This is a genomic window from Stenotrophomonas bentonitica (assembly GCF_002887735.1).
GTDB classification, from domain to species: domain Bacteria; phylum Pseudomonadota; class Gammaproteobacteria; order Xanthomonadales; family Xanthomonadaceae; genus Stenotrophomonas; species Stenotrophomonas bentonitica_A.
Map to the genome: position 1 here is coordinate 171,418 of NZ_PKQP01000008.1, position 42,936 is coordinate 214,353.

Consider the following 42,936-nt stretch of genomic DNA (forward strand, 5'->3'; position numbering starts at 1 on the left):
CCCGCGCTCACCCAGACCAGTGGTTACTTCGGCGCGTGGCGGTCAGTGCCCAGCGCGAAGATGGTGGCCGCCGCCAACAGCGCCGAGGTGGCCGCGGCGGTGAACTTCGCCCGCACCCACCGCCTGCGCCTGGTTGTCAAAGGAGGTGGGCACAGCTATCACGGCACCTCCTGCGCGCCGGATTCGCTGCTGGTCTGGACCCGCGCGATGAACCAGGTCGAGCTGCACGATGCCTTCCTCGCCCACAACGCCCGCCCGGGCACGGCGCCGCAGCCGGCAGTCAGCGTCGGCGCCGGGGCGATGTGGATCGATGCCTACGATGCGGTCACCACCCGCGGCGGGCGCTATGTCCAGGGCGGCGGCTGCACCTCGGTGGGCGTGACAGGCCTGGTCACCGGCGGCGGCTTCGGCAGTTTCTCCAAGGCGCATGGCACGGCCGCGGCCAGCCTGCTCGAAGCCGAGATCGTCACCGCCGACGGGCAGATCCGCACCGTCAACGCCGACAACGAGCCGGACCTGTACTGGGCCTTGAAGGGGGGCTGCGCGGCGAGTTTCGGGATCGTCACCCGGATGACGCTGCGCACCCATGACCTGCCCGATACCTTCGGCGGCGTCTCCTGCCAGATCCAGGCCAGCGACGACGCCAGCTGGCGGGCACTGGCGGCAGAGATGCTCCGCTTCTACCGCGACACGCTCTGCAACCCGCACTGGGGTGAGCAGTTCACCTTCAAGGACACGCGGCGGCTGTCGATCTCGATGGTGTTCCAGGGCATGTCGCGCGACGCCGCCGAAGCGACCTGGACGCCGTTCCTGGACTGGATCCGCGCCCGGCCGGCCTACACCATCACCGAACCCTTGCAGGCACTGGCGATGCCGGCCAGAGACTTCTGGGACGCGGACTTCTTCCGCCAGCACGCCCCTGCCCTCATCGCCGAGGACACCCGCGAAGGCGCCTCCTCCCGGCACATGCTGTGGAAGGGCGACCAGGGCCAGGTCGGCTGGTTCCTGCATGGCTACGCATCGGCCTGGCTGCCGTCGGGATTGTTGGACGATGCGCAGCGCGAGCAGGCGGCCGCCGCGATCTGTGCGGCCGCCGATCACATGGATGTCGGCCTGCATTGCAACAAGGGCCTGTTCGGTGCGCCGGCGGCGGCGCTGGCCGCCAGCCGCGACACGGCCACCCATCCGGCCGTGCTGGACGCCTTCGCGCTGGCGATCATCGGTAATGCCAGCGGGCCGGTGTATCCGGGCCTGGGGCGCACGGTGGATGAGCCCCGGGCACGCCGGGGCGCCTTGAACGTGGCGCGCGCCTACCGGGCCCTGAGCGTGGTGGCGCCCTCGGCCCCGGCCTATGTCTCGGAGAGCGACTACTTCCAGCAGGACTGGCAGCAGGCGTTCTGGGGGCCGAACTACCCACGGCTGCAGGCCGCCAAGCGCCGCTACGATCCGCAGGGCCTGTTCGTGATCCATCACGGCGTGGGCAGCGAGGACTGGAGCGCGGACGGCTTCGAGCGCATCGGCGGCTGATGGCGCGACGGGCAACGTCTACCCCGCCGCTCCACCCTGGGCCTTGCCCAGCTGGGCGAGCACGCTGCGCAACGCCAGCTGCGCACGCCGGTTTTCCGCCGGCGTGCCGAGGGTGATCCGTACCCAGGTGTCATACGGGGCGAACACCCGGGCGATGCGCACGCCCTGTTGCAGCAGCCCGGCGACGACTGCATGGGGATGCCCGGTATCGACGAACACGAAATTGCCGGCCGCTTCAGTCGAGCGCAGGCGCAGCCCGCTCAGGACCTGCTGCCAGTGCTGCCGCTCCGCCGCCACGCTGCGCCGGACCTGGGCCACGTGGGCGGGATCGGCGAGTGCCGCCGATGCAGCGGCCAGCGACAACTGGTTCTGCGCGTGCGCGCCGCCGACGCCGCGCTGGCGCAGTGCCTCGGCGAGCGCCACAGGCACCAGCGCATACCCGACCTGCAGCCCGGCCAGCGCATGGATCTTGCCCAGCGTGCGGAATACCACCACGTTCTGGCCCTGCCGCAGCAGCCGCACCGCGCTCAACGTGGCGGCATCCTCGCGGTAGTCGAGGTACGCCTCGTCGACGATCACCAGCGTGCGCGCCTGCGCGGCGCTCACGAAACGATCGAACTCGGCCCCGGGGCTCAGCGTGCCGGACGGGTTGTGCGGATTGACCACGAACAGCGCGCGGGTATCCGGCGCGATCACCGCCAGCAATGCGGGCAGATCATTCTCCAGCTGCGCGTTCAACGGCACTTCCACGGCCCGGCCGCCAAAGGGCCTGGCCGCATCCACCAGGGCGCCATACCCGGGCACGCTGTAGATGAAACCGCCCGCGCCCTGGCTCAGCGCAAGATGCTGGCCCAATGCTTCGAGCACTTCACCGACGATGACCTGTTCGGGCGCGACCCCTTCCAGCGTGGCGATCTGGCCCTGCAACGCCTGCAGCTGCGCGGCGCTGACATACCGCGGTGCCTCCGCCAGCGCACGCTGTACCGCGGGCCCGACCCGAGGTGACGGGCCGTAGCTGCTCTCATTGAGATCCAGCCGCAGCAGGTCCGTGGTGCGGCCGGCGGACGTCACGGCGGCCGGCGCGGGCGGCGCAGCGGATCCAGCGGCCGGCGCCAGCGCGACCGCTGCGGCACTGGTCAGCCCGGCACGCAGCCAGTGGCGGCGCTGCGGGTCGGCAGGCAGGTGGCCTGCAGTCGTCTTACGGGTCATTGGAAACGGGCCTCCAGGCGTGCGTAGTAGTAGGTGCCACTCCAACCGAACGGCGACAGCTCGCTGTACGGGAACACGCCAAAGGTATCCGCGCCGGAGACCTGCGGGGTGGTCGCGATGTTGCGCGTCGGATAGGTGTTGAACAGATTGTTCGCGCCCAGCACGACAGTGACCGTGTCGGTGGCGCGGAAGGCGATGTCCAGATCGGTGACCCAGCGCGCCTCCAGTTTCTGGATCACGTCGACATTGCCAGCACTACCCGCTTCGGTCGGCAGCGTAGGGAACCGGGTCGAACCCTGCGCAAAGGCGGCGACATTGGCCGCGCTCTGGTTGGTTGCCGCCACCCCTTCGATCTCACCGTAGCGGTGCGTGCCCAGGTGGATGCCCCAGCGGCCGACATCCCAGCCCAGCGCGACGGTCAGATTGTCGCGCGGCTGGCCTTTCTCCACGCGGGTGCGCTCGGTGACATCGAACAACGGCGTGCGCACGCCGAGCGCGGTGAGCTGCGCCGGGGTCGAGGCGACATGGGTCAGCTTGGTCTTGTTGCGGTTGTACGCGACGGTCGCGGTGAGCCTGCCATGGTCCGCCAGCTCCCAGCGGTAGCGCGCCGAGGCGTCCACGCCGGTGGTACGGGTATCGGCGGCGTTGCTGAAGTAGCGCACGCTGGTCACGCCCGGCGAGCCCAGCGCGGCCAGGTAGTCACGGATCGCGCTCGACCCGGCCGCATCAACGAAGTTGCTGGAGAGGAAGATCCGGTCGTCGATGTCGATCCGGTACACATCCACCGATGCGCTCAGCCCACCGATGCCCCAGGTGAGGCCCGCCGTGACATTGGTCGCCTGCTCCGGCTCCAGCGAGCGCGCCCCCAGGGCACGCGCTTCCACCGTATCCACCGGTGCGGTGCGCACCAGCACATACTCGGGCACCCCGGTCACCGCGTTGTTGAGCGTGCGGCTGCTGGTCGAACTGAAGTACTGCTGGGCCAAGGCCGGCGCATGGAAGCCGGTGCTGACCGAGGCCCGCACCGCCACCCCGCCGTCGAGCTGGTAGCGCAGGGCCAGCTTGCCATTGGTGGTGCTGCCGAAATCGCTGTAGTCCTCCCAGCGCCCGGCCAGCGAGACCAGGAAGCGATCGGTCACATCGGTTTCCGCTTCGGCGTAGGCCGAGACGTTGTGACGGTGATGGTTGCCGGCGTCCGCCGGCTGGATGCCCGCGAAGCCCTGCGAGCCGATCGTCGGCACCGCGCCGGCCGAGGGGCCATCAAGCACCCGCGCCGGCCCCCAAACGTATGAGTTCAGCTCACCGGGTGAAATGCCGTAGGTATCGCGGCGGAACTCTGCCCCGAGCGCCAGCCGCAGCGGTGCATGCCAGCCCAGCTCGATGCTGTTGTTGGCATCCAGATTGGTGGTCCACTGCGAGGCCTCCAGCGCACCGTTGTAGAACGCGGTGGGGCTGGCCGCACCCAGCGTGGCGTTGAGCGTGTTGCGGGTGCGGTAGACCAGCTTGTTGCGGCCGTAGACGCTGCTCAGGTCCCAGTGCCAGTCGCCGAGCAGACCTTTGATGCCTGCGCCGAGCGAGGCGTTGGTGCTCTGGGTATCGACCCACGGCAGGAACCCGTCCGGGTAGATCGCGCGCACGTTCTCGACCTGGCCGGCGCGGCGCAGGGAGGCGTTGGAACTGCCCTCGCTTACTCCGTAGCCGCCAAAGGCATACGCCTCCAATCCTTCAGCCCAGGCGAGCGGCTTGCGCAGGTTGCCGAACACGGTCTTTTCCACGGTGTCGGCCGAGTCGGCGAAGCGCCACAGGGCATCGCGGTCGATGGTGGCTTCGCGTGGGTCGGCCACGGCACCCGCCGCCGCGCCCCCGATCGGTGCCAGGCCGGTGCCGGAGCCGAAGGTGCCCGACGGCGCCACCGGCGCACCGTTGCGACCGATCCCGAAGTACTGCTGACGTGTATCGGGCAGGGCGCGGTTGGCGGCCTTGCGATCACGATAGTCCCAGGTGAGGTGCAGACCGCCGCCGTCGGCAAAGGCCACGCCGGTGTCCAGGGCGACGGCGGTGGTGCCACCGCCGCCATCGCGGGTGGTGCCGCGGCTGACCCGCCCTTCGAAGCCGGCATCCTCGCGCAGCACGATGTTGATCACCCCGGCAATGGCATCGGAACCGTACTGGGCTGACGCGCCATCACGCAGCACTTCGATCCGCTCGATCGCACTCACCGGGATCGCATTGAGATCGGTCGAGACCGCGCCTTTGCCCACCGTCCCGCCGGTATTCACCCATGCACTGGCATGCCGCCGCTTGCCGTTGACCAGCACCAGGGTCTGATCCGGCGACAGCCCGCGCAGCGTTGCCGACCGGATATGCGTGTTGCCGTCCGGTGTGGTCGGGTGCGGGAAGTTGAACGAGGGCAACAGCGACTGCAGGATCTGGCTGATATCGGTATAGCCGCTGCTGCGGATGTCCTGCGCGCCCAGCACATCGATCGGCACCGGCGATTCGAGCACGGTGCGGGCCTGGGTGCGGTTACCCAGGACGGTGAGCTGGTCGAGCTGGGTGACCGCGGGCGCACTTGCCGCGGTTTGAGCATGCACCGGAACGGCGGTGAACAGGCTGGCAAGCACGGCGACGGACAAGCGGCGACGTCGCAGCGCGGTGGTGCGAGGATTCATGACAACTCCGAAGAGATCGGGCATCACGCCCGAGGAAGACGATGGAACAGCGCAGGCGATACGTCAGCGGCGACATCGCCGTGGCAGATTCGAAGCAGGCAAGACACGTCCCCAGGTGACCCTGCCGGACATGTTGCAAACTTGTTGCAGAGCGTCAATCGGTGCGGACACGTGCATTCGCGCCGGGCTGCTCAGGTGGGTAACGAGCGCGGGGCAAGTCACTGATTTCATTCGGCGCGGCCAACGGCGTCGCACCGAGGTCCTTACTTCCGGGCATATCCAGATAGCCAACCGTGCGCGACCGGCAGTGCCTGTACCCTGCCCGCATCTGCCCGCCTGCGCAGACATGACAATCCGCAGGTGCAGCCGCACCCGTGCAGGCGTAGCCTGCCCGCAGCCTGCCGCCAACGGAGATCGCCCCGTGATTACGACCTCGCCTGCCCGCCGTGTTCCTGTCCTGCTCGCACTGGCCATCGCCGGCGCACTGCTGCTGCCGCGAGCCGACGCACATGCGCAGGCCCCGTCCACGGCGAGCACACCGGCCACCCCCTCGTTCAATGCCCTGCTCGATGCGCAGACGATGGCCGCGATCAACGCCGATCCGGAACTGCGCACGATGCTCGGCATCAGCGACGATGCCGGCGGTGATCTATCCGGCCAGCTGACCGACGTCTCGCTGGCCCGGCGCGCGATCAACCGCCGCTTTCTTGTCGACAACCTGGCGCAGATCCGTGCCTGGAAAGGTGCACCGCTGGATCCGCAGCAACGCCTCAGCGACGGCCTGGCGCGCTGGTTCTACCAGACCCAGATCGATCTGATGGCCGTGCCATGGGCCGCGGCCTGGTTGCCGGTCGGCGGCAGCACCTACGCGATCGACCAGTTGTTCAGCCTGCCGGTCAACCTGCCGCAGTTCATGGACAACCAGCATGCGGTGACCGACGACACCAGCGCCCGCCGCTACATTGAACGGCTCCAGGCGATGGGTACCAAGCTGGACCAGGTCCGCGCCAACGTCGACATGCAGGCCCAACAGGGCGTGGTGCCGCCGGCGGTTGCGCTGGAAGGGGCGGCCAACCAGTACCGTGCCCTGCTGAAACCGGCGCCGCAGGACAGCCTGTGGGTGCAGTCGTTGCAGCGCAAGCTGGACAAGGTCCCGTCCATCCCGGCGGCCCGGCGCGCTGAACTGATCGCGCAGGCCACCGCTGCGGTGCGAGACGCGGTGAACCCGGGGTATCAACGCCTGCTCGACAACGTGCAGGCCACGCTGGCGACCCATCCCGGCAACAACGGTGTGTGGGCACTGCCCGAGGGCAAGGCCTACTACGATGCCGCGCTGCGCTGGTATACCAGCACCGACCTGGATGCCGATGCGATCCACCAGATCGGCCTGCGCGAAGTGGCGCGGCTGGACACGGCGATGGATGACCGCCTGAAGCAGCTGGACCTGCGCGAGGGCAGCGTGGCCGCCCGCATCGAACAGCTACGCAAGGACCCGCGCTACCTGTATGAGGACAGCGACGCCGGCCGCAGGCAGCTGATCGGCGACATCGAACAGCGCCTGCGTGATCTTGATCCGATCCTGCCGACCTACTTCGGCCATCTGCCGACGCAGGAGCTGCTGGTTCAACCGGTACCCGCGCACATGCAGGCCACTTCGCCCGGCGGCTACTATTACCCACCGGCGATGGACGGCTCGCGGCCGGGCACCTTCTTCATCAACCTGGGCGATATCACCTCCAATACGCGCTGGAGCATTCCCACCCTCACCTATCACGAGGGCTCGCCGGGGCATCATTTCCAGATCTCGATCGGCCAGACCCTGACCGCGCTGCCGATGCTCCGCCGCAGTCTCAATCCCAGCGCCTTCAGCGAAGGCTGGGCACTGTATGCCGAACAGCTGATGGCCGAGACCGGCGTGTACCGCGACGACCCCGCCGGTGATCTGGGCCGCCTGCAGGCCGAGATGTTCCGCTCGGTGCGGCTGGTGGTCGACACCGGCCTGCATCGCAAACGATGGACCCCCGGGCAGGCCATCGCCTACATGCAGGACAAGACCGGCATGACCCCGGCGGATGTGCGCATCGAGGTCTACCGCTACCTGGTGCAGCCCGGTCAGGCCGCCTCCTACAAGATGGGCCAACTGCGGCTGCTGGAACTGCGCGAGCAGGCACGCCGGGAGCTGGGCGACCGCTTCGACATCCGTGCGTTCCACGACCTGATCCTGGGCAACGGCGCCATGCCGATGACGGTGGTCAGCCAGGCCGTGGACGCCTGGATCGCCGCCGGCGGACCGGCCTCCACCCGGACACCATGACGCCCCTGCACAGGTGCCGGCCGCTGGCCGGTGCCTGCGTATAAATACCTAGCGTCTTACCGTGTAACTCCGGTTGTCCGTCGCGTGGGCGGTGCGCAGAGTGTCAGCAGGGTCGGCCCGTCGCGCGCCCCACTGACGACACTCTGGAGACTGTCATGCCGCGCACCTCATCGGGCCTGCTGTTGGCGCTGGTCCTGATCGGACCCCTGCTCCTGCTTCCTCCTCCGCTGGCGGCGCAGCCCGCGGCGGCCAGCGTTGATGCCCAGGCCGTACAGGCACTCACCCGCATGGGCGCAGCCCTGCGCGCGCTGCCGCACTTCACCCTCAACGCCACCACCAGCACCGAGTACGTGCTCGATGATGGCCAGAAGATCGCCCTGCCGGGCACCGTCGCGTATCGCGTGCTGGGACCGGACCACTTCTTCGTGGAGATACAGAGCGAGGACCAGCACCGCCAGCTGTTCTACGACGGCAAGGCGCTGACGATCTACTCGCCGCGGCTCAAGTACTACGCCACGCTGGATGGCCTGAACAAGAGCAGCCAGGCGCTGTTGACCGAATCGGCGACGACGTATGGCATCGAGTTGCCGCTGGCGGATCTGTTCCTGTGGGGCACGCCGGCGTTTCCGACCGATCAGCTGCAGTCCGCGCTGCGCATCGGCAGCGCCCGCATCGGTGGCGAGGCAACCCAGCACTACGCCTTCCGGCAACCCGGGGTGGATTGGCAGGTCTGGATTTCCGACGCGACCCACCTGCCCCGCCAGCTGGCGATCACCAGCCATAGCGACCCCGCGTTGCCGACCTACCAGGCCACGTTGAACTGGGATACGCGGCGCGCGGTGACCGCCAGGGAGTTGGCGTTCGATCCCAAGGGCGCGACGAAGATCGTGTTCGTACCGGTCGCGCTGGCCGTACAGACCACTGACGGGGAGAACTGAGCATGGACCGTTCCGCTTGCCTGCGCGCCACGCTGGCCCCGGCCTTGATGACCCTGATGCTCGGCGCCGCGCTGCTGCCTGCCGACGCCGACGCGCGCCCCGGGCTGCGCGGCTTTGCCCATTCCTCGATCGCCCATGCCGGCGGCTTCGGCGGCGGCGGTCTGCCTCATGGAGGCGGCGGGTTCGCGCCGCACCCGCCGGGGCCTGGCCCCGCCCCGCATCCCGGTCCGGGCCCGCGCCCGGAGCCCGGCCCGCATCCTGGCCCAGGTCCCGGTCCCCACCCTGCTCCGGGGCCGGGTCCCGGCCCGGGACCTCATCCTCCAGGTCCTGGACCAGGCCCAGGCCCTGGCCCTGGACCTGGACCTGGACCCGGCCCTGGCCCCGGGCCGCATCCGCCCGGGCCACCCCCTCCGCCGCCCCCGCCGCCGTACTGGGACCATCCGTTCTGGGACGCCGCCGCGTTCACCGCAGGCGTGGCCGTCACGTCGGCCGTGATCGGCTCGGTGGTGTACTCCTTGCCGGTGGACTGCAGCACGGTCGTCGTCAATGGCATCGGCTACCAGCAGTGCGACAACGCCTGGTATCAGCCGCGCTATGCGGGCACGACGGTGCAGTACATCGTCGTGGATGCGCCGCGATGAGGTGTCGGCGGCATCGGGCCTGGCTGGCGCTGCTCGCCCTGCTGGGTGCCGCGCCCCTCGCCGCGCAGCAGGCGCCGGCCGGATCGGCGTCCTCCGACGACATCGCACGCAAGCTGGCCGATCCCGGTGCGGCGCTGATCTCCGTGCCGTTCCAGTACAACTACCAAGGCTCGGTCGGGCCTGGCGGCGACGCGCACAACCAGCAGTTGAAGATCCAGCCGGTGATTCCGTTCGTCGGCGACAGCGGCAAGTTCATCCTGCGCCCTATCCTGCCGCTGAGCTGGAACCAGTTTCCGCAGGACAAACACGGCACCGGCGATCTGTTCGTGCAGGGGTATTACATCCCCAAGACCGCGGCGGAAGCGCATGGCACCGAATTCGGCTACGGCTTCGCCGCGCTGCTGGACACCGCTTCGCACGACAGTCTGGGCACGGGCAAGTACTCGCTCGGCCCGGCCTTCATCCTGGTCCACAAGACCAAGGCGTGGACCGTCGGCGCACTGGCCAACCATGTCTGGTCCGTTGCCGGCGATGACGACCGCGAGGATGTCAGCAGCACCAGCGTGCAGCCGTTCGTGACCCGCAACCTGCCCGATGGCTGGTCACTCAGTGTCACCTCGGAAACCAATTACAACTGGAAGGCGGCCAGCGGCGATGCCTGGACGGTACCGCTGGGTGCCACCGTCTCCAAAGTGCTCAGGCTCGGGCATACCCCGATCAGCATCGGTGTCGGCGGCTTCTACAACGTGGACCGGCCGCAGTACGCCAGTCGCTGGACCGGCCGGTTGATCGTGACGCTGGTCTTTCCCGAATGAGGCTGCTTCCCATGGACCGTTCTCTTCTTGTCGGCACCGCCCTGATCCTGCTGGGCGTGGCCCCCCTCGGCTGCAGCACCTCCACGCCCGCACGCAGTGACGCACCGCCCTCCACCGAAAAGATCGAGGCGCAGAACCAGGCGCGTACCGCCACCGCCGCGGTGCTCTCGCGGTTGTATGCCGCGCAGCCCGGTGCACGCCAGGCCGTGGAGCAATCGGCGGGTTACGCGGTCTTCCGCAGCTTCGGGGTCAAGGTATTGATTGCCGGCGGCGGCGGCGGGCATGGTGTGGCCATCGACAACCGCAGCGGCCGCGAGACCTTCATGCGCATGGTCGAGGTCCAGGCGGGCCTGGGCTTTGGCGCCAAGACCTTCGACCTGGTCTGGGTCTTCAAGACGCCAGAGGCGTACCAGGACTTCATCACCCGCGGCATCGAGATCGGCGGCCAGGCAACGTTGGCAGCGAAGGTGGACAAGGCCGGCGGTGGACTCACCGGCGCGGTGCAGATTTCCGAGAACGTCTGGGTGTACCAGATGACCGAAAGCGGCCTGGCGGCGGAGCTGACCGTCAAAGGCACCCGCTACTACCCCGACAAGACATTGAACTGAGCCGGCAGGCCAAGGAGTTCCCATGCATGGCCATCCGCTGGTCTGGATCGTCAGCCTGTTCGTGCTGCCCCTGGTGGCGGCGCTGGTGCTGAGCCTGTTCGTCCGCCACCGCGGCATCAGTGCCAATGCGGTGCTGGCCTGGTTCGTGATCGTGTGCTGGTGCGGGGCGCTCGGGGTAATTCTCTCGCAGGTGTGGTGACCCGCGCTGCCGGCCAGCGGCCGGCACTAGCCAGACAGGCGAGCACCCCACGGTAGTGCCGGCCGCTGGCCGGCATCACAGCGATTGCCCCAGCTCGATGAAGAGCACGTTCTCGCCGCCTTCGCGGAATCCCATGCCGAAGATCAGCGGGCCGACCCACGAATCGAAGCCGAGGAATACGCTGCCGTTCCAGATGCCGTCGCTCAGTGACATGTCGCTGCGCCGCTGCCAGGCATTGCCGTACTCCACCGTGCCCCCGACCTGCGCCGAGCGGCCCAACAGCTTGCCCAGCTCATAGGTATAGCCGGCGAACCCGAGCGCATAGTCCTGGCCAGTCAACTGGTTGTGCTGGAACCCGGCCAGCCGCCAGCGCCCACCGAGGCGGTAGAGGTTCTGCACCGGCGCCGTGCCCGACGCGGTCACGTGATAGCGCAGCCCCAGCTGCAGCGCATGCTTGCCAAACGATCTGGCGGCCACGACATCCAGATCGATCTGGCCGAAGCGGGCATCTGCGCCGAGGCTCGGGCTGGACTGGTACGTCCCCGCCGTGACGAGATAGCCATCGCGCGGGAAGTACACGCTGTCGATATCGTCCAGGGTCGCCTGCGCGATCCACGCGCCCTCGTCGAAGTTCACCCGCGGAATGGTGGGGTCGCCCACTTCCACCTCCGCATTGCCGGTATACCGCTGCACGCCGACCGACAGCGCCAGCACATTGGACACATTGCGGAACACGGCCAGCGTCGCACCGGTACGACGCACGCGATAGCGCGCGATCTTGTCGCCGGCATCGTCGTAGAGATTGAAGCTGCGGGTCTGGAACCCGCCGCCCGCCTGGAAGGCGTAACGATCGTGCAGATCGAACGGATGATAGTACTGGCCGGTCAGACCCGGCTCGCTGCCGATCTGCAGGGCGATACGCGCTTCGGCACCGTAGGGCGACAGCGGCGAGAACAGCAGGCCGGCGCGCAGGTTGCTTTCGTGGTTGCCTTCCAGATCGTTGCTCAGGCTGAGCCCGGCTTCCAGGTACACCGGTCCGTTGGGCTTGGCATACGCGGACACCACCACGCCGGTGCGTCCGTCACGCTCCTTGACCTCATAGTTGATGCTGGCCAGCGTTCCCATGCCGTAGGCGCGCAGTACACCGGCCTGCATCGCCTCGATATCCAGCGGCGCGCCGACGTGGACCGGGAGATAGGACAGCAGCAGCGCATCGGCATAGCCGGTGTGGTTGTCGACCTCGACAAAGTCGATGGTGGCCGGTGCCACCGGATGCGTGCGACCGGCACGCTGGGCGGCCAGTCGGGTGTACTCCTGCGGCGCCTGCGCGAACGCCTGCAGCGCCGGCGCGGCCTGGTCGGCGGCGAGCTGGCCGATCCGCAACGCCTCGGGCGCCTTGTCGAAATCGCCGGTGGCCACCTTGCCGGTCAGATCGGGCGAGATCAGCAGATCCTGCGCGCCCAGACTGTCCAGTTGTGCCTGCGCGCTGCGGGTGGTCAGGAAGCCGCTCAGCTGGCTGATCACATCCACCAGGCTGGCGTCGCGATCCAGCGCGCTCAAGGGCGTGCCGACGTCCACCGCGATGACCCGGTCGGCCCCCATCGCGCGCACCACGTCGATCGGCACCTGGTTGGACAGGCCGCCATCAAGCAGCACGTGCCCGTCGATCACCACCGGCCGGAAGATGCCCGGCAAGGACATGCTCGCGCGCATCGCCATCGGCAGGCTGCCTTCGGCCAGCACCACCGGCATGCCGGTATTGATATCGGTGGCGACCGCCCGGAACGGGATCGGCAGGTCATCGAAGCGGCCATTGACCCGGCCGCCGCCGGTGGCGCGCTCGAACAGGGCGATCAGCTTTTCGCCCTCGGAGACCCCCCCGGCCAGTGCCACCGCCTTGCCCTCGCCGCCGAGCCCGATGCCGATCGGTGCCAGTTGTGCGTAATCGTCGGCCTTGCGCCGCAGCGAGCGCTCACGACGTGGCAGGGTGTCGGTGAACAGGCTCAGCCATTCGGTGCTCAGCACCAGCTGCTCGATCTGCTCGGGCGTGGAGCCGGACGCGTACAAGGCACCGACCAGCGCGCCAGCACTGGTGCCGGCGATGCAGTCCACCGGAATATGCAGCGCCTCCAGCTGCTTGAGGATGCGCACGTGTGCGATACCGCGTGCGCCGCCGCCGCCCAGCGCCAGCCCGATCCGTGGCCGGGTGTCACCCGGGCCGCGCACGCCGCAGTGGTCTGCCTGGCCTGCGGGCGCGGCAGCGACCACCGGTTCGGCAGCCTGCAGCGGCGACAGGGCACCACTGGCGCACAGCCACGCCACTGCGAGCGCCAAGGCGCGCGACGCCGGGTGCCCGGGGCGTTTCAGCGCCACGCGCTGCCGACCTGGATGTAGAACGTGTCGTCTTCCGGGCCCCACGCATAGTCCACGCCGACATGCATGCCCAGCTGGCGGGCGATCAGATAGCGCACGCCGGCGCCTTTCGACACCTGGCTGGCGCCGTCGCTGAAACTGTTCTGCCGGCCCCAAGTGCGCCCCGCACCAACGAAGCCGATCAGCGCCCAGCGCTGGGTCATGTTCCAGCGCAGCTCGCTCTCCAGTACCGCAGCCCGCGTGTCCTGGTAACGCGCCGAGCCGATGCCGCGCAGGTCGATGTAGGGCAGTCGATAGAACGGAATGTCACCGTTGGCCCAGCGGGCATCCGCGCGCGCACCGAGCACGAAATGCCTGCCCATCGGCCAGTAACTGTAGGCATGCCCGCGATAGCTCTGGAAACTGGCATCGCTGCCGATCCCCGGCAGATACGCGTTGCCTTCGATCATGCCAAGCCAGCCGCTGGAAGGCGTGAACGGGTTGTCGCGCGAATCGTACTCCAGCGACAGGCCCAGCCCGGAGCTGCGCTTGGACAGTTCGTGTGGCTGGAAACGATCGCGGTCGGAGGCGACATCGAAGCCGATATCCAGATCCATGTAGATCCAGGCCAGGCCGACATAGAGATTGCGGTCACCCAGGCGCCGGAAGCCCTGCTGGAAGGACATCAGGCCGTCCATGTTGTAGTCGATCTTCTGCGCGGGCAGCACCGTGCCGGGCGTATAGAAGCCCAGGTTGAACGACGCTTTGGCCACGCCGCCGCGGTAGCGCCAACGGTCATCGTCGAAGTGCAGCGAGGCGCCCACGCCATACGCTTCGCTGCCGTTGGAGGTGCGCATGGCCCCACCGCCGTAGATGTCCGGCGTAACCATCTTCGGGGCACCGTCCTCGCCCGTCGCCCCCGAGGACGGTGGGCGGTGGAAGAACGCCAGCGCCACGCCACCGCCGTTGCCGACGGCCGGATCGGTGACGATGATCGGAACCGGCAGAAAGCCGCGGTGCTCCAGCAACCAGCGCGACATGTCGAACCGGCCGTCTTCGGCGTCACGGAACAGGGACGCCCGTGGCGCCGGAGCGGCCGCGGGCGCCGGCGCAGGCGATGGAGCGGCGGGCTGCTGGGCAATCGCGGCGCAGGGCGTGAGCACGCCCAACAGCGAGAGCAGGCGTACGGCATGGCCGATCGACACGGGGGCACCTCGGGGATGGGAAGCCAAGTGCGCGGGCCCGTGCCGGTGGGAGGGAACAGCCCGGCGCGGGCCCACGCGGTTGAACGCATCTCAGGCCGTGCCGCAGTGATCAGCGTGCGGCGGTCGTGCCCGGCGGGAACGCAGCAAACAGCTTGTCCAGGCCGGCTTCCACCGCCGCGTTGACCTTGTCCGGCGAGGTCGGCACGGTGCCGCTGGCGGTGCCGCGCCAGACCGCCTGCTTGGTCTTGGCGTCGAACATATCCACGACCAGCGTGCCGACGTCATAGGTGTGCACCGTGGTGGTGGCATTACCCATGGCCATCCCGCCACCCCAGCCGCCGCCACGCCAGCCCCAGCCGCCCATGCCCGTCCCGGAGTAGAACGTATCCAGGGTCTGCTTCTGGCCGGTGGCGATATGCGCCGCCAGGGCGATGTCGCCGTTGGGCGCTTCGCGCAGGCCCTTGGCCTGCAGGCGCGCGTTGATGCCGTCGATGATGCGTTGCTGCACCAACGGCGAGCTCGCCTGGGGTTTCATCGCCCAGGTGTAGGTCTTGTAGGAGGCGAAACTGGCTGACGGATCGAAGTCGGTCTTGACGGTCGGAGTGGATGCACAGGCGACCAGAGAAGTCGCCAGGACGGCGATGGCAAAGGCTTTCATGACGCGAGTCTCCAAAGGCGGGATGGAAAGACGCGCTGCGGTCGCAGCCGTCCTGGGGCGGGCCGTGGTGGCCAGTGGTTCCAGCCCCACGGTAGTGCACTGCCGGCCACGCGTAATGCGCATAACTACGGTAGAGAGGCGGGAAAAACTACCGAGTCAACGCGGCGGATTGATCACCACGTATTGCACGGTGGTCCCGGCATAGCGCGGCTCATACCAGACATTGCCGCACTGCTGGTAGGCCATGCCGTTGATCACCGTGGTCACGCAGCTGGGCGGAACCGAATTGACGATCGAACCGATCACCGCCGAGGTCACGGCCACGCCCGCCGTCACCGCTGCAGCGGTGGCGAAGGGATGATCGTCCCAGTGGTTCCAGTGGTCGTCGTGGTAGTTCACATCCACATTGACGTTGCGGTTCACGTTGCGATTGACGGTGCGGTTGCTGTCGATGTTGCGGTTGATGTTGGCCCCGCGGTTCACGTTGCCGCCCTGCGGGCGCTGCACCGGGCGGTTGATGCTGGTATGCGCACTGGCGCGCGCGCCACCGCCATGGAAGCCGCTGCGCTGCGCGCTCGCCGGTGCGGACACGGCCAGCAACACCATCAGCAGCATGCCCGCCGCCAGGGAGGAGGCCACGAAAAAGCGGTTGATCACGATACGCATGTCAGTTCTCCTGCCCAGCATCGGTGACGACCACCGCGACCGGCACCAGCTTGATGCGGGCCGCATCGGCCGGCGGCGTGAACTGGAAGGCGGTCGCGGGCACGGCGCTGCGCGTGTCCCAGCGCAGGTGGGCGCGATACTGCGGCAGCGCCGGATCATCCAGTGAGGTGATCACCAGCTTCTTCGGCAATGCGGTGGCCTTGCTGACCCACAGCTGCCAGTCCACGCCATCCTGCTTGAACGCGTACTGCTCGATCGCCTCGCCGTCCACCGTGCCACCGCCGATGTGCAGCGCGCCACGGATGGCGGTTTTGGGCGCCTTGTCGGTGCCCCACAGGAACATGTCGGCCAGCGGCATGTCGATGCCATAGCGGGCGGCGGCATCGTCCACCAGTTCGCCCAGCGTACTGGTCAGTCCGTCCACCTGGGCGTAGTACTTCAGGCGCGGCGAATACAGCGACAACGCCTTGCCGTCGTAGAACAGCTGGCGCAGCTGGCGATCGCTGCGCAGCTCCAGGAACAGCTGGTTCGGGGCGCGCACCTTGTAGGTCACCACACCATCCAGCTCCACCTTCTGGCCGTCCTCCAGCACGATCTCGGTGCTGGCATCGGAGGTCAGCGAGAACTGCTTGAGCGCACGCAGCGCAGCGCCCATGCGGTCCAGAGCGGCCAACGCCTCGGGATCGCGCTCGGGCGCGTCGGCCGGTGCAGCCGGGGGGGAGACGGGAGTGGCAACACGGGTGGCGCCGTGCGCGACGGGCGCCAGCGCCGCCAGCATCAGGCAGGCCGACCACGCAACCGGGGGAATGGCAGAGGACATGACCGTTACTCCATGGCACGGTAAACAGGTGGCCGCCGTCAGGCGACCGGGATCAGAAGCCGCCGCTGATCGACAGACTCCACGGGTCGCCTTCGAAGCGGTTCTTGACGCTGAATTCGCCGACATAGCGGAACGACACATCCACATGCTCGCCGCCGGACCATTTCTTGCCGTAGGTCAGCACCGGGCCGATACCAAACGAGCGGCCTTTGAAGCCCCCCAGGCGGTCGGCGGTGTCGCCCTTGTCGTCCTGCAACTGCTGGATCCAGCCACCGGCCGCCCCGAACCCCCAGCCACTGGCGGTGCGCTTGACCAGCAGCGCATCGGCCCGTGCGACCACGCCGTTCTTGTAGTCGGTATCGTCGTTGCGGGTGTACCAGTCGGTGGCGCCCAGCACACTGAATTCCAGCGTGCCCTTCTGGAACACGTGCGTGTAGCCCACGCTGGGCGAGAACGTCCAGATGTTCATGCCTGGATTGGCCAGCCGGTTCGGGTCGTACTTGGCGGTGGGCGCATATACGTATACGCCGAAGGAAAGGTGCTGCACCTCGCTGATGTGGAACCCGGCGATCACCGGGGCGAAGTACACGTCGAACAGATTGGAGGCATGGTCCTTGGTCTGGAAACGGTTGCCCAGTGGGCCTGCCAGGTTGGCGGTGACCTCGGCATCGATGTACGGCACGGTCAGCATCGAGGCGAAATTCCAACGCCCGGCCTGGGTCGGCCATACGTACACCCCGGTGGCAGCGGTCAGGTTCACGTCGGCCTCCAGGCCCAACGAGATCTGCCCGGCGATGGGCGCGGGGCGGTCGCCGCTGATCTTGCCGTTGTAGCGGATGTAGCTCAGCGACCACTGCATGCCCGGCTCGGGCGGGATGACGCCGGCGTAGGAGGTGATCTGCATGCCGGTGATCGAGCGACCCAGCGCGCCTTCAGTGGCTGCGACGGGAGCGCTGCCCAGCGCCAGCAGTCCGCCCAGGCACAGGGCCAGCGGGCCGCGCGGCCGGGGCCGGGGCGTGGTGGGTGCAGGGGTGTTCATGGCATCGGCCTCCGGGGCGGAAGGGGAATCGCAGTGCGCGGGATCAGGACGGGTCCGGCGTGGGCCGCGGTGCGTGCTGCCGCTCGCGCACCTCCTCGATGTCGCGCTCCAGGAAATAGTTCAGGAAGGTCCGGATCACCGCGATCACGGCCAGTTGACCAATCGCATCCCAGTCGGTGTAGATCGAGGATTCGATGATGTCCGCCGCCAGCTGCATGGTCAGCCCGGCCACCAGCCAGCGGCCATACGCCAGCCACACCGCGCGCCGCTCCACGTTGGTCGGGTGGCCGCGCAGCGCCAGCCGCAGCGCCTGCACGAACACCACCGCCGTGGCCAGCGCGATCAGCACCAGTGCCATCGCATCGATGATGACCACGACCGGCTCGGTGACGGCGATCAGCCATGCCTTCAGAGGCGTCATGCGGGATGCTCCGGTATCGCACCTGGCGGTGGCAGAGGCGGCTCATCCCCGCTCCACGCAACGAAAGCCAAGGTGACAGGTGGAGGTGTCGATCGGCTGCGCCATCCGGGCCGCCGGCCGGTAGCGCCGGCAGTAGTTGGGCGCACACAGGTGCGAGCCGCCCTTCATGACCCGGCGCGGGATCGCACTGCGGTCGCGCGGGTCGTGGCTGCCTTCGCGCGCGCCGCCACGGGGGTTGTCGATCGCGCAGCACGGCCTGCTCTGCAGCTGGTCGTGCTGCTGGTACCAGTCGCGGGTCCATTCCCAGACGTTGCCGATCATGTCGTACAGCCCGTATCCGTTGGGCGGATAGCTGCCGACCGGTGACGTCCAGCGGTGGCCGTCCTCATCCAGGCTCTGCCAGGGAAATTCGCCCTGCCAGGTATTGGCCTGGTGGCGGCCGCCGGGAATGAGGGTGTCGCCCCAGGCGAACTCACCCCTCTCCTGGCCGCCACGCGCTGCGAATTCCCACTCGGCCTCGGTCGGCAGGTCCTTCTCCATCCACCGGGCATAGGCCAGCGCATCGGCGAAGGTGACGTGGACCACCGGGTGATCCTCCAGGCCTTGCAGGCTGGACAGCGGACCCCGCGGATGCCGCCAGTCTGCCCCGGGAATGTAGTGCCACCAGTTGTGTGTGTTGCCCATGTCCACCGGGTGCGGAGGCTGCACGAACACCACCGAGGCCGGCTGCAGCAGCGCCGGGTCCGCACCGGGATAGTCGCGCGGATCGGCTGACTGCTCGGCTGCGGTGACGTGGCCAGTGGCCTGGATGAAGCGGGCGAACTCCCGGTTGGTCACCGGGTAGCGATCGATCCGGAACCGCCCTACCCGCGCCTTGTGCGCCGGGCGTTCTTCAGGATAGTGATCGTTGGAGCCCATGCTGAAGACCCCGCCAGCCAGCTCGATCATGCTATCGGCCACGACGCTCATGCGAACGGCGCCACGTTGAAGGTCATGCTGACGATCGCCAGCAGGCCAAGCAGCCACAGCAGGCCGGCGGTGATCAGGGTCAGCGAGATCGGGTAGTGACTCTCCCCGTGGATCAGGCCTTCGCGGATCATCTCCTCGCGCTCGGCACGCAGGCCCTGCATGTAGCGGATGTGGTAGAGGATGCCGAGAGTCAGCAGCACCATGCCGAGGCCGACCAGCGCGATGCCGAAGTTGCGTGGCGCATGCGGACGCAGGCCGACGCCGGGCACCTCCAGCATGTGGCCGAAGAACTGATAGATGGTGAAACCGAAGCCGATCAGCGACAGCGCCGTGCGGATGATCGACATCAGCGTACGGTCCGCGCTCATGCGCGTGCGCTGGAATGACATCCCGGTGCGCCGCGAGGAGAGCTCCATCGAGGTGGCATCGGCACCCCCCAGCAGCGTTTTGGCCTGCTCGATGGTGAGCGCACGCTCGGTCAGCTGCTCGCGAGGGTCCTGGGCACTCATCGGCTGGTCGTCTCGTGAGGGGGTCATTTGCGGTGCAGGAAGTAGCTGGCGATGCGGGTAATCGGTCCGCGCAGGATCAGATACGGCAGGAAGCCGAGCACGACCGCGATGACGAAGGCTTCCACCAGATACTTGAACGCGCCGAACATGCGGAACTGGTAGATCACATCCATGCCGACCCCCAGCAGAAGAATGCGGGCGGTTGCGGTGACCCCTTCGCGCCAGGCGACCAGCCGGTCACCAGCAGAGCTGTGCGCCATCAGCCAGGCATAGGGCGCCTTGCCCGCCTTGGCATCCTTGATGCCATCGATCAACGCCGCGATCAGCGCCATCGTCGGCTGCAGGAAGAAGCGGAAGGTCATGGGGCCATCCGCGCGATCGATCATGTCGGTCCAGAAGCGCGTCAGAATATCGATCACCAGGAGCATGGGCGGGATCCTTGCGTCAGGCCTCCAGCTTGGGCGCCGCCCGGTAGCCACACAATCGAGTTGTTACTGCAACCTCTCCAGTATTTTTACTGCGTCCAACGCGTGGAAAGGCAGCGCTATGCTCAGCGATATCGCGTCCGCTGCCCGCTGCAGCCGCGCCTTCTCTTTCTTCGCCACGGGCCCCCCATGCACTTGGACCAGCACCACTACTCCCTGATGCGCGGCGGACTGGTGCATCGGCTGCTGCAGGCCGCCGGCATGCTGCGCGGCACCGCCCGCCTCTCGCTGTGGATGGCCGCGGCATTGGTGGTGATCTCGCTGGCGCCGTTGGTGGTGCTGACCGCGCGCGCGGGCACCCTGTGGACGCTCCCCCCGGGCATGCCGTTGCTGGGGGACTACGCCACCCTCGCCCGCGTGCTGCTGGCGATGCCTCTGCTGGTGATTGCCGCACCGCGCTCGGACACCTTGCTGCGCAATGCGTTTCGCCAACTGACCCGCGCCGGCCTGGTGCCACCGCAGCGACAGGGCAGATTGACCGCGCTGCTGGCGAAGGTGCGCCGCTGGCGCGATGGCTGGCTGCCTGAAGCGCTCTGTGTGGTGATCGCATGGCTGCCGCTGTTGTTCGGCACGGACAGCGTGAGCCTGCTGCCGGGCGTCGCCGACTGGCGCCTGGAGCACGGTGCATTGACGGCCGCCGGACGCTGGTACGAATGGGTCGCCGTGCCGCTGTTCCGGCTGGTGGCGTTGCTCTGGCTATGGCGCTTCGTGCTGTGGACCGGCCTGCTCTGGCGCCTGCCGCGTGTAGGGCTGGCACTGCACGCAGAGCACCCGGATGGCGCTGGCGGTCTGGCCTTCCTGGGCATGGCGCAGGAACGCTTCGCGGTGCTCGCCCTGGCCGGCGGCATCCTGGTCGCCGGTGCGTGTGTCAATCATGTTCACTATCTGGGCGAGAGTCTGTATGACCTGCGCCACCTGCTGGCCGGCTATGTCATCGGTGCCACGCTCCTGCTGGTGGCGCCGCTGCTGGTCATGATGCCGAGCATGATGCGGGCCAAGCGCCATGCGCTGTACCGCTTCGATGCGCTGGGCAACCGCGCCGCGGCGCTGTTCGACCAGCGCTGGCGATCAGGGTCACGACAGGAGGCCGACACGGACTCCCTGCTGGACCATGGTGATGCATCCGCGTTCGCTGATTTCAGCGGCGTCTACAAGGGCCTGGCCAGCATGTCGGTGCTGCCGTTGAACCGCTGGAATCTGCTCTGGATCGCCCTGCACGCCGTCGTGCCTCTGCTGCCGCTGGTGCTGCTGGCAATGTCGGTGGATGAGCTGGCCCGCAAGCTGCTCGGCATCCTGGTCTGACGGCCCTCGCCATTAGCGGGATCAGCCCTTGCGCAGGCCGCGCAGCGAGCGCGACACGAACGATTCACCCTTCAGGGCGGCCGCCACCGCCGGCAGCAGGTCATCGCCTGCGTCGGATTTGAGCACATAACTGCACGCACCCAGGGCCATCGCCTGCGACACCATCTGGGGCTCGGCATGCACCGTGATGAACACCACGCCCAGCACGGGGCGTTGCAGGCGCAGCCGACGTGCGGCTTCCAATCCATTCATTTCCGGCATCGCGATATCGGTGACCACCACATCCGGCAACATGCTCTGCGCCGCCTGCACCAGCGAGGCGCCATCCTGGACCAGGCCAATCACCTGGAACTGCTGGGACAGCAAGCCACGCAGCTGCCGCCCCATCGCGCATCCATCTTCGGCCAGCAACACACGGACAGCATTCATCGCACTCGCCCGCTCGATGCCTGCCACGATGGTGTGGCCAGACACAGTACGGTAACAAGGGAAAAACAACCGGTGGCGGGCAAGTAAATCTACTTGCCCATCCGCAGGCGGGCGGCCTAGTGACGGATCAGACCTTCCAACTCGGCCTTGCGCACCAGCTCCAGCGTGCCGTGCACGCCCAGCTCCTGCATGATCGCGTACTTGTGCGATTCGATCGTCCGCACCGATACCCCAAGCTCGTAAGCGATCTGCTTGGAGCGCAGGCCGCGCGCCACGTATTCCAGGATGCGCAGCTGCTTGTCGGTCAGTACGTACTGGCTGCGACCCGATGCCACGATCGCGTTGGCCGCCAGTGTCGGGGTCACATAGGTCTGGCCGTCCATCACCCCATTGATCGCGCGGACCAGTTCATCGCCGGCCGCGCTTTTGAGGATGTAGCCCCGCGCACCGGCCCGGATGGCCTCGGCCGCCATGCTCGATTCGTCGTGCATGGTGAGGAACACGAAGGGCGTCAGGCAGCCCTCGCTGCGGGCCTGACGCATCACGTCGATGCCGCTGATACCGGGCATGCTGATGTCAGAGACCACCACGTCCGGCGATTCGCGGCGTAGCGAGTCCAGCAGTTCCTCGCCGGAGGACACCAGTACGATCGATTCGAAACAGTCCATCAGCAATCTCTCGATACCCTGCGCCACCAGCATGTGGTCATCGGCGACGACCACCTTGCGGAACGGTACGGACATCGGCTGCGCGCACGAAACGCCCATTGCATTGTCTCCATTGGTTTCAATCTTCCCCTGATTGACCTGCAGGTGCGACCGCCATCGCCCACTACGCCGGGCGTGATGGCATCCCGTTCTGTCGTCCCGGTGCATCTGCAGCCAGCCGAACATGCGAGCCTCGCCGTGATGGGATCGTGATGCGATGCATGCCATCACGGCGCTCGACCCGCAGCGTGTTCAGGCCGGCATTCAGCGTCTCAGCGTGTCTCGTGGACATTCCCCGAAGACATTCCGGTAAGTCACCGAGAAGCGTCCGAGATGCCCGAAGCCCAGCCGCAGGGCGATGTCCGTCACGCTGTCGTGCGCGTCAGCCTGCAGCAATGCGCTGCGCGCGCGGTTCAAGCGGGCCAGCTGGTGCCAATGGCAGGGCCCATGTCCGTAGGCATCACGAAACAGACGTTCGAGTTGGCGTTCGCCCACGCCCAGCGCGAGCGACAGGGCGGCACTGTCGAAGGGCCGGTCCAGATGGGCTTTCAGATAGTCCTCGGCCCGCTGCACCACGGCGGCGCGGTGGCGTTCGATCCAGCTGCCATCGGCACGTCGTTGCGGCCCGGCATCGGCGGCACTGACGGCATCCACGAACACGCCCAGCAGCACCGCCGACTGCGCCGCCAGCTGCTCCGGCGTGATCAGGCCCTGCCAACGGGCGGCCGTGTCCAGTGCGGAAAAGACGCCGTAACGCAGTGCCTGCGCGTGCGCAGGGGTGGCCGGTCGGCTGCACCAGCCACGGCGTGGCAGGCGCAGTTCGCGGCCTACCCGCGCCACGGCCTCGCGCTGCAGGACCTCGCGTGGAATCAGCAGCACGGCCCACTGCCAGCCCCCGGGCTGCGGACGCACGTTGAGCTCGCTGTCCTCGGCGAACACCATCACCTGGCCCGCGGGCACCCAGCGTCCGTTGGCCCACATCGGCTGCTGGCAGGACACGGCCATCGCCAGTGCGATCAATCCTTCGCCGAAACTGCCGCTGGCGAAAATCGGCAGCGTATAGGCGCCACTGTCCAGGCTGAACTCCGGAAAGACCAGCCGCTGCAGGCACGCGCGAAAGTGTCCGGCGGCGAGCAGACGCTGTTCGAAGCGGGTGTCGCGCACTACCCCCAGCAACGCATCGGCGTCGAAGCCATCGACGACGAAGCGGCTGTACGGGGCCATCGGTTCGTCCATGCCAGTTCCTCGAACAGGTCGGAAATCGGATAGCGCGACGGAGCGCAAGCTGTTTACATCGGCGCGATTGTGGGGCGGAAACGACATCGCTACAAGCGGTGACACGCTGACCCGCAAGCGTGAAACGCATCACATTAAGACCTGTCCGGGGGAGGCGTTGCGCGCCTCGGGGACGGGCCTCGATCCGAAGCTTCCTCACGCACCCACCGACGTCCACGTGCGCGTCAACGCGTCTGTTACGCACATCGCTCCTGTCGACAGCACCCGTGCAGCAGCATCGGACGATTCGGTCAGCCCCACCACCTCCACACACCCATCACCCGCGCTTCGCATCGCATTCACGCACGTCCTGCCGCTGCTGGTCGGCTGCCTGCTCGGCCAGTTGTTGCCAACGCTGGCGCAGATGCCCGGGTTTCGCCTGCACGTGCTGTGGATTCCAGGACCGCTCTTGATGGGCTGGTTGCTGTTCACCCCGCGCCCGCAGTGGCGCACCTGCCTGCTGGCGGCCGCGGCCGGTACCGTGCTGGCGTCCGTGCTGGTGCCGTTCGTCGGGCTGAGTGGGCTGGTGGCCAGTGCCGGTGAACTCGTCCTCGTGGCCGCCGCGGCCTGGCTGCTGCTGCGCTGGCGCGGCACGGGTTCGCCGCTGGAGGGATATCGCGATATCGCGTTGTTCGTCGTGCTCGGGGGCATCGCGCTTCCCGTATGCGTGGCGTGGTGGCAGATGCTCGTCTTTCCCGATGCGCCCCGCGGGCTGGCACCGGGCGTGCTGCTCACACGGCTGCTCTGCAGCAGCGTGAGCTACCTGCTGATCGTGCCGGCGGTGGTCAACATCGCGCGGGTGCTGCAGACACCGGAACGTCGGGCCGGCTGGCGTTGGCGTACCGTCGCCGTCGCCGTGCTGCTGCTGGGCGTGCTCGGCGTGATCTGGGGCATGGACTGGCCCGAAGGGGTCATGACCCCGCTGCTGGTGCTGGCCCCCATTCCGCTGCTGATCTGGGCGTTGATCGCTCGGATGCAGTTCGTGGGAGCCAGATTCCCGACGCCGAACGCCACAGCGTGGTCGAGCTCCAGGACCAGCTGTTGACGGTGTCCAATGACATCCGGTCGACCATTACAAGCGCACACGCCCCTTCGTGTTCTACAAGGAAGGCACCTGTGCGCCCGCCGATGAGGCCTCCCTGCGGAACGACGGCTCCTATCCGTCCGGGCATACCGCCATCAGCTGGAGCTGGGCCCTGCTGCTGACCGAGCTGAGCCCGGACCGCGCCGACGCCCTGCTCGCACGTGGCCGCGCGTTCGGTGAAAACCGCCTGATCTGCAACGCGCACTGGCAGAGCGACGTGCTCGAAGGGCGTGCGGTCGCTGCCGGCGCGGTGGCGGCCCTGCATGCCAATGCTGATTTCAACCGCGACATGACGCTGGCGCGGGCGGAGATCCAGTCGCTGCGCAGCAACAGTGTGCAGCCCAGCAACTGCGAGGCGGAGAAAACAGCGCTGGCCATCCCGATTCCCGGGGTCCTCTAGCGCACGGCCGTGCGTGACCCGCCGACCCGTGCCATCCTGCGCCGATCTCCCCCGAAGGCGCAGCGCATGGCACAAGTCCAGATTGTTTCCGATGGCGTGAACTACTTCATCAGATCCGCAGTAGCGAACAGGGCCGATGAACCTCGCACCCGGGCGCCGCCATCGCACCGTGCAGACACCATCCTCACCTGCGCCTGACAGTTGAAAAATAGTGTGCTCCGCGTGCATCCGCCCCGCCACTCCCGCCGTAGCTAAGGGTGCGTCATACCGGCGCATCCATTTGGGAGTTTGGTCATGAAGATCCAGTTCGCAGGCCTTGTACTGATCGGCTGTCTCGCCGCCGCCGCTTCCCCGCTCGTCTTCGCGCAGGCCCCTGCCCCCATGATGGGTGCGCAGCACAGCAATCCGAAGGTGGGCGGCGCGGCGATGTATGCCAACAAGGACATCATCGACAACGCCGTCAATTCCAAGGATCACACCACGCTGGTCGCGGCGGTCAAAGCGGCTGGCTTGGTCGATACGCTGAAGGGCCCCGGCCCGTTCACCGTGTTCGCGCCGACCAATGCGGCCTTCTCCGCGCTGCCCAAGGGCACCGTGGAGGGACTGCTGAAGCCGGAAAAGAAGGCCGACCTGACCAGGATCCTGACCTACCACGTCGTCCCCGGCGCGGTCACCAGCACCGATCTGATGGCCAAGATCAAGCAGGGCGGTGGCAAGGCGAGCCTGACGACGGTGGAAGGTGAAGCGCTGACCGCCCGTGTCGCCGGCAAGGGCATCACCCTGACGGACAGCAAGGGCCAGGTCGCGCAGGTGACCATTGCCGATGTGAAGCAGAGCAACGGCGTGATCCATGTGATCGATAAGGTCCTGATGCCGTAACCGGAAAAGGCGGCCGCAGATCGCCTGCGGCCGCCCCGGGTGGGAGGAAGAGATGACCTGGCGCGCCGTCTTCAGAACGATGACGGGGGAGACATCACGCTGTGCGGACGACGCGCCAGGTCAAGACGGTCCCTCGCCGGCGCACGGGTGCGCCGACGGGGTATGGGCAGAGAGGTGAGCAGGCGGCCCCGTGCGGCTTCAGCGCGGCAGTGCCTTGCCCGACAGTTCGACGCGCCGGTTCGGTGCCAGACAGACGATCAGGGCCTTGCGCTGCGCCTGCTCGCACTGCACCAGCGGATCGGCCTTGCCGCGCCCTTCGGCGATGATGGCCGCCGTCGGCACTCCGCCGGCCACCAGCGCATCGCGCACGGCTTCAGCGCGCCGCTGCGACAGCACCAGGTTGTAGCGGTCGCTGCCGATCCGGTCCGTATAGCCGATCACCTGGATGGTCTGCACCCGGCTGGCATCCCGGACCTGATGCAGCAGGGCGTCCACGTTCCGGCGCCCCTCGGGGGTGAGCACGGCGCTGTCGAAGGCAAACATCGCGTCGGCTGCCAGCCGCAGCGGCTCGCTCGGCATCGGCGCGGGTGCGGGGGGCGTCGGGGGGCGCGGCGGATCAAGCACGGCCGCACAGGCCTGCGGCTTCCAGTGCGCCGCCTGGGCGATCCCCTTTCCATCGAAGTCGACCTTGAACTGGCAGGTGAAATAGTCCCCGCCCGGGCCGCTGCGGAAGTTGAACAGGTAGTTCCATTCGCGCACGCCCCACATGCCCTCGCCGAAATGCGGGGTGCCCAGCAGGGCGTACAGTTGGCGCTTGCTCATGCCACGGGCGAACAGGCGCAGAGTGTCGACATCCACGAACAGGCCCTCCTTCAACGTGGCTTTGCGGGGATCCGGGAAGTTCGCCGCATCGGTGTCGGCGGTGTCGGCGGTCGCGGTGGACGGTGTGGTGCGTTGTTCGCCGTGGCTGGCGCAGGCGCCCAGCAGCAGCGCCGCCAGGCTCAGGCCCAGTGACCGCAACAGCGGCACCTGGGTGGTGGATGTGGACTGCATGGACATGGTGTTCCCCCTGTATGCGTTGAATGCGGACCGCAGGTCCGGTGCCGGCAGCGCGCCGGCACCGGAGGCGGTCACCACTGGATGCCGGCACCTACCGCGACACCACCATCGCCGCGGCTGTTGGTCGAACCGCTGAACTTGTAGATCCAGCGCCCGCCTTCGGAGACCCCCGAGATGCCCACCGCCACGCCGGATTCACCGTTGAAGCTGCCGGCGGCGAGCGAGGCCATGCTGCGGCCGGCCTCATAGGGCTGCGGCAGGGCGGCCACCGCCATCGCCGAGGCGACACCGGCCGAGGCACGGTTGTCGGTCTTCTGCAGGTTGCGGTCGAACGAGTCCATGCGCTCGTCGGTGTAGGCCTTGGACCAGTCCAGGGTCTGGGCCATGCCGCTGCGCAGCTGGTCCACGTTGACGGCATCGGTCCCGGCGGTACCCGGGGCGACGTTGCGCACCGTGGTCGGCCCGGTAGCCGTGCTGCCCAGGGTCACGCTGTTGAGGTTGGTGGTGCCGTTGACGTTGGTGTCGTAACGGATCGTGCCCTGCTGGGAGGCCTGCAGCTGGCGGACGTTGACCGCGTCGGTGGCGTCGCTGCCATCAGCCACGTTGGCGATCTGCCGCTCCGCACCACTGCTGCCTACCGAGACCGTGTTGGCCCGATTGGCCACCGAACCGGCGCCCAGCGCGACGCTGTTGCTGCCCTGTGCGCTGGCTCCGTTGCCCAGCGCCGTGGCGTTGTTGCCCGCGGCGGCGGCGCCGGCACCACCGGCCACGGCGTTGTCGCCGGAGGCCGAGGGCGCAGCCAGGTTCTGCGTGTTGTTGACCTGGAACATGCCGGAGGTACCGTTGTTGATGTTGTTGATCTGCGTATCCGTGTAGGCCTTGGACTCGTTGATCGCGTAGTTCACGCCGTTCTGCAGCTGGCCCACATTGACCGCGTCGTAGCGCTCGGAACCATCGGCCACATGGGTGACCTTGCGCTCGGCCCCGGTACTGCCGACGGCCACTTCGCCCACCGAACTGCTCGCCCCGGTCTGGCCGTAGGCACCGGTGTACCCCGTCTGTGCCCCCACGCTGGCAACCGAGCCGGCGCCGAGCGCAACGCTGTTGTCCGCACTGGCGCTGGCGCCGTCACCGATGGCCGCACTGCCGCTTCCGGCGGCGCTGGCCAGCGGCCCGATCGCGATGCTGTCGGCACCGCCCGCAGTGGCCGCGCCCTTGGTCGAGTTCACCTGCACGTACTGGCTGTTGCCACCCGGCTGGATCTGGTCGATGCGGGTATTGAGGTTGGTCAGCGAGGCATCCACCGCCGAGAAGGCCACGGTGACGTCGCTGTAATCGTTGGCGATGACACTGCCGTCGGTGGCGATGGAGGAGATGCGGAAGGTCGGCGCCGTCCAGATCCCGGTGTTGCCGTCGAAGTTGGTGGTGCCGCCGAAGTACCCCACCAGCGCATTGTTGGTCTGGAACAGCTGGTTGCCATTGACCGCATCCAGGCTGCCGGCCTGCACGCGACCCTCGGCCAGGTTGGTCAGTGCGACCGCCGCGCCACTGGCATCACCGGCCAGGGTGATGGTGTTGGTGGCATTGCCGCTGGCATCGGCGTCGTACTTCACCGCCAGGCGGTCCACGGTGTCGGTCTGGTCGGCGACGTTGGCCAGCGAGGTGCTGACCGCATCGAAGGCACTGCCGACGTTGTCATAGCTGCCGGCGGTGACCTGGCCATCGCTGGCGACGTTGTTGATGGTGTAGCTCGGCGCGCTGACCATGCCGGTGGCGTCCAGCGCCGCCCCACCGCCGAGGTGGGTGGCCACGGCCTGGTTGGCGGCGAACAGCTGGGCCCCGTTGATCGCCTCGCTGCTGCCGGCCGTGACGCTGCCAGCTGCGAGGTTGCTCAGCGTGGTCGCACCGCCGCCGTTGCCCAGCGTGGCGCTGGCGTAGTTCACGCTGCCATCCGGGTTGAGGTCGTAGCGCAGCGCGCCCTGTTCGGAGGCTTCCAGCTGGCCCAGGTTGACTGCATCGGTGGCCTCGGTGCCCGCGGCCACGTTCGCCACCTGGCGTTCTGCACCGACCGCACCGACGGACACCGTGTTCTCGCGGCCGGCCAGTGCACCGGCACCCACCGCGACGCTGTTGGCGGCCGTGGCCGAGGCACCCGTGCCGACCGCGATGCTGTCCAGGCCCGCGGCGGCGGCTTCTGCCCCGGTCGAGTTGATCTTCAGATAGCGGCTGCCAACACCGTTGCGGATATCGGTGATCTGCGTGTTGAGGTTGACCAGCGAACCATCCACCGCGGAGAAGGCATCGCTGGCGTTGTCGTACACCCCCTGCGCGACTGCCCCGCCGGTGGAGATCGTGGAGATCTGGAAGCTCGGTGCGGTCCACGCGCCGGTGACCGGATCGTAGGCAGTGACGCCGCCGAAGTAGTCGACAATCGCACTGTTGGTGTCGAACAGCTGGGCGCCGTTGATGGCCTCGGTGCTGGTTGCGTTGACCGCGCCGTTGGCGAGGTTGGCGATCGTGGTGGTGCCGGTGCCGCCGCCGAGGGTGACCCGGCGGAAGTCGGCGCCGCCCGCGCCATCGTCGTCATAGGTCACCGCGAGCGTGCCGACCGCATCGATCTGCGAGATCGCGCCCTGCAGCTGGGCCACGTTGACCGCGTCGGTGGCGGCGCTACCGGCAGCCACGTTGCTGATCTGACGCTCACCACCGGCGAAGCCGACCGAAACTTCACCGGCCGACACCTGCTGCCCGTTCAACCCGTAAGCACTGTAGCCGGCCTGCGCGCCGCGGTTGGCGGCCGATCGGTACCCCAGCGCCACGCTGTTGGCCTGGTTGGAGGTGGCTTCCGCACCGAGGATGGTCTGGCCGTTGGCGGTGCCCGTCGCACTATCGCCGACGACCACGGAATGGCCCATGCGCGCGGCGTAGTCGGCGGTCGGGACGCCGGTGGGGTCGGTCGGATCGTTGAGCCCGGCGCCGGGGAACGCGATGCTGGCGTCCTGCCGCGGCAGCTCATGACGTGCGTTGGCGCCGATCACCACTTCCTTGGAGCCGTTGGCAAACGCCCCATCGCCGACCAGCACCTGGTAATCCTGCGCGGCATTGACCGCCCAGCAGTCCACGCTGGCCACCAGCAGGTTGAGGCACTTGTTCGACCATGCCGGCGACCCGTCCGGCAACACCAGGCCGAGCAGGCCGTTGGGATCGCCGTTGTTGATGTTGTAGATGTAGCTGTCGGAAGTGACGCCGCCGATCAGGGTCAGGTGCGAGCTGCCACCGGTGCTGGCGTTTCCCAGTCCATCGAGCAGCGTGCCGACCGGGCTCAGGTTGACCACCGGCAGGCCCAGCACGTTGGTGACCGAGTAGGTCTGCATCACGTTGGCGCTGCTGACTGCCAGGTTGCCATTGCGCACGTAGCCGTCGCCGCCCAGCAACCCCTGCGCGGTGGGTCCGACCAGCTGCGAGAGCGAGCCGACCAGGCCACCGGTACCGATGATCAGCCCGGCGTTCGGATCGGCCGGCGCCGGTCCCTTCGGGCTGCCCGGCGGAAGCGCCGTCGGTGCCGGGAACACGGTACCCAGTATCGGCGTGGTGACCGCGCCAACCGCGCCGAGCACGGGAGTCGTGATCGCACCCACCGTCGTGCCGACGCCATCGAGCAGGCCGCCGACCGCACCGCCCACACCGTTCAACAACCCACCGAGCGCGTTGCCCAATCCGTTCGGCGCCAGCGCCATCGAGCTGGTCTGCACGGCGCTGACGCCGGCATCGACGAGCTTGGGATTGCGGTCGGCCGCATCGACCACGTGGCCCAGTGCATCCACGCGCACACCACCGGCGACATTGCTGGCCAGCGACACCTGGACCGCGTCCGGGGCATCAGGCGTGACCGTGGCCTCGGCGATCAATGCCGCCTTGGCCTGCACCTCGGCGGCCGCAAGGCGCGCCTCGGCAGCCGCATCGACCTTGGTTTCCAGCGCCGCCTTGAGCGGGGCCGGCGCAGCCGCAACGGCCACGTTCGCTGTCGCGTTCGCATCGGCCCTCACGGCCAACCTGCCATCGGCGGTGGCAGCCAGTCGCGCATCCGCCTTGACCGGGGCCTGCACCGCTGCTGCCGACGGTACCAGCGTGGCCACGGCGTCGACGGCGGCGTGTGCATTCAGTGCTGCTCCGTTGCCGGTGCCGCCTGCAAGACCCAGGTCGGCCAACACCGCCACCTGTGCGGTTGGTGCGGCGACGCGCCGGGGCAGCTCCGCGCTCAACTGCGCGGCGGTCTGCACCTGCAGTGCCGGCCGACCGTGGGCTGCCTGTGCACCCAGGTTGAGGTTGACGTTGGCATCCACGCTCAACAGTGGCGTGGTGCCACGATCACGCGCGGCCGCCGCCAGCGCCACTTCTGCATCGAGCTTCACCGGCAACGGCGCGGTGTACTTGGCAGCCAGTGCCTGCAGGTCGGTGAGTGTCTGGTTCTCGCTTGCCCATGCACTGCCCGTGCACAGCGCCAGCGACAGACCCAGCGAGAGCACCGACATCGGCACCTTCAGGTGCACCACCACCGGTCCGGCGGCCAGGCTGCCGCGCGCAGTGGCGATTTCGGACACAACCACCAGGGCATTCAGCCGGTGGCTCCACACCAATCGAAAGATACGGTTCATCAGGTATTCCCCCGTGTACGGACGCGTTGAACATCACCGGTGCCTGACGGCACGTGGATGTCATTACAGTCGAGGGGTCAAACCGCGAGCACTTCATTCCGGCAGCGCAAGCGTGCGTTCCGGCAAGAAGACGGGGAAAACCGGCAGCGGCATGGACAATTTCGGCAGCTTGCCGAATATGTGCAGGGCAGACGGACGGATCGCGTTTCCGGTCAGGCCGGACTGCCCATCTGCGCCGGTGCGCGCATCAGCGTATCGCGGGGGAGCTCGCCGAATACCCGGCGATAATTATCGGCAAACCGCGACAGGTCCCATAGCCCGCAACTCAATGCGATCGCCTTGACCGACTTGCGGCTGGCATCGGCCATCGACAGGCCGCGGCAGGCCGCGCACAGGCGCAGCATCGAGAGATAACGGTTGGGCGAAGTACCGAACAGGTCTTCGAAGGCATACCGCAACGCGCGCTCGCTGACCCCGGCCGCGTCACAGATTTCATTCATATAGATATAACGACGCAGATTGAGCCGCATGAAATTCTCGGCGCGCTGGGCGATCAGATAATGCGTGCGCCGGCCCCGGCTGCAGGTGGGATGGTCATCGCTGCCGGCGCCCAACAGCGCCTGGATATGGTCGTGCAGCAAGGTGTCCACGGCGTCGGCCGGCAGCGCCCCGCCCTGTCCAAGAAGTGTTTGCTGGACCTCACCGTAGCGTTGCACCAGTCGCGCTGCGTTGCTGCCCGCGCCGGCCTGGAACAGGGAAAGGGCCTGGCCCGAGGGCAAGGTGCTGCGCAGGCTCAGCTCGGTCAGCTTGCGCTGCACGCGCTGCATCGGCGCGAGCAGCAACGTCAGGTGGGTGCCGGCGCTGAGCGTGAACTCGCTGATGCCCTCCGGCAGCACGGTCAACGCCATCCCGGCGGCCAGCGGCATGCCATGGCACCAGCTGACGTTCTCATCGGTGGCGTGGATCAAGCCGAGCAGGCACCAGTCCTGGGGCAGCATGAAACGACCGCGGAAATGAAACCCGCTCACCGCGGTGCAGAACAATGCCTCGTCGTGCACCTGCGATTCGATCGCAGCACGCGGGCCGTTGCCATCGAGCAGCACCATCTCCAGATCGCACACGCGCAGCACACCGCTGAGCGAGGCCAGGTCGAATGCCCGCAGCCCGCTGTCGATCTGGTCTTCCACCACACCATCTACCATGACAGTGATGCCCCCTTTGGCCTGGTTACCCGGTGCCTGCGCCGCATGGCCACCGGGTGCGCACTCCTGCGTTTGCTGCTGCGCATTCTGTTACGGCCAACCCGCCGTGGCGATGCCCGCCAGCCCGCCCAACCCATCGTTCGTGACTGCAGCTAAATCGTTCACTGATCGCAGCTAAATCATTCAGCCGATGCGGCAGCGATTGTCGGCGAAGCTTTCGATGCGCATTTTTGGCAAGTATGCCCGAACTGGACGCCAGGTAAACAGAATCATAATCGCCGTCACAAATGTGTCCGGATCCGTTGAAACCCAACGGTCAAGCGCGCTCGCATACTGTCAAATAATTGACATCACGCCGCCCTCACATAATCTCTACCCGCACTTCACTTTGCCGCCATTACATCAGGCTCATGCACGGCGGTCATGCAGTGCGAAGTTTCTAAAGTTGAAACCGCGCCTGCCGATTTTGTGTATTGGATCCCACGTGATTCGTCGAGCATCGTATTCAGGACGCGCGGCGATACCGTCGCGGCGATTGAAAGACAAGGGGAACGCCATGGACAGCAATCTTCGTACGCACTGCCCTCATTGCCGATGCCGCGCTTCGGCGGCAATGACCGCACTGTCCAGCGCGATCCGCCTCCAATGACGTCGCCGGGCTCCGCCCGGTCGATAGCGCAGGCCTGCAAGGGCCGCACCGCGCAGGACGCGCGGTCGTGATGGAGGTCCTGGCGGAGCCAGGCAACACCATCGGTACCAGGGGCTGTATCCGCCCGTTCGGGCTCTGATTGGGAAATGGAGAAACCGTCATGAATGCATCCGTTCGCAAGTTCCTCGTTGAAGAAGATGGCGTGACCGCGCTCGAGTACGGCCTGCTGGCTGCCGTGATCGCGGGCATCCTGGTGGCGGTAGGTAAGGACCAGATCACCGGATTCTTCGAGAATCTGTTCACCAAGCTGGGTGAAGTGGTCGACGACGCAACCGCAGCGGCGGCCTGATCGACTGTCGTTGACTGCCTGCGCTGTCGCCCGGCTCTCCCGCGGCGACGGCATGGCACGCAAGTGTGTCGTACGACCGATTCGGGGGACATAACGCATATGGAACTCCTTCCCCTGGTGGCATTGCTGCTCGGCGTACAGGTCGCCATCCATGACCTGTACGCCCGACGGGTGTCCAATCGCGGGTTGCTGTTGGCCACGGGCGTGGCGCTGGTCGCGCTGGCGTGGCAGTGGTGGATGGCCGGCCGCGGATTTCCGGGCACGCACCTGCTCGGCTTCGTACTGGGATTGCTGTCGCTGCTGCCGTTCTATGCCATCGGCTGGATGGGTGCCGGTGATGTGAAGTATTTCGCCGTGCTCGGCCTGCTGCTTGGCGCGGCGCCATTGCTTCCGATCTGGATCATCGCCAGCCTGCTCGCCGGTGCACATGCCACATGCGTGATCGTCGCGCGGCGCATCGCGCCTGCGTTGTCCCATTCCGGTCCGCGTCCCGAGACGGACAATGCGGTCTCGCGCCGCCTGCAGCCGGTGATCGCGCAGTGGCGGCAGGCGCGCCAGGGCCGGGTCGGCATTCCCTATGCGGCCTACCTGGCCTTCGCCAGTATGTGGTGGGTCCTGCAACAGCCATCCGGAGGTGCCGCATGAGCATCACCGCCGGCCACCTCGGCCGCCCGACGCGCCAACGCGGCATCGCGACCCTCGAATTCGCGCTCATGCTGCTGTTCGGCCTGTTGCCGCTGCTGCTGGTCACCTATTCGGGCGTGATGATCATGGCCGCGCAGCAGACGCTGTCGGCAGCGTCTGCGGAAGGCGCACGTGCTGCGTTCCGTCATGCCACCCCGACCGAACGCCGTACCGCCGCCTGCGTGGCCGCGCGACGCTCCATGCAGTGGCTGCTCACGTACGCCAGGCAGACGCCCGATTGCGCCGCGGCTGGCGCGCCCCCGATCACCGTCTCCACGCCCGCGCCCTGCGCCGACCTGCCGGCCGCGCAATGCATCCGCGTGGAGGTGAGCTACGACTACCGCGCCCACCCCTTCCTGCCCGGCACGGGGCGCGTGTATGGCTGGGTAATGCCAAGGGCGCTGCGCAGCACCGCGGTCGCCCAACTCGACCTCGGCGGCAACTGATGACCCTCCGGAGAACCGCATGCTCAAGTTGACCCGCATCGCCGCGATCCTGTTGATCGGCCTGGCGGTGATCCTGGCCATTGTCGCCTTCAGCGTGAGCCGCCGCGCCAGCGAGGCGCCGCCGGGCACGCCGGCGACCGCCACTGCTCCCGCACAACCTGCCACCTGGCCGGTGGTCGAGGCGGCCGGCGCCTTGCCGGCCGGGCGACCGATCACGGCCGAGGACCTGCGCATCGCCGGCCATCCGCAACGCCCGGTGGGCGCCTACACCTCGATCAACGCACTGGTCGGCGCGGTACCGACCCAGGACATCCCGGCCGGCACCCAGATCCAGACCGCGCAGATCGCACAGGGCTTTTCGCTGCGCCTGAATCCCGGCGAGCGCGCACTCGCGGTGCCGGTGGACGAACTGGTGGCTGCAGGCAATCGCATCCAGCCGGGCGATTTCGTCGATGTGTTCCTCAACCTGCGCGCGTCGGGCGGGTTGCGCGACGACGGTGACGCGCAGACACGGCTGCTGTTGTCGCGGCTGCGCGTGCTCAGTTATGGCGCCGATGACCTGCAGAGTGTGGCCAGCGTGCCCGCCGATGGCAGCGCGCCTGCGCCCGCCGACAGCCGCGCACAGGACATCACTGGCGCAAACGCGTCGGCCGGCGCATCACGCAATGATGGAACCACGCCACCGGCACGCAGCGCGGTGCTGGCGGTGCCGGTCGCCGAGGCGAACCGGCTGCTGCTCGGCGCCCAACAGGGGAAGCTGTTCCTGGCGTTGCGCAACCCGGCCGACATCGCGCTGCCGGACCAGGCCTTGTTCCCCACGCCCGGCCGTGTGCTCAGCCCGCGCCGCGAGCTGTCCGCCGAGGAGCGCCTCGCCCTGCAGCGCCCGGAAAACGATGCCTACGCCGGCATCGACACCGACGCCCTGGCCGGACGCGGGCGCAGTTCCACCGCGGCACTGCCCGTTCCCGGCAGCGCACCGCGGCGCGCGGCACCGCGCCCGGACCGCGGGATTGAAATCATCCGTGGCGACATTTCCTCCCACAGCGGGTCGCGTTAAGCCCATGCCGAGACAGCCCATGACCGAACGCCCCACCCTCACGCGCCGCCTTTGCCACGCCCTGCCACGCTGCCTGCTGGCTGGCGTGCTGATCGGCAGCCCGTTGCTGGCCAGTGCCGACGCAGAGCTGGTCCTGCAGACGCGTGAGCAGCGACCGTGGTCGTTGCCGGCGAACCTGGAGCGGGTCGCCATCGCCGACCCCAGCGTAGCCGACGTGGTGATGCTTCGTGGCCGCGAGGCACTGCTGGTCGGCAAGGCACCCGGCAACACGACGCTGCTGCTGTGGCGCAACGGCAATCGCGAGCCGGAACGGCTGCAGGTGGAGGTGCGCAGTGCCGTGCAGGGTGCGTTGACCGCCCAGGGCGGTGGCACCGGGCTGGTCGTGCAGGACGGCCAGGGCCTGCTGCAGGGCCTGAGCCCTTCGTTGCTGGACCACCAGAACAGTGTCAAGGCCGCGGCGATGGCCGTGGGCAAAGAGGGCCAGCTGGCCGATATCTCCACCATCGCCACGGGTGGCGTGGTCCAGGTCGAGGTGAAGATCGTCGAGTTCAACAAGTCGGTGCTGCGCCAGATCGGCATGAGCTTCGGCAACAAGAACTTCAACCGCAACAACGGCTTCTATTACGGCATCACGCGCCCCGGCGCGACCCTGCCCGGCGTGCTGCCGGCGGGCGAATCGGCGGGCCCCGACGACGTCATCATCACCAACCCGCTGTCGTCGGCCTTCGGGCTGGTATTCAAATCCCTCACCCATGGCTGGGACGCCAACATCGACCTGCTGCAGAGCAACGGCATGGCCCGCGTCCTGGCCGAACCGACCCTGGTTGCGTTGTCCGGACAGAGCGCCAGCTTCCTTGCCGGCGGTGAGCTGCCGATCCTGGAACCACAGGGGCTGGGCACCACGACGGTCACCTTCAAGCCGTTCGGCATCGGCCTGACCGTCACCCCCACCGTGCTCGGCCCGAACCGCATCGCACTCAAGGTGGCGCCGGAAGCGAGCGACCTGAACTACGCCGCCGGCATCACCTACAACGATGTGCAGGTGCCGTCGATCACCACCCGCCGCGCCGACACCACGGTCGAGCTGGGTGACGGGGAAACCTTCGTGATCGGCGGGCTGGTCAGCAACAACGTCAGCTCCAACGTGGACAAGGTGCCCCTGCTCGGCGATCTGCCGATCATCGGGTCGTTCTTCCGCACCCTCAATTACAAGAAGGAAGAAAAGGAGCTGGTCATCATCGTCACCCCGCGGCTGGTGCAGCCGTTGGCCCAGGGCACCGAGGTGCCGCTGCCGGGCCAGCGCGAGGCATCGCCGAACCTGCCGGTCTGGGGCGCCTGGCTGTTGAGCCCGGCATCGTCGGACCAACTGCCCGGATTCTCGCGCTGAGCCCAATGCCAGGAACCTTCCCGCCATGTCCGCCACCCTGCAGCTGGTCCAACCACGGGATGCTTCAATGAAGCTCGTGCTGTTTGCGCCGGACCGCGAACTGGCCACCCTGCTGTCGGCCTTGTTGCCGTCGCTGGGCACGGTGCAGTGGCTGGACAGCGCAGCGCCGGCCTCGGCGCTGGAACCGCTGCGCGACACCGGCTGCGTGGTGCTGCTGGACTACAGGCACGAGAACGCCGCCTTCTCCGCGGCCCTGACCCGGCAGCTGCAAGCCCAGGCCCCGGAGCTGCCGCTGGTGGCGATCGGCTCCACCCACGCCGATCACATGGACGGCGTGGTCGCCGCGTTGCGCGCCGGCCTGCGCGATCTGCTCGACCTGGACAGCGCACCACAGGACATGGAAGCAGTGCTCCGTCGCGCTGCCGCGCTCGCCGCGCAGGGCCGCAGCAGCGTTGCGGTGGCGCCACCGGCGCGCGCACGCATGGTGCTGCTGCTGGGCGTCCGCCCCGGCGTGGGCAGCAGTACCCTGGCCGCGCATCTGGGCGTCCTCGCCGGCCAGGCCGCGCTGTCCAACCCGTCAGCGGCCGGCGATGCCGCACCGGCCGATGCCGGTACGCTGCTGCTGGACCTGGGCCAACCCACCGGCGACCTGTCGCTCTACCTCAACGTCGACCCCAGCTTCCATTTCGACGATGCGCTGCGCAATGCCGCCCGCATCGATGCCACGCTGGCGCGCACCGCGATGGCCCACCATCCAGCCGGCGTCACCCTGCTCGGCCAGCCACCCGGCATGGAAGGCACCGCATTGCCCGACCCTGGCATGTTGATGCAGCGCCTGCGCAGCGTCTTCCACACCGTCCTGTGCGACCTGGGCGGCGTGCCGCTGCGCCAATTGCCGGTGTCCGTGCTCAACAGTGCCGACGAACTCTGGCTGATCGCCGATCAGTCCATCGGCACCCTGGTCTCGCTGGACCAGATGCTTCGCCACCTGGCCCAGGTGGGCGCGCGCGATGCCCGGCTGCAGCTGATCATCAACCGCCATGACGATGCCAGCGGCCTGAGCCCGGCGCAGATCGCGGCACGCTTCGAACTGCCCCTGTTGGCAGTGCTGCCCGATCGGCCCACACTGCGTTCCAGTGCCAGCCATGGCCGCCTGCTGCTGCAGGACGCGCCGCGTGATCCGTATGTGCGTGCCCTTGCCCCGCTGTTGTCGCACCTGGATCCGACGGCCCCCGCGCCGGCCAGGGGCTGGCGGGAACACCTCGCCCTTCGCCTGAGTGGTTCCCCATGGAAGACAAAGTGACTCCGTTTCCGTCCACCACCGCCCGCGCCGAACCCGGTGCCGACGCCGAGCACGGCGTGCAGCCGTTCGAGCAGACCGAGCAGTACCAGAAGGTGCTGATCGCCGCGCACGAGCACCTGCTCAACAGCATCGAGGACGAGCGCATCGATATCGACGCGTGGGCACCGGACACCGTGTCGCGCTACGTGCACGCGCAGACCGCCGGCTTCGTGCACGAGTGGCGGATTCCGATCAACGAGGCCGAGAAGGACATCGTCGCCAATGCACTGGTGAAAGAGCTGACCGGCTTCGGCCCTCTTGACGATCTGCTGCATGACCCGGAGATCGAGGACATCCTGATCAACGGCTACAAGGACATCCACGTCTCCCAGGGCGGCATGCTCAAGCGGGCGCCGCAGCGCTTCAGCGATGACAGCCATCTGCTGCGCATCCTGCGCCGGATCCTGGCCCCGCTCGGCCGCCGCCTGGATGAATCCAACCCGATGGTGGATGCGCGGCTGCCCAACGGCGGGCGCCTCAACGCCATCATCTCGCCGTTGGCCGTGGATGGGCCGATGGTCTCGATCCGGAAGTTCCGCAAGGATCCGTTCACCCCGGACGAGCTGCTGCGCATGGGCACGTTCGATCGGCCGATGCAGGCGCTGCTGCATGCGATGGTGCTGGGCCGCTGCAACATCCTGGTCTCCGGCGGCACCAGCTCGGGCAAGACCTCGCTGCTCAATGCCCTGGCCAACTACATTCCCGCCAACGAGCGCGTGATCACCGTCGAAGACACCGCCGAGCTCTCGCTCAACCACCCGCATGTCGTGCGTCTGGAAAGCCGTATCGGCGGTGCGGACGGCAACGGCGCGATCAGCATCCGCGACCTGGTCCGCAACAGCCTGCGCATGCGCCCGGACCGCATCGTGGTTGGCGAAGTACGTGGCGCCGAAGTGCTGGAAATGCTGCAGGCGATGAACACCGGCCATGACGGCTCGATGGCCACCATCCACGCCAACTCGCCGCGCGATTGCCTGTACCGCATCGAGATGCTGGCAGGTTTTGCCGGGTTCCAGGGCAGCGAAGACAGCCTGCGCCGGCAGATCGCCAGCGCCATCGACTTCATCGTGCAGATCTCGCGGCTGGGCAGCGGCCGTCGCGTGCTGGTCTCGATCACGGAAATCACCGGCGTCACCGACAACATGATCGCCACCCAGGAGATGTTCCGCCACGAGGTGCAGATCGATGGCGACGGCAAGGAGTACGACCGCTGGGTCGGGCTCGGCTTCCAGCCCCATTCGCACAAGCTCGAACCGTTCCGGCGGCAGCTGCGCGAAGCACTGGGCGGAGGCTTCTGAGGATGGCCTTCGTCCTGCTCCTGTGCAGTGCGGCGCTGATACTGGTGGCGCTGGCCGTAGAGCTGTGGGGCGGCGCGGCCGCGCGCGAGCAGCGCCGGCTGTCACTGCAGCACGCCGAACAGCGGCTGTCGCGACCGGACACCGCCCCGCGCCTGGCCGGCATCAGCGACGCCCCGCCCCCGCCGATGCCGGTCACCAGCACCCCGGCCGGCCTGCCCTGGGACGCGCTGATGCGGCGCGCCGCGCTTCCCACCGGCTGGCGGGTGCCACTGCTGATCGTCGCCGCTGCGGCACTGCTGGCCTGGATCGCCAGTGCGCGGCTTGGCACGGTGTGGGCCGCGCCGATCGTACTGGTGCTCAGTGCGCTGGCAGCCTGGTTCTGGGTATCACGGCGGATCACCCGGCTGCAGACCAAGCTGCTGCGCCAACTGCCGGACTTCCTCGACAATCTGGTGCGCCTGGCCGGCCTCGGCAACAGCCTGCAGATGGCCTTCCAGACCTCGGCCGCGCAGATGCCGATGCCGCTGCGGGGCCTGCTCGACGCCACCGTGTCCTATACCCGCAGCGGCCTGGACCTGGACCGCGCCCTGGCACAGGCCGCCCAGCCCTATCGGCTGGAAGCCCTGAACGTGCTGTCGGTGGTGCTCGGCGTGAGTGTCCGCATCGGCGGCCGCGCCGACCAGATCCTGCAGCGCATGGCCGACTTCATGCGCGACCTGGACCAGGCGCAGCAGGAGCTGATGGCCACCACCTCCGAGACCCGCATGTCGGCCTGGGTGCTCGGCCTGCTGCCGCCGATCAGCGCGGTGCTGATGGCGATCACCAGCCCGGACTTCTTCCAGCCGATCATCCAGGAGCCGCTCGGCCACAAGCTGCTGCTGTGGGCGCTGGGGCTGGAACTGATCGGTGGCTTCCTGCTGTACCGGCTGGCCAAGTCGATATGAGCGCCCGCCCTTCTTCCACCGGGAGTCTGCATGAGCACTAACGGCTGGTGGATCGCCACGTTGTTGGTCCTCGCCGCCGGCGTGGGCCTGCTCGGGCTGCGCGGCTGGGTGCTGAGCGGCCGCGAGCAACGCCACCGGGACGCCCTGCAGGCCGCCCTGCGGCCGCGCGATGCCGCCGGCGCCCCTGCCCCGGCCCAGCAGCCGCCGGTCAGCCTGCGCCAGCGCTGGCTCGCTGCGGTCGCCGCGCTCGGCCAGCGTTTCAATGGCGGCCGCATCGAAGCCGCCCTGCTGGCACCGGAAGACCGGTTGCTGCTCGACCAGGCCGGCTGGAACACCAACGCCGGCACCGCGATCTTCCTTGCCCTTCGGCTGCTGATCGCCGTGGCCACGCTGGTCCTGGTGCTGGCCTTCAACCACAGCACCGGCTTCAGCCGCGCGATGGTGATCTTCGGCGCGCTGGCCTTCGGCATCCTGTTGCCGAAGTTCGCCCTGCGTGCGTGGGCGATGCGCCTGCGCAAGCAGGTCTCGGCGGAATTGCCGCTGCTGATCGACCTGCTGCGCCTGCTGCAGGGCGTCGGCTTCAGCATGGACCAGAGCCTGCAGACCCTGGGCGACAAACTGCGCAACGCGATCCCGGTCCTCGGCCGCGAGATCCACCAGGCCAACATCGCCTACATGCACGGGCGCAGCCGCGAGCAGTCGCTGCGCCGGCTGGGCGAGTCGTTCGACGACGAAGACCTGCGCAGCCTGGTGCAGCTGATCCTGCAGGTCCACGCACATGGCGGAGCGGTGCAGGAGCCGCTGCGCCAGTTCAGCATCCGCCTGCGCGAACAGCGCCGTTCCACCCTCAAGGAGAAGGTCGGCAAGCTCTCGGTAAAGATGACCGTGGTGATGATGTTGACGTTGTTGCCGGCGCTGATGCTGGTGCTGGCCGGCCCGGCCATCATCGCCCTCGCCTCCGCCCTGACCAAACTGGATTGAACGCCATGCACCACGCCGTGCTTTCCCGCCTTTGCCTGCTGCTCGCCGCGACTGCCCTCTGCGCGGCCTGTTCGAACGTGCGCAACGGTTACCGACAGGATCCGATGGCACTGGCGTCGCCCGAGGTGGCCCCGCAGGACGACAAACAGCTTTACCTCGAGCTGATCTCCAAGATGCAGCAGCAGGGCGCGTACTACGCCTCGCTGGCGCACGTGGAGGCGTATCGCCAACGCTATGGCGACAGTCCCCAACTGCGCCTGTTGAATGCCGATGCACTGCGCGAAACCGGCCAGCGCGAGGCGGCACTGTCCATGTACGGCAGCCTGACCAGCGGCCCGCAGGCGGCCGCGGCGTGGCACGGACTCGGCCTGATCGCCGCCCGCGACGGCGACGCGGCACGCGCCGAGCAGGCATTGGCGAAGGCCGTGCAGTTGCAGCCGTTGAACACCGGCTACCTCGGCGATCTGGGCTTCGCCCGGTTGCGCGCCGGCGATTGGACCCGCGCGCAGGAGCCGCTGGCCAAGGCCGCCGAACTATCGCCCGGCAGTGCCAAGGCCAACGCCAACCTGGCGGTCTGGGCGCTGCTGCGCGGCCAGAACGACATGGCCGACACCATCATGCGCAACGCGCGCCTGACCGACAGCGCGCAGGCCGAAGTCCGCCGGATGGCGGACCAGCTGCGCCAGCAGGCGGCGCCGGCGCCGTCGGTGCAGCGTGCCCCGGCCAGCGTCGCCACGGCGGCCGCCGCGCCCGGCAGCGG

The 42,936-nt window shown here is 67.9% G+C and carries 39 protein-coding genes (1 of these 39 only partly in view); 21 read left to right on the plus strand and 18 right to left on the minus strand.

What is annotated here, in order from left to right; translation table 11 throughout:
- Positions 1-1,527: the 3' portion of an FAD-dependent oxidoreductase gene (locus C0R07_RS15090; protein ID WP_102789320.1), read on the plus strand. 261 nt of this gene lie to the left of the window's left edge; the window shows 1,527 of its 1,788 coding nt (coding positions 262-1,788); its start codon lies off the left edge, out of view; the stop codon is at positions 1,525-1,527.
- 18 nt (positions 1,528-1,545) lie between these two features.
- Here the strand turns inward: C0R07_RS15090 and C0R07_RS15095 are convergent, their stop codons facing one another.
- Positions 1,546-2,736 (minus strand): pyridoxal phosphate-dependent aminotransferase, encoded by a 1,191-nt coding sequence (locus tag C0R07_RS15095; RefSeq protein ID WP_102789321.1) that lies wholly within the window; start codon positions 2,734-2,736, stop codon positions 1,546-1,548.
- Positions 2,733-5,408 carry a TonB-dependent receptor plug domain-containing protein gene (locus C0R07_RS15100; RefSeq protein ID WP_102789322.1) on the minus strand — a complete coding sequence of 892 codons (2,676 nt, stop codon included), beginning with the start codon at positions 5,406-5,408 and terminating at the stop codon, positions 2,733-2,735. Before C0R07_RS15100 ends, C0R07_RS15095 begins: the two co-directional genes overlap by 4 nt.
- A 421-nt stretch (positions 5,409-5,829) precedes the next feature.
- Between C0R07_RS15100 and C0R07_RS15105 the strand changes: the two genes are divergently transcribed.
- From C0R07_RS15105 to C0R07_RS19930, 6 genes are all read left to right on the plus strand, one after another.
- Positions 5,830-7,722, plus strand: coding sequence for a DUF885 domain-containing protein (locus tag C0R07_RS15105; protein ID WP_167390383.1), 1,893 nt, complete (start codon positions 5,830-5,832; stop codon positions 7,720-7,722).
- A 155-nt stretch (positions 7,723-7,877) separates the two neighbouring features.
- Entirely contained in the window at positions 7,878-8,660 is a 783-nt protein-coding gene (locus C0R07_RS15110) for a DUF2092 domain-containing protein (protein WP_102789324.1), read from the plus strand.
- Between the two features lie 473 nt (positions 8,661-9,133).
- Positions 9,134-9,301, plus strand: a complete 168-nt coding sequence (locus C0R07_RS20055) for a DUF6515 family protein (protein WP_217350029.1) — start codon at positions 9,134-9,136, stop codon at positions 9,299-9,301.
- On the plus strand, positions 9,298-10,116 hold the full coding sequence (locus C0R07_RS15120) for a hypothetical protein (RefSeq protein ID WP_070470742.1): 819 nt from the start codon (positions 9,298-9,300) through the stop codon (positions 10,114-10,116). Before C0R07_RS20055 ends, C0R07_RS15120 begins: the two co-directional genes overlap by 4 nt.
- 11 nt (positions 10,117-10,127) lie before the next feature.
- A complete protein-coding gene (locus C0R07_RS15125) occupies positions 10,128-10,724 on the plus strand; it encodes a YSC84-related protein (RefSeq protein WP_167390384.1) in 597 nt (198 codons plus the stop codon).
- A gap of 22 nt (positions 10,725-10,746) precedes the next feature.
- Complete coding sequence (locus C0R07_RS19930) at positions 10,747-10,923, plus strand: hypothetical protein (RefSeq protein ID WP_167390385.1); 177 nt, start codon at positions 10,747-10,749, stop codon at positions 10,921-10,923.
- Between the two features lie 75 nt (positions 10,924-10,998).
- On the opposite strand, the gene C0R07_RS15130 is transcribed toward C0R07_RS19930, so the two are convergent.
- From C0R07_RS15130 to C0R07_RS15175, 10 genes are all read right to left on the minus strand, one after another.
- Positions 10,999-13,296, minus strand: coding sequence for a patatin-like phospholipase family protein (locus C0R07_RS15130; RefSeq protein ID WP_254427868.1), 2,298 nt, complete (start codon positions 13,294-13,296; stop codon positions 10,999-11,001).
- Positions 13,287-14,480, minus strand: a complete 1,194-nt coding sequence (locus tag C0R07_RS15135) for a BamA/TamA family outer membrane protein (RefSeq protein WP_102789328.1) — start codon at positions 14,478-14,480, stop codon at positions 13,287-13,289. Before C0R07_RS15135 ends, C0R07_RS15130 begins: the two co-directional genes overlap by 10 nt.
- Before the next feature lie 109 nt (positions 14,481-14,589).
- A complete protein-coding gene (locus tag C0R07_RS15140) occupies positions 14,590-15,138 on the minus strand; it encodes a DUF4136 domain-containing protein (RefSeq protein WP_070470735.1) in 549 nt (182 codons plus the stop codon).
- Positions 15,139-15,294: 156 nt separating this feature from the next.
- Complete coding sequence (locus C0R07_RS20170; protein WP_254427869.1) at positions 15,295-15,804, minus strand: hypothetical protein; 510 nt, start codon at positions 15,802-15,804, stop codon at positions 15,295-15,297.
- A gap of 1 nt (position 15,805) precedes the next feature.
- Positions 15,806-16,624, minus strand: a complete 819-nt coding sequence (locus C0R07_RS15150) for a DUF2092 domain-containing protein (RefSeq protein WP_070470732.1) — start codon at positions 16,622-16,624, stop codon at positions 15,806-15,808.
- A gap of 52 nt (positions 16,625-16,676) precedes the next feature.
- A complete protein-coding gene (locus C0R07_RS15155; protein ID WP_102789329.1) occupies positions 16,677-17,663 on the minus strand; it encodes a SphA family protein in 987 nt (328 codons plus the stop codon).
- 43 nt (positions 17,664-17,706) lie between these two features.
- On the minus strand, positions 17,707-18,084 hold the full coding sequence (locus C0R07_RS15160; RefSeq protein ID WP_070470728.1) for a DUF1622 domain-containing protein: 378 nt from the start codon (positions 18,082-18,084) through the stop codon (positions 17,707-17,709).
- A 42-nt stretch (positions 18,085-18,126) separates the two neighbouring features.
- The gene (locus C0R07_RS15165; RefSeq protein ID WP_070470726.1) at positions 18,127-19,053 is read right to left on the minus strand and encodes a formylglycine-generating enzyme family protein; all 927 of its coding nucleotides are present in this window, start codon (positions 19,051-19,053) and stop codon (positions 18,127-18,129) included.
- Positions 19,050-19,589 carry a YidH family protein gene (locus C0R07_RS15170; protein ID WP_254427870.1) on the minus strand — a complete coding sequence of 180 codons (540 nt, stop codon included), beginning with the start codon at positions 19,587-19,589 and terminating at the stop codon, positions 19,050-19,052. Before C0R07_RS15170 ends, C0R07_RS15165 begins: the two co-directional genes overlap by 4 nt.
- Positions 19,586-19,990, minus strand: coding sequence for a hypothetical protein (locus C0R07_RS15175; RefSeq protein WP_102789331.1), 405 nt, complete (start codon positions 19,988-19,990; stop codon positions 19,586-19,588). Before C0R07_RS15175 ends, C0R07_RS15170 begins: the two co-directional genes overlap by 4 nt.
- Positions 19,991-20,176: 186 nt before the next feature.
- Here C0R07_RS15175 and C0R07_RS15180 point away from each other — a divergent pair, with 186 nt between their 5' ends.
- Positions 20,177-21,349, plus strand: a complete 1,173-nt coding sequence (locus C0R07_RS15180; protein WP_146027620.1) for a hypothetical protein — start codon at positions 20,177-20,179, stop codon at positions 21,347-21,349.
- A 21-nt stretch (positions 21,350-21,370) separates the two neighbouring features.
- Here the strand turns inward: C0R07_RS15180 and C0R07_RS15185 are convergent, their stop codons facing one another.
- From C0R07_RS15185 to C0R07_RS15195, 3 genes are all read right to left on the minus strand, one after another.
- A complete protein-coding gene (locus tag C0R07_RS15185; protein ID WP_070470723.1) occupies positions 21,371-21,778 on the minus strand; it encodes a response regulator in 408 nt (135 codons plus the stop codon).
- Positions 21,779-21,894: 116 nt separating this feature from the next.
- Positions 21,895-22,545: a response regulator transcription factor gene (locus C0R07_RS15190; protein ID WP_102789333.1), complete on the minus strand. Its 651-nt coding sequence runs from the start codon at positions 22,543-22,545 to the stop codon at positions 21,895-21,897.
- 204 nt (positions 22,546-22,749) lie between these two features.
- Positions 22,750-23,721, minus strand: a complete 972-nt coding sequence (locus tag C0R07_RS15195; protein ID WP_167390386.1) for an AraC family transcriptional regulator — start codon at positions 23,719-23,721, stop codon at positions 22,750-22,752.
- Between C0R07_RS15195 and C0R07_RS19765 the strand changes: the two genes are divergently transcribed.
- The 3 genes from C0R07_RS19765 (at position 23,720) to C0R07_RS15210 (ending at position 26,123) form a co-directional block, all read left to right on the plus strand.
- The gene (locus C0R07_RS19765) at positions 23,720-24,805 is read left to right on the plus strand and encodes a hypothetical protein (protein ID WP_167390387.1); all 1,086 of its coding nucleotides are present in this window, start codon (positions 23,720-23,722) and stop codon (positions 24,803-24,805) included. The genes C0R07_RS15195 and C0R07_RS19765 overlap by 2 nt on opposite strands.
- Before the next feature lie 49 nt (positions 24,806-24,854).
- Positions 24,855-25,244, plus strand: a complete 390-nt coding sequence (locus C0R07_RS15205; RefSeq protein WP_254427871.1) for a phosphatase PAP2 family protein — start codon at positions 24,855-24,857, stop codon at positions 25,242-25,244.
- 294 nt (positions 25,245-25,538) lie between these two features.
- A complete protein-coding gene (locus tag C0R07_RS15210) occupies positions 25,539-26,123 on the plus strand; it encodes a fasciclin domain-containing protein (protein ID WP_070470713.1) in 585 nt (194 codons plus the stop codon).
- A gap of 198 nt (positions 26,124-26,321) precedes the next feature.
- Here the strand turns inward: C0R07_RS15210 and C0R07_RS15215 are convergent, their stop codons facing one another.
- The 3 genes from C0R07_RS15215 to C0R07_RS15225 form a co-directional block, all read right to left on the minus strand.
- Positions 26,322-27,176: an OmpA family protein gene (locus C0R07_RS15215; protein ID WP_102789348.1), complete on the minus strand. Its 855-nt coding sequence runs from the start codon at positions 27,174-27,176 to the stop codon at positions 26,322-26,324.
- A gap of 77 nt (positions 27,177-27,253) precedes the next feature.
- Positions 27,254-31,837: a YadA-like family protein gene (locus tag C0R07_RS15220; protein ID WP_102789336.1), complete on the minus strand. Its 4,584-nt coding sequence runs from the start codon at positions 31,835-31,837 to the stop codon at positions 27,254-27,256.
- A 212-nt stretch (positions 31,838-32,049) separates the two neighbouring features.
- Positions 32,050-33,039 (minus strand): helix-turn-helix domain-containing protein, encoded by a 990-nt coding sequence (locus tag C0R07_RS15225; RefSeq protein WP_070470709.1) that lies wholly within the window; start codon positions 33,037-33,039, stop codon positions 32,050-32,052.
- A gap of 809 nt (positions 33,040-33,848) precedes the next feature.
- On the opposite strand from C0R07_RS15225, the gene C0R07_RS15230 reads away from it, so the two are divergent.
- From C0R07_RS15230 to C0R07_RS15275, 10 genes are all read left to right on the plus strand, one after another.
- The gene (locus C0R07_RS15230; protein ID WP_019184693.1) at positions 33,849-34,037 is read left to right on the plus strand and encodes a Flp family type IVb pilin; all 189 of its coding nucleotides are present in this window, start codon (positions 33,849-33,851) and stop codon (positions 34,035-34,037) included.
- A gap of 99 nt (positions 34,038-34,136) precedes the next feature.
- The gene (locus C0R07_RS15235) at positions 34,137-34,682 is read left to right on the plus strand and encodes an A24 family peptidase (protein WP_019184694.1); all 546 of its coding nucleotides are present in this window, start codon (positions 34,137-34,139) and stop codon (positions 34,680-34,682) included.
- Positions 34,679-35,167, plus strand: a complete 489-nt coding sequence (locus C0R07_RS15240; protein ID WP_102789337.1) for a pilus assembly protein TadE — start codon at positions 34,679-34,681, stop codon at positions 35,165-35,167. Before C0R07_RS15235 ends, C0R07_RS15240 begins: the two co-directional genes overlap by 4 nt.
- 19 nt (positions 35,168-35,186) lie before the next feature.
- Positions 35,187-36,224 (plus strand): Flp pilus assembly protein CpaB, encoded by a 1,038-nt coding sequence (cpaB, locus tag C0R07_RS15245; protein ID WP_046273549.1) that lies wholly within the window; start codon positions 35,187-35,189, stop codon positions 36,222-36,224.
- Between the two features lie 19 nt (positions 36,225-36,243).
- A complete protein-coding gene (locus C0R07_RS15250) occupies positions 36,244-37,611 on the plus strand; it encodes a type II and III secretion system protein family protein (RefSeq protein WP_102789338.1) in 1,368 nt (455 codons plus the stop codon).
- A gap of 25 nt (positions 37,612-37,636) precedes the next feature.
- Positions 37,637-38,914, plus strand: coding sequence for an AAA family ATPase (locus C0R07_RS15255; RefSeq protein ID WP_254427872.1), 1,278 nt, complete (start codon positions 37,637-37,639; stop codon positions 38,912-38,914).
- On the plus strand, positions 38,899-40,251 hold the full coding sequence (locus tag C0R07_RS15260) for a CpaF family protein (RefSeq protein ID WP_070425289.1): 1,353 nt from the start codon (positions 38,899-38,901) through the stop codon (positions 40,249-40,251). The genes C0R07_RS15255 and C0R07_RS15260 overlap by 16 nt, the downstream gene beginning before the upstream one ends.
- Before the next feature lie 2 nt (positions 40,252-40,253).
- The gene (locus C0R07_RS15265; protein WP_070470705.1) at positions 40,254-41,195 is read left to right on the plus strand and encodes a type II secretion system F family protein; all 942 of its coding nucleotides are present in this window, start codon (positions 40,254-40,256) and stop codon (positions 41,193-41,195) included.
- 30 nt (positions 41,196-41,225) lie between these two features.
- A complete protein-coding gene (locus C0R07_RS15270; RefSeq protein ID WP_102789339.1) occupies positions 41,226-42,176 on the plus strand; it encodes a type II secretion system F family protein in 951 nt (316 codons plus the stop codon).
- 5 nt (positions 42,177-42,181) lie between these two features.
- The coding region (locus C0R07_RS15275) for a Flp pilus assembly protein TadD (RefSeq protein WP_102789340.1) at positions 42,182-42,936 on the plus strand (755 nt) is incomplete at its 3' end.

What these genes read in the sequence shown, in the direction of transcription:
- C0R07_RS15095 (WP_102789321.1), bottom strand. Translation starts at nt 2,736, where the DNA reads ATGACCCGTAAGACGACTGCAGGCCACCTGCCTGCCGACCCGCAGCGC.
- C0R07_RS15100 (WP_102789322.1), bottom strand. Translation starts at nt 5,408, where the DNA reads ATGAATCCTCGCACCACCGCGCTGCGACGTCGCCGCTTGTCCGTCGCC.
- C0R07_RS15110 (WP_102789324.1), top strand. Translation starts at nt 7,878, where the DNA reads ATGCCGCGCACCTCATCGGGCCTGCTGTTGGCGCTGGTCCTGATCGGA.
- C0R07_RS15120 (WP_070470742.1), top strand. Translation starts at nt 9,298, where the DNA reads ATGAGGTGTCGGCGGCATCGGGCCTGGCTGGCGCTGCTCGCCCTGCTG.
- C0R07_RS15125 (WP_167390384.1), top strand. Translation starts at nt 10,128, where the DNA reads ATGGACCGTTCTCTTCTTGTCGGCACCGCCCTGATCCTGCTGGGCGTG.
- C0R07_RS19930 (WP_167390385.1), top strand. Translation starts at nt 10,747, where the DNA reads ATGCATGGCCATCCGCTGGTCTGGATCGTCAGCCTGTTCGTGCTGCCC.
- C0R07_RS15140 (WP_070470735.1), bottom strand. Translation starts at nt 15,138, where the DNA reads ATGAAAGCCTTTGCCATCGCCGTCCTGGCGACTTCTCTGGTCGCCTGT.
- C0R07_RS20170 (WP_254427869.1), bottom strand. Translation starts at nt 15,804, where the DNA reads ATGCGTATCGTGATCAACCGCTTTTTCGTGGCCTCCTCCCTGGCGGCG.
- C0R07_RS15150 (WP_070470732.1), bottom strand. Translation starts at nt 16,624, where the DNA reads ATGTCCTCTGCCATTCCCCCGGTTGCGTGGTCGGCCTGCCTGATGCTG.
- C0R07_RS15155 (WP_102789329.1), bottom strand. Translation starts at nt 17,663, where the DNA reads ATGAACACCCCTGCACCCACCACGCCCCGGCCCCGGCCGCGCGGCCCG.
- C0R07_RS15160 (WP_070470728.1), bottom strand. Translation starts at nt 18,084, where the DNA reads ATGACGCCTCTGAAGGCATGGCTGATCGCCGTCACCGAGCCGGTCGTG.
- C0R07_RS15165 (WP_070470726.1), bottom strand. Translation starts at nt 19,053, where the DNA reads ATGAGCGTCGTGGCCGATAGCATGATCGAGCTGGCTGGCGGGGTCTTC.
- C0R07_RS15170 (WP_254427870.1), bottom strand. Translation starts at nt 19,589, where the DNA reads ATGACCCCCTCACGAGACGACCAGCCGATGAGTGCCCAGGACCCTCGC.
- C0R07_RS15175 (WP_102789331.1), bottom strand. Translation starts at nt 19,990, where the DNA reads ATGCTCCTGGTGATCGATATTCTGACGCGCTTCTGGACCGACATGATC.
- C0R07_RS15180 (WP_146027620.1), top strand. Translation starts at nt 20,177, where the DNA reads ATGCACTTGGACCAGCACCACTACTCCCTGATGCGCGGCGGACTGGTG.
- C0R07_RS15185 (WP_070470723.1), bottom strand. Translation starts at nt 21,778, where the DNA reads ATGAATGCTGTCCGTGTGTTGCTGGCCGAAGATGGATGCGCGATGGGG.
- C0R07_RS15190 (WP_102789333.1), bottom strand. Translation starts at nt 22,545, where the DNA reads ATGGGCGTTTCGTGCGCGCAGCCGATGTCCGTACCGTTCCGCAAGGTG.
- C0R07_RS19765 (WP_167390387.1), top strand. Translation starts at nt 23,720, where the DNA reads ATGCCAGTTCCTCGAACAGGTCGGAAATCGGATAGCGCGACGGAGCGC.
- C0R07_RS15195 (WP_167390386.1), bottom strand. Translation starts at nt 23,721, where the DNA reads ATGGACGAACCGATGGCCCCGTACAGCCGCTTCGTCGTCGATGGCTTC.
- C0R07_RS15210 (WP_070470713.1), top strand. Translation starts at nt 25,539, where the DNA reads ATGAAGATCCAGTTCGCAGGCCTTGTACTGATCGGCTGTCTCGCCGCC.
- C0R07_RS15215 (WP_102789348.1), bottom strand. Translation starts at nt 27,176, where the DNA reads ATGCAGTCCACATCCACCACCCAGGTGCCGCTGTTGCGGTCACTGGGC.
- C0R07_RS15220 (WP_102789336.1), bottom strand. Translation starts at nt 31,837, where the DNA reads ATGAACCGTATCTTTCGATTGGTGTGGAGCCACCGGCTGAATGCCCTG.
- C0R07_RS15225 (WP_070470709.1), bottom strand. Translation starts at nt 33,039, where the DNA reads ATGGTAGATGGTGTGGTGGAAGACCAGATCGACAGCGGGCTGCGGGCA.
- C0R07_RS15230 (WP_019184693.1), top strand. Translation starts at nt 33,849, where the DNA reads ATGAATGCATCCGTTCGCAAGTTCCTCGTTGAAGAAGATGGCGTGACC.
- C0R07_RS15235 (WP_019184694.1), top strand. Translation starts at nt 34,137, where the DNA reads ATGGAACTCCTTCCCCTGGTGGCATTGCTGCTCGGCGTACAGGTCGCC.
- C0R07_RS15240 (WP_102789337.1), top strand. Translation starts at nt 34,679, where the DNA reads ATGAGCATCACCGCCGGCCACCTCGGCCGCCCGACGCGCCAACGCGGC.
- cpaB (WP_046273549.1), top strand. Translation starts at nt 35,187, where the DNA reads ATGCTCAAGTTGACCCGCATCGCCGCGATCCTGTTGATCGGCCTGGCG.
- C0R07_RS15250 (WP_102789338.1), top strand. Translation starts at nt 36,244, where the DNA reads ATGACCGAACGCCCCACCCTCACGCGCCGCCTTTGCCACGCCCTGCCA.
- C0R07_RS15255 (WP_254427872.1), top strand. Translation starts at nt 37,637, where the DNA reads ATGTCCGCCACCCTGCAGCTGGTCCAACCACGGGATGCTTCAATGAAG.
- C0R07_RS15260 (WP_070425289.1), top strand. Translation starts at nt 38,899, where the DNA reads ATGGAAGACAAAGTGACTCCGTTTCCGTCCACCACCGCCCGCGCCGAA.
- C0R07_RS15265 (WP_070470705.1), top strand. Translation starts at nt 40,254, where the DNA reads ATGGCCTTCGTCCTGCTCCTGTGCAGTGCGGCGCTGATACTGGTGGCG.
- C0R07_RS15270 (WP_102789339.1), top strand. Translation starts at nt 41,226, where the DNA reads ATGAGCACTAACGGCTGGTGGATCGCCACGTTGTTGGTCCTCGCCGCC.